General features: G+C 57.2%; 52 protein-coding genes, 3 tRNA genes and 1 other annotated feature (2 of these 56 running past the window's edge). Of the genes, 30 read left to right on the forward strand and 25 right to left on the reverse strand.

Features of this window, described 5'->3' with window-relative positions; translation table 11 throughout:
- Positions 1-237 carry the end of a LacI family DNA-binding transcriptional regulator gene (locus tag FA92_RS01215; protein ID WP_033784490.1) on the forward strand. The gene continues 786 nt to the left of window position 1, outside the view, so the window shows 237 of its 1023 coding nt (coding positions 787-1023); the start codon falls outside the window, past its left edge; it ends in the stop codon at positions 235-237.
- 11 nt (positions 238-248) lie between these two features.
- Entirely contained in the window at positions 249-1235 is a 987-nt protein-coding gene (locus FA92_RS01220; protein ID WP_033781773.1) for a nucleoside hydrolase, read from the forward strand.
- A 149-nt stretch (positions 1236-1384) separates the two neighbouring features.
- Here the strand turns inward: FA92_RS01220 and FA92_RS01225 are convergent, their stop codons facing one another.
- The 3 genes from FA92_RS01225 to FA92_RS01235 form a co-directional block, all read right to left on the reverse strand.
- On the reverse strand, positions 1385-1849 hold the full coding sequence (locus FA92_RS01225; protein ID WP_013356678.1) for a YbaK/EbsC family protein: 465 nt from the start codon (positions 1847-1849) through the stop codon (positions 1385-1387).
- Between the two features lie 94 nt (positions 1850-1943).
- Positions 1944-2738, reverse strand: a complete 795-nt coding sequence (gene fhuF, locus FA92_RS01230) for a siderophore-iron reductase FhuF (protein ID WP_033781774.1) — start codon at positions 2736-2738, stop codon at positions 1944-1946.
- Between the two features lie 184 nt (positions 2739-2922).
- Positions 2923-4020 (reverse strand): diguanylate cyclase, encoded by a 1098-nt coding sequence (locus tag FA92_RS01235; protein ID WP_033781775.1) that lies wholly within the window; start codon positions 4018-4020, stop codon positions 2923-2925.
- A 232-nt stretch (positions 4021-4252) separates the two neighbouring features.
- Between FA92_RS01235 and FA92_RS01240 the strand changes: the two genes are divergently transcribed.
- The gene (locus FA92_RS01240) at positions 4253-4537 is read left to right on the forward strand and encodes a DUF1435 domain-containing protein (RefSeq protein WP_033781777.1); all 285 of its coding nucleotides are present in this window, start codon (positions 4253-4255) and stop codon (positions 4535-4537) included.
- A gap of 146 nt (positions 4538-4683) precedes the next feature.
- On the opposite strand, the gene FA92_RS01245 is transcribed toward FA92_RS01240, so the two are convergent.
- The 4 genes from FA92_RS01245 to rsmC form a co-directional block, all read right to left on the reverse strand.
- Positions 4684-4770 (reverse strand) — tRNA-Leu (locus tag FA92_RS01245).
- A 28-nt stretch (positions 4771-4798) separates the two neighbouring features.
- Positions 4799-4885, reverse strand: a tRNA-Leu gene (locus tag FA92_RS01250).
- Positions 4886-4915: 30 nt separating this feature from the next.
- Positions 4916-5002 (reverse strand) — tRNA-Leu (locus tag FA92_RS01255).
- Positions 5003-5153: 151 nt separating this feature from the next.
- Entirely contained in the window at positions 5154-6185 is a 1032-nt protein-coding gene (gene rsmC / locus FA92_RS01260) for a 16S rRNA (guanine(1207)-N(2))-methyltransferase RsmC (protein WP_033781779.1), read from the reverse strand.
- Positions 6186-6291: 106 nt separating this feature from the next.
- Between rsmC and FA92_RS01265 the strand changes: the two genes are divergently transcribed.
- The 3 genes from FA92_RS01265 to yjjG are packed head-to-tail and all read left to right on the forward strand — an operon-like array spanning position 6292 to position 7813.
- A complete protein-coding gene (locus tag FA92_RS01265; RefSeq protein ID WP_033781781.1) occupies positions 6292-6702 on the forward strand; it encodes a DNA polymerase III subunit psi in 411 nt (136 codons plus the stop codon).
- Positions 6674-7114, forward strand: coding sequence for a ribosomal protein S18-alanine N-acetyltransferase (gene rimI, locus FA92_RS01270; RefSeq protein WP_013356684.1), 441 nt, complete (start codon positions 6674-6676; stop codon positions 7112-7114). Before FA92_RS01265 ends, rimI begins: the two co-directional genes overlap by 29 nt.
- A gap of 18 nt (positions 7115-7132) precedes the next feature.
- Positions 7133-7813 carry a pyrimidine 5'-nucleotidase gene (yjjG, locus tag FA92_RS01275; protein ID WP_033781783.1) on the forward strand — a complete coding sequence of 227 codons (681 nt, stop codon included), beginning with the start codon at positions 7133-7135 and terminating at the stop codon, positions 7811-7813.
- A 327-nt stretch (positions 7814-8140) separates the two neighbouring features.
- Here the strand turns inward: yjjG and FA92_RS01280 are convergent, their stop codons facing one another.
- The gene (locus tag FA92_RS01280) at positions 8141-8791 is read right to left on the reverse strand and encodes a YtjB family periplasmic protein (RefSeq protein ID WP_033781785.1); all 651 of its coding nucleotides are present in this window, start codon (positions 8789-8791) and stop codon (positions 8141-8143) included.
- Positions 8792-8898: 107 nt separating this feature from the next.
- On the opposite strand from FA92_RS01280, the gene serB reads away from it, so the two are divergent.
- The 3 genes from serB (at position 8899) to nadR (ending at position 12585) form a co-directional block, all read left to right on the forward strand.
- The gene (gene serB / locus FA92_RS01285) at positions 8899-9876 is read left to right on the forward strand and encodes a phosphoserine phosphatase (RefSeq protein WP_033781787.1); all 978 of its coding nucleotides are present in this window, start codon (positions 8899-8901) and stop codon (positions 9874-9876) included.
- Between the two features lie 13 nt (positions 9877-9889).
- Positions 9890-11272 carry a DNA repair protein RadA gene (gene radA, locus FA92_RS01290; protein WP_003854897.1) on the forward strand — a complete coding sequence of 461 codons (1383 nt, stop codon included), beginning with the start codon at positions 9890-9892 and terminating at the stop codon, positions 11270-11272.
- 71 nt (positions 11273-11343) lie between these two features.
- A complete protein-coding gene (nadR, locus tag FA92_RS01295; protein WP_033781789.1) occupies positions 11344-12585 on the forward strand; it encodes a multifunctional transcriptional regulator/nicotinamide-nucleotide adenylyltransferase/ribosylnicotinamide kinase NadR in 1242 nt (413 codons plus the stop codon).
- 45 nt (positions 12586-12630) lie between these two features.
- Here nadR and FA92_RS01300 read toward each other — a convergent pair whose 3' ends face one another.
- Complete coding sequence (locus tag FA92_RS01300; protein ID WP_013356689.1) at positions 12631-13632, reverse strand: zinc-binding alcohol dehydrogenase family protein; 1002 nt, start codon at positions 13630-13632, stop codon at positions 12631-12633.
- A 204-nt stretch (positions 13633-13836) separates the two neighbouring features.
- Between FA92_RS01300 and FA92_RS01305 the strand changes: the two genes are divergently transcribed.
- Positions 13837-14733 carry a LysR family transcriptional regulator gene (locus tag FA92_RS01305; RefSeq protein WP_013356690.1) on the forward strand — a complete coding sequence of 299 codons (897 nt, stop codon included), beginning with the start codon at positions 13837-13839 and terminating at the stop codon, positions 14731-14733.
- 45 nt (positions 14734-14778) lie between these two features.
- Here FA92_RS01305 and ettA read toward each other — a convergent pair whose 3' ends face one another.
- Complete coding sequence (ettA, locus tag FA92_RS01310; RefSeq protein WP_013356691.1) at positions 14779-16446, reverse strand: energy-dependent translational throttle protein EttA; 1668 nt, start codon at positions 16444-16446, stop codon at positions 14779-14781.
- A 180-nt stretch (positions 16447-16626) separates the two neighbouring features.
- Positions 16627-17391, reverse strand: coding sequence for a DNA-binding transcriptional repressor DeoR (gene deoR / locus FA92_RS01315; RefSeq protein WP_033784491.1), 765 nt, complete (start codon positions 17389-17391; stop codon positions 16627-16629).
- Positions 17392-17771: 380 nt separating this feature from the next.
- Here deoR and rbsK point away from each other — a divergent pair, with 380 nt between their 5' ends.
- The 3 genes from rbsK to FA92_RS01330 are packed head-to-tail and all read left to right on the forward strand — an operon-like array spanning position 17772 to position 21034.
- Complete coding sequence (rbsK, locus tag FA92_RS01320) at positions 17772-18689, forward strand: ribokinase (RefSeq protein WP_033781791.1); 918 nt, start codon at positions 17772-17774, stop codon at positions 18687-18689.
- A 9-nt stretch (positions 18690-18698) separates the two neighbouring features.
- Positions 18699-20024 (forward strand): L-fucose:H+ symporter permease, encoded by a 1326-nt coding sequence (fucP, locus tag FA92_RS01325; protein ID WP_013356694.1) that lies wholly within the window; start codon positions 18699-18701, stop codon positions 20022-20024.
- Positions 20021-21034 (forward strand): aldose 1-epimerase family protein, encoded by a 1014-nt coding sequence (locus FA92_RS01330; protein ID WP_033781793.1) that lies wholly within the window; start codon positions 20021-20023, stop codon positions 21032-21034. The genes fucP and FA92_RS01330 overlap by 4 nt, the downstream gene beginning before the upstream one ends.
- A gap of 7 nt (positions 21035-21041) precedes the next feature.
- On the opposite strand, the gene urtE is transcribed toward FA92_RS01330, so the two are convergent.
- The 8 genes from urtE to atzF all read right to left on the reverse strand — a co-directional run bounded on the left by urtE (position 21042) and on the right by atzF (position 32692).
- The gene (urtE, locus tag FA92_RS01335) at positions 21042-21740 is read right to left on the reverse strand and encodes an urea ABC transporter ATP-binding subunit UrtE (protein WP_033731451.1); all 699 of its coding nucleotides are present in this window, start codon (positions 21738-21740) and stop codon (positions 21042-21044) included.
- A gap of 1 nt (position 21741) precedes the next feature.
- Positions 21742-22533: an urea ABC transporter ATP-binding protein UrtD gene (urtD, locus tag FA92_RS01340; protein WP_033781795.1), complete on the reverse strand. Its 792-nt coding sequence runs from the start codon at positions 22531-22533 to the stop codon at positions 21742-21744.
- Positions 22530-23603 carry an urea ABC transporter permease subunit UrtC gene (urtC, locus tag FA92_RS01345; protein ID WP_033781797.1) on the reverse strand — a complete coding sequence of 358 codons (1074 nt, stop codon included), beginning with the start codon at positions 23601-23603 and terminating at the stop codon, positions 22530-22532. Before urtC ends, urtD begins: the two co-directional genes overlap by 4 nt.
- Positions 23603-25168 carry an urea ABC transporter permease subunit UrtB gene (gene urtB / locus FA92_RS01350; protein ID WP_033781799.1) on the reverse strand — a complete coding sequence of 522 codons (1566 nt, stop codon included), beginning with the start codon at positions 25166-25168 and terminating at the stop codon, positions 23603-23605. Before urtB ends, urtC begins: the two co-directional genes overlap by 1 nt.
- 100 nt (positions 25169-25268) lie before the next feature.
- The gene (urtA, locus tag FA92_RS01355; protein ID WP_033784492.1) at positions 25269-26537 is read right to left on the reverse strand and encodes an urea ABC transporter substrate-binding protein; all 1269 of its coding nucleotides are present in this window, start codon (positions 26535-26537) and stop codon (positions 25269-25271) included.
- Positions 26538-26564: 27 nt separating this feature from the next.
- Positions 26565-27266, reverse strand: coding sequence for a GntR family transcriptional regulator (locus FA92_RS01360; RefSeq protein ID WP_033781801.1), 702 nt, complete (start codon positions 27264-27266; stop codon positions 26565-26567).
- Positions 27267-27275: 9 nt separating this feature from the next.
- Complete coding sequence (uca, locus tag FA92_RS01365) at positions 27276-30893, reverse strand: urea carboxylase (protein WP_033781803.1); 3618 nt, start codon at positions 30891-30893, stop codon at positions 27276-27278.
- A gap of 2 nt (positions 30894-30895) precedes the next feature.
- Positions 30896-32692, reverse strand: a complete 1797-nt coding sequence (gene atzF / locus FA92_RS01370; protein ID WP_033781805.1) for an allophanate hydrolase — start codon at positions 32690-32692, stop codon at positions 30896-30898.
- Between the two features lie 271 nt (positions 32693-32963).
- Here atzF and sltY point away from each other — a divergent pair, with 271 nt between their 5' ends.
- Together sltY and trpR are read left to right on the forward strand one after the other, a co-directional pair.
- Positions 32964-34883 carry a murein transglycosylase gene (gene sltY / locus FA92_RS01375; protein ID WP_033781807.1) on the forward strand — a complete coding sequence of 640 codons (1920 nt, stop codon included), beginning with the start codon at positions 32964-32966 and terminating at the stop codon, positions 34881-34883.
- A gap of 45 nt (positions 34884-34928) precedes the next feature.
- The gene (gene trpR, locus FA92_RS01380) at positions 34929-35249 is read left to right on the forward strand and encodes a trp operon repressor (RefSeq protein WP_013356705.1); all 321 of its coding nucleotides are present in this window, start codon (positions 34929-34931) and stop codon (positions 35247-35249) included.
- Here the strand turns inward: trpR and yjjX are convergent, their stop codons facing one another.
- Complete coding sequence (gene yjjX / locus FA92_RS01385) at positions 35250-35768, reverse strand: inosine/xanthosine triphosphatase (RefSeq protein WP_013356706.1); 519 nt, start codon at positions 35766-35768, stop codon at positions 35250-35252. It abuts the gene before it with no gap.
- A gap of 204 nt (positions 35769-35972) precedes the next feature.
- Between yjjX and gpmB the strand changes: the two genes are divergently transcribed.
- The gene (gpmB, locus tag FA92_RS01390; protein WP_013356707.1) at positions 35973-36620 is read left to right on the forward strand and encodes a 2,3-diphosphoglycerate-dependent phosphoglycerate mutase GpmB; all 648 of its coding nucleotides are present in this window, start codon (positions 35973-35975) and stop codon (positions 36618-36620) included.
- A 39-nt stretch (positions 36621-36659) separates the two neighbouring features.
- Here the strand turns inward: gpmB and robA are convergent, their stop codons facing one another.
- The gene (gene robA / locus FA92_RS01395; protein WP_013356708.1) at positions 36660-37541 is read right to left on the reverse strand and encodes an MDR efflux pump AcrAB transcriptional activator RobA; all 882 of its coding nucleotides are present in this window, start codon (positions 37539-37541) and stop codon (positions 36660-36662) included.
- A gap of 194 nt (positions 37542-37735) precedes the next feature.
- Between robA and creA the strand changes: the two genes are divergently transcribed.
- Positions 37736-38209, forward strand: coding sequence for a protein CreA (gene creA / locus FA92_RS01400; RefSeq protein WP_033731476.1), 474 nt, complete (start codon positions 37736-37738; stop codon positions 38207-38209).
- 71 nt (positions 38210-38280) lie between these two features.
- On the opposite strand, the gene arcA is transcribed toward creA, so the two are convergent.
- The gene (gene arcA / locus FA92_RS01405; RefSeq protein ID WP_010253677.1) at positions 38281-38997 is read right to left on the reverse strand and encodes a two-component system response regulator ArcA; all 717 of its coding nucleotides are present in this window, start codon (positions 38995-38997) and stop codon (positions 38281-38283) included.
- A 609-nt stretch (positions 38998-39606) separates the two neighbouring features.
- On the opposite strand from arcA, the gene FA92_RS01410 reads away from it, so the two are divergent.
- The 5 genes from FA92_RS01410 (at position 39607) to thrC (ending at position 45333) form a co-directional block, all read left to right on the forward strand.
- The gene (locus tag FA92_RS01410; protein WP_033781810.1) at positions 39607-40311 is read left to right on the forward strand and encodes a tRNA/rRNA methyltransferase; all 705 of its coding nucleotides are present in this window, start codon (positions 39607-39609) and stop codon (positions 40309-40311) included.
- 188 nt (positions 40312-40499) lie between these two features.
- Positions 40500-40568 carry a thr operon leader peptide gene (gene thrL / locus FA92_RS22390; protein ID WP_071822204.1) on the forward strand — a complete coding sequence of 23 codons (69 nt, stop codon included), beginning with the start codon at positions 40500-40502 and terminating at the stop codon, positions 40566-40568.
- Positions 40507-40625 (forward strand) — a sequence feature (Thr leader region). Its footprint overlaps the gene before it by 62 nt.
- A gap of 26 nt (positions 40626-40651) precedes the next feature.
- A complete protein-coding gene (gene thrA / locus FA92_RS01415; protein WP_033731482.1) occupies positions 40652-43114 on the forward strand; it encodes a bifunctional aspartate kinase/homoserine dehydrogenase I in 2463 nt (820 codons plus the stop codon).
- A 2-nt stretch (positions 43115-43116) separates the two neighbouring features.
- Positions 43117-44046, forward strand: a complete 930-nt coding sequence (gene thrB, locus FA92_RS01420; RefSeq protein WP_013356712.1) for a homoserine kinase — start codon at positions 43117-43119, stop codon at positions 44044-44046.
- A gap of 3 nt (positions 44047-44049) precedes the next feature.
- Positions 44050-45333: a threonine synthase gene (gene thrC / locus FA92_RS01425; RefSeq protein WP_033781812.1), complete on the forward strand. Its 1284-nt coding sequence runs from the start codon at positions 44050-44052 to the stop codon at positions 45331-45333.
- 65 nt (positions 45334-45398) lie between these two features.
- Here thrC and yaaA read toward each other — a convergent pair whose 3' ends face one another.
- Complete coding sequence (gene yaaA / locus FA92_RS01430) at positions 45399-46172, reverse strand: peroxide stress protein YaaA (protein WP_033781814.1); 774 nt, start codon at positions 46170-46172, stop codon at positions 45399-45401.
- 209 nt (positions 46173-46381) lie between these two features.
- Here yaaA and tal point away from each other — a divergent pair, with 209 nt between their 5' ends.
- The 3 genes from tal to FA92_RS01445 all read left to right on the forward strand — a co-directional run bounded on the left by tal (position 46382) and on the right by FA92_RS01445 (position 49462).
- Positions 46382-47335 carry a transaldolase gene (gene tal / locus FA92_RS01435; protein ID WP_013356716.1) on the forward strand — a complete coding sequence of 318 codons (954 nt, stop codon included), beginning with the start codon at positions 46382-46384 and terminating at the stop codon, positions 47333-47335.
- A 125-nt stretch (positions 47336-47460) separates the two neighbouring features.
- Positions 47461-48048 (forward strand): molybdopterin adenylyltransferase, encoded by a 588-nt coding sequence (gene mog / locus FA92_RS01440; protein WP_033781815.1) that lies wholly within the window; start codon positions 47461-47463, stop codon positions 48046-48048.
- 106 nt (positions 48049-48154) lie between these two features.
- Positions 48155-49462, forward strand: a complete 1308-nt coding sequence (locus tag FA92_RS01445; protein ID WP_033781816.1) for an MFS transporter — start codon at positions 48155-48157, stop codon at positions 49460-49462.
- A 50-nt stretch (positions 49463-49512) separates the two neighbouring features.
- On the opposite strand, the gene satP is transcribed toward FA92_RS01445, so the two are convergent.
- Positions 49513-50082 carry an acetate uptake transporter gene (satP, locus tag FA92_RS01450; protein ID WP_013356719.1) on the reverse strand — a complete coding sequence of 190 codons (570 nt, stop codon included), beginning with the start codon at positions 50080-50082 and terminating at the stop codon, positions 49513-49515.
- Between the two features lie 304 nt (positions 50083-50386).
- Here satP and dnaK point away from each other — a divergent pair, with 304 nt between their 5' ends.
- The 4 genes from dnaK (at position 50387) to nhaR (ending at position 55800) form a co-directional block, all read left to right on the forward strand.
- Positions 50387-52297, forward strand: coding sequence for a molecular chaperone DnaK (dnaK, locus tag FA92_RS01455; protein WP_013356720.1), 1911 nt, complete (start codon positions 50387-50389; stop codon positions 52295-52297).
- 104 nt (positions 52298-52401) lie between these two features.
- Positions 52402-53547, forward strand: coding sequence for a molecular chaperone DnaJ (gene dnaJ, locus FA92_RS01460; protein WP_033781818.1), 1146 nt, complete (start codon positions 52402-52404; stop codon positions 53545-53547).
- Between the two features lie 163 nt (positions 53548-53710).
- A complete protein-coding gene (gene nhaA, locus FA92_RS01465; RefSeq protein WP_033781820.1) occupies positions 53711-54883 on the forward strand; it encodes a Na+/H+ antiporter NhaA in 1173 nt (390 codons plus the stop codon).
- A gap of 8 nt (positions 54884-54891) precedes the next feature.
- The gene (gene nhaR / locus FA92_RS01470; RefSeq protein ID WP_033781822.1) at positions 54892-55800 is read left to right on the forward strand and encodes a transcriptional activator NhaR; all 909 of its coding nucleotides are present in this window, start codon (positions 54892-54894) and stop codon (positions 55798-55800) included.
- Positions 55801-55836: 36 nt separating this feature from the next.
- On the opposite strand, the gene rpsT is transcribed toward nhaR, so the two are convergent.
- Complete coding sequence (gene rpsT, locus FA92_RS01475) at positions 55837-56100, reverse strand: 30S ribosomal protein S20 (RefSeq protein WP_008925553.1); 264 nt, start codon at positions 56098-56100, stop codon at positions 55837-55839.
- A gap of 306 nt (positions 56101-56406) precedes the next feature.
- Here rpsT and ribF point away from each other — a divergent pair, with 306 nt between their 5' ends.
- Positions 56407-57108: the 5' portion of a bifunctional riboflavin kinase/FAD synthetase gene (gene ribF, locus FA92_RS01480; protein WP_013356724.1), read on the forward strand. Its footprint extends 228 nt past the window's final position; 702 of the gene's 930 nt are visible here — the first part of the coding sequence; its start codon is at positions 56407-56409; its stop codon lies off the right edge, out of view.

Consider the following 57108-nt stretch of genomic DNA (forward strand, 5'->3'; position numbering starts at 1 on the left):
TTTTCCGAACATCACCTTCACGTGCCGCAGGATGTGGCACTGGTCTGCTTTAACGGGACCAATCACTCGTCGTTTCATGTTCCGACATTAACGACCGTGCGCCAGCCACTGCGTGAGATGGCACGCTCTGCGATTCAGATGCTGAAAGAGGGGCAAAGCGAAGCGCAATTAAAGGAGTTTCCACACTATCTTGAAATTGGTGAATCCTGCGGCTGTCAGCCGCAAAGTCAGAGTTAATTTATAAAAATATGAAAAGAATCATTATTGATTGCGATCCCGGCAATGGGATCGCGGGTGCCAACACCGATGATGGGCTGGCGATTGCGCTGGCCTTAGCTTCACCAGCCCTGTCGCTGGAATTGATCACTACCGTAGCGGGTAACACGCCATGTGACGTGGGTGCACGCGTTGCCAAAGATCTGATCGTCCGGCTGGGATTATCTATCCCGGTCGTACAGGGCGCGACGCAGGCGTTACAGGAAGATCCTGCGCCATGGCGCGAGACGCTGGATCATCGGGTCAATCAGCTTGCGCTGGAAAAACTCTGGCAGGATGTGCGTCAGCCAGCCGATATTGCGGCGGATGCGTTTGATGCGGCTGACGCTATCGGCAAACTTATTTGCGACAATCCGGGCGAGATTACACTGGTAGCAATTGGTCCGCTGACGAATGTGGCGCTGGCGATGCAGCGCTATCCCGCCATGGCAGAATCGGTGGCGGAAATTGTGATCATGGGTGGCGTCTTCTCGCTGGATGATTACATCAAAGACACCAATTTTGGTCTGGATCCCGAGGCGGCGCATCAGGTGTTGTACAGCGGTGCTGCGGTAACACTGGTGCCGATGGATGTCACCACGCAGACGCTGCTGACCCAGCAGGATCTGACACGTCTCACCGCGGCCGATCATCCGCTGACCGAATTTGTACGCGACACGCTGCGCCCGTGGATCGACTATTCAATGGAAACCCGTCAGCTGGCAGGATGCTGGATCCACGATGCGCTGGTGGTCGCCTGGTTGCTGAATCAGCGAGTCGCCTCGGGTATCGATTACCGGGTTGATATCGAACTACGTCCCGGTGCGACGCGTGGCAAAAGCTGGCGTTATCGTCAGCCGCTTCGGCTCACTGTCGGTGTGCCTGATCACTGCGGTGCATCGGTGCATGTGCTGCATAGCGTCGATAACACGCTGCTGTTGTCGATCATCGAACAGGCATTTAAGCGCCTGACATCCTGAAGTCATGGGCGATTAACTGCGCCCGCTTACTGCGCGTGATTAACTGCCATGATGGGGCGGTGATTATCATCGGCTGATAAAATCTGTCAGGTTGTCAGCAGCATTCGGGCGCAGGCAGAAATGCAGGGTTTGTGAGCCGATGCAAAGCGTTAAATCGCTTCGCATACGTCGATCCAGCGGGCGTTAGTCAGTTCAGCCATCTGCTGTGGCGAGATGCGGACGGCGCTGTGGATAGCGCCAGCGGCGGGCAGGACTTCTTCAAAGCTGCGCAGTGAAACATCACAGTAGACGGTCAGCGGATTCTCCAGACCGAACGGACAGACGCCGCCCACCGGGTGGCCGGTCCAGTTAATCACCTCGTCGACGCTCAGCATCCGCGCTTTCGCGCCCAGAGCCGCTTTCAGCTTGCGATTATCCAGCCGGGCATCGCCGCGTGTCACAATCAGCACCACGTCGTTTTTCACTTTCAGTGACAGGGTCTTGGCAATCTCTCCTGGCGTCACGCCATGGGCGCGTGCAGCCATCCCGACCGTTGCAGTGCTTTCTGCCAGCTCAATAATTTCAATTTCAGGGGCGTGTTCGGCAAAGAACTGGCGCACGGACTCCAGACTCATCTTTCTCTCCAGGCTGATCGAAGGCGTAAAAATTGCCACAAGCCTCAGTGCCTGTAAACGAGATAAACGGAGAATTCGCTGTAATTAAGTCTGTTTAGCTGCCGCTCAGGGTGCAGTTGCCGCATTGTTCGACATCAGGGATGCGATAACGCTGGCAGCAGCTGCGACGGACCAGTTCGCCATTACGCGGGATCATGGTGCGGTAGAGTGGGTTTTCGCTGCCATCCAGCAGCCGCTGGTTGAAGAACAGCGCCTGCTCCAGTTGCAGGATCAGCGCCTCATCGATCTGGCTTTTCAGCTCACCCAGGAACCACTGGAATGAGTAGCCCATGTTGTTCCAGATGAGTCGGGCGTTGATATCACCATGCTGCGTAATACCTTTGACCACCGGGATCAGATGCTGCTGAATCAGCCGATCAATGCGCTGCAGCGAATTAAGATAGCGCGCTTCTTCATCTTCCTGCACATCGATCCAGAACGTGGCCGGATGGCCATTCTCATGAAATCCGACGCGAATATGCTCAGGCGAGCAGTCCAGCGCACGTGACTCCTGCAATAACGCCATGATGAGCGGAGGCAGCAGAAGGCCAAAATACCACTGTGCCCAGAGTGACAGCACCGGTTTCGCTTCACGAACGGCATCAGGATGATCGCGATAAAGATAATCGCTATAGCGCTGGATGAGCGGGGCAAAGGCCTCTGATTCCGACCAGTCGGCAAGCGTCAGCGTTTCGCGCGGTGCAGACTGGCTTAACTTCGTCGATTCAAGCAGATAGCTGCGCTGTTGCTGCAGCCGCTCATGCAGACTTTCCGCCAGCGGGCGGTCATTCTGCCGGAAGATCATCGACTGAGCGCTAAAACGCTGTTCCTGAGCTGAAGCAGTTGCCATGACGACTCGCAGAAAGTGTAGATAGGAAAGCAAATGATAATCGTTATTGATTAACTCTACAAGTCGTGTAAAAAATCGTCGCTGCTGGCGGGAAAACGGCGGGGGTTGAGAGCGGCCATCAGGCCAGACAGAGCAACACATCGCTCGCCACTGTTCCGGTCAGCAACGACCGCGTTATGCTTACTCAGGCATGTTCGCTGGAGGTCTGAGGCTGCTGTCGGGGCAAATCTTCCCAGGCGAGAATGGTATTGCGACCCTGATTTTTAGCCACATATAACGCGCTGTCCGCATTGGCGACCGCCAGATCGAACTCATTATCATAAATGGGCGCGATGCCCGCACTGATAGTCACGTGGGTGGAAACGGTCTCATTGAAAAGGTGAGGGATTTCTAAATCCAGCACATACTGGCGAATTCGCTCTGCCAGCTTCATGGCGATCGAACTGTTCACATTGGTCATCAGCACCAGAAACTCTTCGCCGCCGTAGCGGGTGACGACATCGCGCGAACGCACCGCATCACGAATCGCGACAGAGACACGCGCCAGTGCCTGATCGCCCATCGCATGCCCATAATTATCGTTGTAGGCCTTGAAGTGGTCGATATCCAGCAGCAGCACGTAGTGGCTGCCGGCGTGGTTTTCAAGAATATTATCGAGCCGGTTCTTCAGGCCGCGGCGGTTATAAAGTCCGGTCAGCGGATCGAGCATGCTGAGGTCGCTGAATGTCTCTTTCTCTTCATAGAGCTGATGCATCAGGCGCAGGGTAAAGTTGTCGGCACGGCGGCGCATCAGATGCTGCAGGGAGAAACCGATCAGAGGCAGGATAATGGTCAGCAGGATCAGCGGCAGATGCTGTCCATTGTCAAGCAGTAATACGGTGAAGACCGGCGGCGCGACGTGCAGACAAAATGCACCCAGATAATCGCTCAGGGCGATGGCACTGATAAATAACACACTGATCAAACTGATAATAAGAAAGCCACCATCAAAATAGAACACCTGATGAAAGCGATAATTAATGTGCCAGGCCCAGAGTATGCCCAGCAGAAGTGCCACAGGATTTAACAGGGGAAGTTTTAGTCTGGGCCATATTAAATAGGTAATTAACATGATGCCGCTAAAAGCAGCCACACAAATTACCGGCAGTGTCGCGTCATTGGTCTCATTGCTCATTACAGGCAGCAGATAAAATAGCGAAACGGCGATATTTAAAAAGAGAAAAAGCATCACTGAAAGCCGGTATTTACTCTGTTTCAGTTCTTCATATGATTGTAATTTCATTATAAATACTCGTGACGGCCCTGAAATACCAAAGCGCAAGCCGGCAAAAAAAAGATTCTGCCAGAGAGTGAGCAAATTATTGCTGTTGCTGTTATTAAAAGTGTTATCGGCCGCAATCTAGCATTTTCCAACTGGTCTGTCATCTTCGTTGCCGGACGTGACAAAAACAGGCTGCAAGGCCGTTAAAACTGTCATATGATAATGGGAATGCTTATCATTTGAGGTTTGCGTCATGGGGATAGCGATTATTGCGGCCTGCGGCCTGTGGGGAGTCAGCTGGGCATTGGGTAAAAAACTGGATAGCGCGTGGGGCGTATTGCTGCCCTGCATCGCACTGCCGCTGTTCGCCTTATGGGAACCGAGCTTCAGTCAGTGGCGGATGGTCATGACGGTGGCGCTGCTGCTGACTGTCGTGATGCTGTTTAATCAGCGTCTGCGACACTATCTGCTGTTGCCATCCTGCCTGGCATTAGCGGGTGGCCTGGCGGCGATCTCTGTGAATTTTCATCTGAGTTAATCGAGGCGGAGCGGCTGAAAATCGTCGTACAGCGTGAAGCGACCAGATGAGCGAAAGCGAACTGAAAAACTAAAATGAGCAGGAGATAAAACGATACGGCAAGGGAAGCAGAAGGGTATTGCGGGGAAAACAGAGGATGACAACGTTGGTGCGAAGAGAGGGACTTGAACCCTCACGTCCGTTAAGACACTAACACCTGAAGCTAGCGCGTCTACCAATTCCGCCACCTTCGCATCGAGTTGTCTGTTCATATCACCGCAATGGTGCGAAGAGAGGGACTTGAACCCTCACGTCCGTTAAGACACTAACACCTGAAGCTAGCGCGTCTACCAATTCCGCCACCTTCGCGCAGTGCTCGCGATATGAAACATGTGATTTTGGTGCGAAGAGAGGGACTTGAACCCTCACGTCCGTTAGGACACTAACACCTGAAGCTAGCGCGTCTACCAATTCCGCCACCTTCGCATACCCGTAACACCCTGAGAATGTTACAACCACGGAGGCGCATTCTAGAGATTTTACTCTTTGCGTCAACAACTATTTCGTCGGGCTGAAACGATCGCTGTAAAAAGCAACGTTTTCAGCCCGGCAACGCCATTAACGCCGGGAAAAGCGCTTAGCGCGTTTTGGCTCCGCGACCGTAAACAGCGCGATAAACTTTAAAACGACCGGTCTGTGCGATGACTTCGTGACTGCCGAAGGCTTCATCCAGCGCCTGCGGGTAGGGCAGGAAGGTGTTCGCCACAATACGCAACTCGCCGCCGGTGTTCAGGTGTTTCACTGCGCCACGGATCAGCGCCTGGGCGGCGTCGAGGCTGGTCTGGGTACCTTCATGGAACGGCGGGTTCGAGATAATCATGTCGAAACGACCCGTCACGTCAGAGAAGACGTTACTGGCGAAGACTTCGCCCTCGATGCCATTGGCGGCCAGCGTCAATTTACTCGCTTCAATCGCAGCCGCGTGCACGTCACACAGCCACAGACGCACTTTAGGCGAACGGGCCGGCAGAGAGGCGGCAATCACGCCTGCGCCACAGCCCATATCCAGCACTTTACCTTTGGTATGCGGAGTAAAGGTCGAGAGCAGCAGGGCACTGCCGCTGTCCAGGCCGTCACGGCTGAAGACGCCAGGCAGGGTATGAATCGTCAGACCATCCAGCTGATACTGATGACCAAAGCTGCTGGCATCAAACTCAGGCTGTTTGTCCAGGCGACCATGGTAGAGACCACAGCGACGCGCGCTGTCGATTTTTTCCAGTTTCACCCACGACTCCAGCATGCCTTCGGCACTGCGCACGCCGCTGCGGTTTTCACCGACAACGAATACGTCACAGCCGACCGGCAGCAGAGAGAGCAGGTTCTGCAACTGGAACTGCACTTCCGGCTTATTCTTGGTCCAGAAGTAGACCAGCGTATCGCAGCCCTGCACATCTTCTGCCTGCGCAACCATGCCGTAACGCGCCTGCTCGCCCATACGGCGACTCAGGTTTTGCCAGTGATGATATTGCTGGGTGTGAACGCGCGACGAGGCGGTTTCCAGCTGAGCGGGCAGGTCATCCTGCAGATCGCCAGCAAATAAAACATGGCGGGCGGTAAATTCATCACTGTGGCGCAGAATGACTTCGCTGGCCGGGGTTAAAGCAGACATGTAGGGCTCCTGTAAGATCTGAGCGGGGATTATAGTGGTTTGTTGGCGCATGTTCGATGGGTTTGCTAGCATAGCGTCGCATTCAGGCAGCAGAACAGGTAACACCATGACGTCCAGGCGCGACTGGCTTTTACAGCAAATGGGAATTACACAGTACCAGCTGCGCCGCCCGCGCGTGCTTCAGGGCGAAATTGCCGTCACGCTGGCACCGGACACGCAGTTAATTATTGTCGCTGACGCACCACCCGGTCTGCATGAACCGCTGATGCGCGACGTGCTGCATGCTCTTAATCTGCAACCCGCTCAGGTGATGACCGTGACGCCGGATCAGCTGCAAATGCTGCCGGAGACGCTGAACTGCGCGGGCTGGCTGCTCGGCGTAGAGAGTGAACAGCCTTTTAATGGCGTGGCTTTAACCAGCGCCTCTTTCAATGAACTGATCAGTAGCGGCGTCGCCAAACGCGCGCTCTGGCAACAGATGTGTAACCATGACAGCCATCTCTTTACTCACCCCTGACGATCTGGCGCAGGCCTACGCCATTGAGTGTCGTAGTCACGCGTTTCCCTGGAGTGAAAAGACGTTTGCCAGCAATCAGGGCGAGCGCTTTATCAATTTACGTCTCGATGTCGACGGCAAAATGGCCGCTTTTGCCATTACCCAAGTGGTGCTGGACGAAGCCTCGCTGTTTAACATCGCGGTCGATCCCGCCTTTCAGCGCCGGGGACTGGGCCGCCAGCTGCTGCAGCATCTGATCGATGAACTGATCAAACGCGACGTGCTGACGCTGTGGCTGGAAGTGCGGGCCTCGAACCTGCCCGCCATCGCGCTCTATGAGCAGCTTGGATTCAATCAGGTCAGTCGTCGCCCCAACTATTATCCCACCGCCAGCGGCCGTGAAGATGCCATTCTCATGGCCCTGACGCCGTAGTGGTGTTAAGGAGTTTTAATGTTAGATAACTGGGATTGCATCCTGTTTGATGCCGACGATACCCTTTTTCATTTCGACGCCTATGCGGGTTTGCAGCGCCTGTTCGCGGGTTATGACGTGCAGTTCACTGACCAGGATTACAGCGATTATCAGGCGATCAACAAACCGCTCTGGGTCGATTATCAGAACGGCACCATCTCAGCGTTACAGCTGCAGACTCAGCGTTTTAACCACTGGAGTGAAAAGCTCAGCGTTGCGCCAGAGATCCTTAACAGCGGCTTTCTCACCGCAATGGGGGAGATCTGCACGCCGCTGCCGGGTGCGGTCAGTCTGATGAAGCAGCTGCATGGCCGGGTAAAGATGGGCATTATCACCAACGGCTTTACCGCGCTGCAGCAGACGCGTCTTGAGCGCACCGGTTTCCGTGATTACTTCTCGGCGCTGGTGATCTCTGAGCAGGTCGGCGTGCCAAAACCGGCGGCAGAGATCTTTGATTATGCGCTGGAGTTGATGGGCAATCCGGATCGTCAGCGGGTGCTGATGGTGGGTGATACGCCAGAATCAGACATTCTGGGCGGCATGAATGCTGGTGTGAAAACCTGCTGGCTCGATCATGGCACCCGGCCGTTGCCGGAACACATCAGACCAACCTGGCAGGTCAAATCGCTGGGTGAGCTGGAAACGTTGTTGATCGGCTGATTGAAGCTGCCTCGCAAATCCGCAACTTTCTCATAAAAAAGGCCCGCACAGCGGGCCTTTTCCATTTTTGACAAACTCAGTCCGGGCCAGCGGTAAGATCGAGTCTGCGAAGGAAACACGGTCAGATCGGAAAGTCGCTTAAACCATCCCTGGCCGCTCGGCCCGCGCCGTCCCTGGCGCGGGACGCTTTCCTCCTCTGCCCGTGTTCCCTGCGCATTCAGCTTATTCATTGCGGTCATACAAACCCGGATTTTGTTTTTTGAGCAGTATAAAAAAGGCCCGCTGTGCGGGCCTTTCTCGTTTTATCTTCAACGCAGCGCAGGCGCGCTACGGTTTCTTCTCGTCGTCATCATCCCGGTCCTCTTTCACCGGGGTGCTGGCGGTAAGCAGAAACGGCGACTGCTGCCAGCGGGTGCGGCGATGACGCAGCAGGGTACGGGAGAGGATAATGCCGATCGCCAGCGCCAGCAGCATCATCAGACGCAGAATATTGGTGGTGTTATCGACCTGATGTGAGTCGGTGACCAGCACGTGGGTATCCAGCGTTACGCGCAGAAAGCCCAGCGGGCCATCGTTTCCGGCCAGCGGCTGCACAATCTGGTGGTTGAAATAGCTGCCTGCGCGCTTGCCGTCGAGCGCCAGCCGGTCACGGACATTGATGTTTTCACCGCTGTGCGCCACCAGGCTGCCGTCGCCGTCATACACGGATGCATCCAGAATACGGCTGTTCGCCGTCATCTGATTAAGAATGGCTTCAATCTGATTCCGGTTATTTTCACTGTTGTCCATCAACGGTTTAAGGCTGAATGCCACCTGGCTGGTCAGCGTATGCGCCAGCTCCTCGACCTGCTCAGAACGCGCCGTCTGATGGCCGAGACTGAACCAGGAGGCGCCCTGCATCAGCACGACCAGCAGCGCCATCGAGATAAGAACGATCACGGTACGATGTAAGCGAAATTTCAGTGCGGTTTTAGCCATTAATCATCCGGGTCATATCACAACAGAAAGCCTGGAGATTATGTTGCCAGAAGCGGCGCAGACAAGGTAGCCTCTTGCGTGGTTTTGTTGTCCCTACAGGAGCTCTGATGCCAAATCGTTTAACCTGGTGCGATCTTCCCGCCGATGTCTCCCTCTGGCCGGGTTTGCCCCTTTCTCTTAGCGGTGATGAAGTGATGCCGCTGGATTATCGCGCTGGCCGCACCGGCTGGCTGCTGTATGGCCGCGGGCTGGATAAGCAACGGCTGACCGATTACCAGCACCAGCTGGGTGCGGCGATGGTGATCGTCAGCGCCTGGAACGTCGATGAGTATCAGGTGATTCGCCTGGCGGGATCGCTGACGCCATTTGCCAGCAAGCTGGCGCACGACGCCGGGCTGGACGTAGCGCCGCTGGGAAAAATCCCGCATCTCAAAACGCCGGGCTTGCTGGTCATGGATATGGACTCCACCGCGATTCAGATCGAATGCATCGACGAGATTGCTAAACTGGCGGGCTGCGGCGAGCAGGTCGCGGAAGTGACGGAGCGCGCAATGCGCGGCGAACTCGACTTCACCGCCAGCCTGCGTCAGCGCGTCGCCACGCTGCAGGGCGCGGACGCCAATATTCTCAAACAGGTGCGCGATGCGCTGCCGCTGATGCCAGGCTTAACGACGCTGACGCAGAAACTGCAGGCGCTGGGCTGGCAGATTGCCATCGCATCTGGCGGCTTTACCTACTACGCCGACTACCTGCGCGACAAACTGCATCTGTCCGCGGTGGTGGCCAATGAACTCGAAATTCGCGACGGCAAGCTGACCGGCAACGTGTTGGGTCCGGTTGTCGACGCACAATACAAAGCCGATACCCTGAAGAAGCTGGCGCAGCGTTTTGACATCGCGCCGGAACAGACGGTGGCAATCGGCGATGGAGCCAATGACCTGCTGATGATCAAAGCCTCAGCGCTGGGCATTGCGTTCCATGCTAAACCTAAGGTGAATGAGCAGACTGCGGTCACCATTCGCCATGCCGATTTAATGGGTGTGTTCTGCATCCTCACCGGCAGCCTGATCCACGAAGAGCGTTAACAGAGGTATTGATTTGGCCAAAGCGGCAAAACGCGCATTTGTCTGTAATGAATGCGGCGCAGATTACCCACGCTGGCAGGGGCAATGCAGCGCCTGCCACGCCTGGAACACCATCACCGAGGTGCGCATCGCCGCCTCGCCCGCCGCTGCGCGTAACGAGCGCCTGAGTGGTTATGCCGGCAGCGCGGGCACCAGCCGGGTGCAGAAGCTCTCTGAAATCAGCCTGGAGGCGTTACCGCGCTTCTCGACCAGCTTCAAAGAGTTTGACCGCGTGCTGGGCGGCGGCGTCGTACCGGGCAGCGCTATTCTGATTGGCGGCAGTCCGGGCGCGGGCAAATCCACGCTGCTGCTGCAGGTGATGTGCCGGTTGTCAGAAGGGATGAAAACCCTGTACGTCACCGGCGAAGAGTCACTGCAACAGGTAGCGATGCGCGCCCATCGTCTGGGATTACCTACCGAAAATGTGAATATGCTGTCGGAAACCAGCATTGAGCAGATCTGCCTGATCGCCGAGCAGGAGCAGCCGCAACTGATGGTGATCGACTCGATCCAGGTGATGCACATGGCGGAGATCCAGTCATCGCCTGGCAGCGTGGCTCAGGTGCGGGAAACCGCTGCTTACCTGACGCGCTTCGCCAAAACGCGCGGCGTGGCGATCATCATGGTCGGCCACGTCACCAAAGATGGCTCGCTGGCCGGGCCGAAGGTGCTGGAGCACTGCATCGACTGTTCGGTGCTGCTGGATGGCGATGCCGACTCCCGCTTTCGCACGCTGCGCAGCCATAAAAACCGCTTCGGCGCGGTGAATGAGCTGGGTGTGTTTGCCATGACCGAGCAGGGCATGCGTGAAGTCAGCAATCCATCCGCTATTTTCCTGTCGCGTGGCGAAGAGGTCACCTCGGGCAGTTCGGTCATGGTGCTGTGGGAGGGAACGCGTCCGCTGCTGGTGGAGATTCAGGCGCTGGTCGATCACTCAATGATGGGCAATCCGCGTCGCGTGGCGGTGGGTCTGGAGCAGAACCGTCTGGCGATTCTGCTGGCCGTTTTACACCGCCACGGCGGATTGCAGATGGCGGATCAGGATGTGTTCGTCAACGTGGTTGGTGGCGTTAAGGTCACCGAAACCAGTGCGGATCTGGCGCTGATGCTGTCGATGGTGTCGAGCCTGCGCGATCGTCCACTGCCGCAGGATCTGGTGATCTTCGGCGAAGTGGGACTGGCCGGTGAGATCCGTCCGGTGCCCAGCGGTCAGGAGCGCATCTCTGAAGCAGCGAAGCATGGCTTCAAACGCGCCATTGTACCGGCGGGGAATGCACCGAAAAAACCGATTGCCGGGATGCAGGTTTTCAGCGCGAAGAAGCTGGCCGATGCGCTGGCGATTCTGGACGATCTGTAACGCGCCTGCGGCCAGCCTGCGTCGCGGGCTGGCCGCTCCCACCTTAACCGCATTGATGCAGGAGGCACGACATGTCGTCGTTTGATTATCTGAAAACGGCCATTCGCCAGCAGGGCCATACGCTGCAACAGGTCGCTGATGCCAGCGGCATGACCAAAGGCTATCTGAGCCAGTTGCTCAATGCCAAAATCAAAAGTCCCAGCGCGCAAAAGCTGGAGGCGCTGCACCGCTTTCTGGGCCTGGAGTTTCCGCGCCGTGATAAAACGGTGGGCGTGGTATTTGGTAAGTTTTATCCGCTGCATACCGGCCATATCTATCTGATTCAGCGCGCCTGTAGCCAGGTGGATGAGCTGCATATCATTATGGGTTATGACGAGCCGCGCGATCGCGAGCTGTTTGAGAACAGCGCGATGTCACAGCAGCCGACGGTCAGCGATCGCCTGCGCTGGCTGCTGCAGACCTTTAAGTATCAGAAGAATATACGCATTCACGCCTTTGATGAGGAGGGGATCGAACCTTATCCGCACGGCTGGGACGTCTGGAGTCAAGGCGTCAGCGCGTTTCTCAGTGAGCACGGCATTGCGCCAGACTGCATCTACACCAGCGAAGCGCCCGATGCGGAGATGTACCAGCAGCACCTGGGCATTCAGACTGTGCTGGTCGATCCTAACCGATCCTTTATGAGCATCAGCGGCGCGCAGATTCGTCAGGATCCGTTCCGCTTCTGGGATTACATTCCCACGGAAGTGAAACCGTTCTTTGTGCGCACCGTGGCGATCCTTGGCGGAGAGTCGAGCGGTAAATCGACGCTGGTGAATAAACTCGCCAACATCTTCAATACCACCAGTGCCTGGGAATATGGCCGCGATTATGTCTTTTCCCATCTGGGCGGTGATGAAATGGCGCTGCAATATTCCGATTACGACAAGATCGCGCTGGGCCAGGCGCAGTACATCGATTTCGCCGTTAAATACGCCAACAAAGTGGCGTTTATCGACACCGACTTTGTCACCACGCAGGCGTTTTGTCTCAAGTATGAAGGGCGTGAGCATCCGTTTGTGCAGGCGCTGATCGATGAATATCGTTTTGATCTGGTGATCCTGCTGGAGAACAATGTGCCCTGGGTCGCGGATGGCCTGCGCAGCCTGGGCAGTTCAGTGGATCGACGGGAGTTTCAGTCGATGCTGGTCACGATGCTGCGGGAAAACAACATCGAATTCCTGCACGTGAAGGAAGATGATTATGACACTCGCTTCCTGCGCTGCATTGAACTGGTGAAAGCGATGCTGGGCGAGAAAAACGCCCAGCCGTGACGCATGCATTGGCCCGGTCTGCCGCGTGGCAGCCGGGTCAGGACATTAATAGACCATCACCACTTTGCCACGCATGTGGCCTTCCAGCACGCGCTGGTGGGCGGCGGTTAAGGTCTCAACGCTTAAACCGTGCAGCGTTTCGCTCAGCGTGGTTTGCAGCTTCCCTTCGTCCAGCAATGCTGATACCGCATCCAGAATCTCACCCTGACGCGCCATATCCGGCGTGTTAAACATGCTGCGGGTATACATCAGTTCGAAGTGCAGTGCCGCACTCTTCAGCTTCAGCTGATCCATCGACAGCGGATGTTCGTTTTCCACGATGGTGCAGATATGACCCTGCGGAGCGATCAGCTTCGCCATGGTTTCCCAGTGACCGTCGGTGTCATTCAGGCAGAAGATATAATCGACCTGCTTAATGCCCTGTTTCTCCAGCTCACCAATCATATCTTTGTAGTTGATCACCAGATCGGCACCGCGATCGCGGCACCACTGGGCGGAATCTTCACGCGAGGCGGTCGCAATGATCTTCACTTTGCTGCGCAGCTTCGCCAGCGGGATCGCCAGCGATCCGACACCGCCTGCGCCGCCGACGATCAACAGAGTCTGATCTTCTGATGCTGTTTCAAGATTCAGTCGTTCAAACAGGCCTTCCCAGGCGGTCAGGGCCGTCAGCGGGATCGCCGCCGACTGCGCCCAGTCCAGGCTCTCTGGCTTGTGACCGGTGATGCGTGAGTCAACCAGCTGCTCGGTGCTGTTACTGCCAGGACGGGTCAGGTCGCCGGCATAGAAGACTTCATCGCCAGGCTTAAAGTTGCTGACTGAGCTGCCCACTTCCAGCACGACGCCGCTGGCATCCCAGCCGAGGATGCGTGGCTGCTGTAAGCCGTTCTTCTTCGCCCCTTTGTGCACCTTGGTATCGACCGGGTTGACCGATGCGGCTTTGACTTCGACGCGCAGGTCATACTCACCTGGCGCTGGTGTTTCAGGGAAAATTTCAGTGAAGTGTTCAGGATTTTCCGGATTAACTGCGATAGCGCGAATAGACATAACGTTTTCCTGTTGAGTCAGGCCAGGAGCCTGGATTGTGTGGTTGCTATGCTGGCCCTGAAGAGTGCTCACTCTCGCAGGGGCTAAGCCACGCTGTCCGTGGCAGACTGCTGTAATGATTCAGAACAGGCTTTAAGTGTAGAACCTGGTTTTAGCGGTGATAAGATGGACAATCTTTCATAGAGTGTTCGTCTGAGGTGAACAATGGCGTTTCGTCAGTGGCAGGATATGGCTCTGTTTGCGCTGGTGGCGGAGTGTGGCAGCTTTACTGGCGCGGCGGAACGCGCGGGTCTGCCCAAATCGAGCGTCAGTCAGCGCATCAGCCAACTGGAGCAGCGGCTGGGGATCCGGTTACTGAACCGCACCACCCGCCAGCTCAATCTGACCTTTGCCGGTGAGCGTTATCTGCTGCACTGTCAGGAAATGATGCAGGCCAGTGAACGCGCCGATCAGGCGATTGCCAGCCTGCGGGAAAACCCCAGCGGGCGCCTGCGCATCACCAGCCCGGCAGGGATTGGCGCTACGCTGCTGGCGCGCTGTAATGCAGAGTTTTTACGTCTCTATCCGGATGTGACGCTGGATGTCTCGATCTCCGATGAGATGCGCGATCTGGTGCAGGAGGGCTTTGATGTGGCGCTGCGCACCGGTCAGCCGCAGGAATCTTCACTGATTGGCCGCCGGATAGGCAACTGCCCACGGCTGCTGGTGGCTTCTCAGCACTATCTTAACCAGCACCCGCCGCTGCTGCATCCACAGCAGCTGTCGGCTCACCGCTGTATTGCGCATCGCGCCTGGAATGAATGGGTTTTGCAGCGTGACGATGAGTTCTACCGCTGGCTGCTGCCGCCGGGTCATCTCACCGACAATTTACTCTATGCGCGTGAATCGGCGCTGGGCGATGCGGGCATTACGCTGCTGCCGCACTTTCTGACTGATGGCGCGATGGCGGATCCCCGGCTGGTGCCGGTGCTGCCGGACTGGGAAGTGGAGGGGAATGAGCTATGGCTGGTCTATCCGGGGCGAAAGCTGAACTCACCCGCGCTGGCGCGCTTTATTGAGTTCGCACTGCAGTCCCCGGTGTTCAGGGAGTTTTATCGCTGATACAGCGATAAAAAAGGGCGGCATCGCTGCCGCCCGTTTAGTCAATTACTTCGTCATACGTTTGTACTTGATGCGCTTCGGCTCCAGCGCGTCGGCGCCGAGGGTACGCTTCTTGTACTCTTCATATTCGGTAAAGTTACCTTCGAAGAATTCGATGTTGCCTTCATCCTGGTAATCCAGAATGTGCGTCGCGATACGGTCCAGGAACCAGCGGTCATGCGAGATCACCATCGCACAGCCCGGGAACTCCAGCAGGGCGTTTTCCAGCGCGCGCAGGGTTTCGATGTCCAGGTCGTTTGTTGGTTCATCGAGCAGCAGCATGTTGCCGCCAACCTGCAGCAGTTTCGCGAGGTGCAGACGACCACGCTCACCACCGGAGAGTTCGCCCACGCGTTTGCCCTGATCGACGCCTTTAAAGTTAAAGCGTCCGACATAGGCGCGGCTTGGCATCTCGGTGTTACCGATACGCATGATGTCCTGACCGCCGGAGACTTCTTCCCACACGGTTTTGGAATTGTCCATGCTGTCGCGGAACTGATCGACGGAGGCCAGCTTAACGGTCTCACCCAGTACGATGCTGCCGGAATCAGGCTGTTCCTGACCGGACATCATGCGGAACAGCGTTGATTTACCCGCGCCGTTCGGACCGATAATCCCGACAATCGCGCCTTTTGGCACGGAGAACGAGAGATCGTCAATCAGCACACGGTCGCCATAGGACTTACGCAGATTGCTGACTTCCAGCACTTTGTCACCCAGACGGGCACCTGGCGGAATGAACAGTTCGTTGGTTTCGTTACGCTTCTGGTAGTCGGTGTTGTTCAGCTCTTCAAAGCGTGCCAGACGGGCTTTGCCTTTCGACTGCTGGCCTTTAGGTCCTTTGCGAACCCACTCCAGCTCTTTCTCAATCGACTTACGACGAGCGGCTTCAGAAGAGGCTTCCTGCGCCAGACGCGCATCTTTCTGCTCCAGCCAGGAGGAGTAGTTACCTTCCCACGGGATACCCTCACCGCGGTCAAGTTCCAGAATCCAGCCTGCCACGTTATCCAGGAAGTAACGGTCATGCGTAATCGCCACGACGGTGCCTTCGAAGTCATGCAGGAAGCGCTCCAGCCAGGCGACAGATTCGGCGTCCAGGTGGTTCGTTGGTTCGTCCAGCAGCAGCATGTCTGGTTTTTCCAGCAGCAGGCGGCACAGGGCGACGCGGCGACGTTCACCACCGGAAAGGGTGGCGATTTTCGCGTCCCAGTCCGGCAGGCGCAGCGCATCGGCAGCACGTTCCAGCTGGGTATTCAGGTTGTGACCATCGTGTGCCTGGATGATCTCTTCCAGACGGCCCTGCTCAGCGGCCAGCTTGTCGAAATCTGCACCCTCTTCGGCATAGAGCGCATAGACTTCGTCGAGACGCTTCAGTGCGCCAACCACTTCTGACAGCGCTTCTTCAACCGACTCGCGCACGGTGTGTTCAAGGTTAAGCTGCGGCTCCTGCGGCAGGTAGCCAATCTTGATGCCTGGCTGCGGACGCGCTTCCCCTTCGATGTCTTTATCGATGCCGGCCATGATGCGCAGCAGGGTAGATTTACCCGCACCGTTCAGACCGAGTACGCCGATTTTTGCGCCAGGGAAGAAGCTGAGGGAGATGTTTTTCAGAATATGACGCTTCGGCGGAACCACTTTGCCGACGCGATGCATGCTATAGACGAATTGAGCCACGTTGGTTTGAGCCTCTGGGTCTGTTGGTCGTTGGAATGATGTCGAAGTTTAGCCTTTTTCACCGTCTAATCCCAGCCGGGGGGCGGCGAATAATGCCCTGTAGGACGTGATGCCGGGCAGCATGCGGGATAACTGACTGATTTCCGCGCTCAATCGCTGACGATAGTGCCGGGGCAGGCTTCAGGGCAGGCGCAGCGGTATCGCCTGCTGTACCAGCCAGTTTTGTAACGCCTGATCGGGCGCGCTATCACTCACCAGCAGATCAAAGCGCTGCAGCTCGGCGATGCGTGCAGGCAGCACTTTGCCATATTTACTGCTGTCCGCCACCAGCACCGACTTACGGGCGCGCAGCATGGCGTGATGCTTCATCATCAGTTCATTGGTGTTGTAGCAGGTCGCACCCTGATCTTTGTCGATGCCCGCGGCAGAGATAAAGGCCAGCGTCGGACAGAGATCGTCAAGGATGGTATGCACGCCAATTGGCGTAAACAGCGCATTGTCGGCATGAAATTCACCGCCGCTGAGAATCACATTGCAGGCCGGTTTCTCTTTCAGGGTCAGAAAGGTGTTCATGGCGCAGCAGATGGCGGTAAATGAAAGGGTGTCGGGAATGGCATCGACGATATAGGGCAGGGTGGTGCCGCAGTCAAAAAAGACCGTATCGTTCTCGTTGATCAGGCTGGCCGCCGCCTGCGCCAGCCGCTGCTTTCTGGCGGCATTCTGCCCATGCTGATCGCTGACAAAATAGTGGCCGGCATGACTTTTCGGATCGCTGACAATGTAACCGCCCAGCAGGACCACGCTGGAACCCGGCTCGGTTAAATCACGGCGAACCGTCATCTCTGAGACACCTAACAGCTGGGCCGCATCTTTCAGATGCAGTTTGTCGGTGCGTTTAAGCGCCTGCGTCAGCTTGTGAATGCGTTCGTCGCGCCGGGTTTCCATGGTCATCTCTCTGTTACCTATCCTGCAGTGCGGAGAAGGGACGTCATAATCGACGTCGATACGCTACAAACCTCACAGATTTGAATGAGTTGCGTCTCATCCGCCAGGCTGGCAGTCAATCTTACCCGCAATCTGTAAGGGCCGCAAACCTCCGCCGTGTGGTGATAACGGACCCTCCCTGCAGGCGATCACGCCTCTCAGTCGCCAGGTTCCATGATGTTACCTTGTTATAATAGTAACAATTTAAATCCCCGTTCATGCCGTTTCCCGGCATTATTCGCCGCTTCAGGATGTGGTTTTTGTCACATATTTAACCTTTTAGAAAGGTTATTGTTACTTTAATAACATTTTAAATGTGAAAAACATCGGGGAGGTTCGTCATGACAATTGCGGTCATCGGCTCAAACATGGTCGATCTGATTACCTACACCAACAGCCTGCCGAAAGCGGGCGAAACCCTTGAAGCGCCCGACTTTGCCATTGGCTGCGGCGGTAAAGGCGCTAACCAGGCGGTCGCGGCCGCGAAAATGGGCGGCAACGTGATGATGGTCAGCAAGGTCGGCGACGACCTCTTTGCTCCCAACACCGTAGCCAATTTACAGCAGCAAGGCGTGGACACGCGTTTTGTCACCACCGCACCGGGCACCTCCAGCGGCGTGGCACCGATTTTTGTCGATGATAAGTCGCAGAACCGCATTCTGATTATCAAAGGTGCTAACCAGCAGCTTAAACCAGCCGATATCGACGACGCGGCTGAGACACTGAAAGCCTGTGAGCTGATCATCCTGCAGCTGGAGATTCCGCTGGAGACGGTCTATTACGCCATCGATTTTGCCCGCCAGCATCAGATCCGGGTGATCCTCAATCCGGCGCCAGCCGTCGCCACGCTGGATATCCACTACGCCTGCAAATGCGACTTCTTCATGCCGAACGAAACCGAGCTGGAGATCCTCACCGGCCTGCCGGTCAGCACTGATGAAGAGGTGATCCTCGCCGGTCAGTCGCTGCTGAAGCGCGGCCTTAAAAATCTGATCATCACGCTGGGGAGTCGCGGTTCGGTCTGGATGAGCGGCGACGAGGTGCATCGTGTGGCCGCAACGCCGGTTCAGGCGGTCGATACCAGCGGCGCGGGCGATGCCTTTATCGGCTGCTTTGCGTATCTGCTGATGGAAACCGGCGATGTGGTCACCGCCATGACTCAGGCCTCGGCTTATGCCGGCTGCAGCGTCACCGGGCGCGGCACGCAGTGTGCTTATCCCGACGCCGAAGCTTTCCAGCGTTTTCTCAACCGTAACTGAGGTGCTGCTATGCAACAGAAAATTGTTCAGCAATCTGATGGCTATCTGAATAAAACGCCGCTGTTCCAGTTCATTCTGCTGTCATGCCTCTTTCCGCTCTGGGGTTGTGCGGCGAGTCTCAACGATATCCTGATCACCCAGTTTAAAAGCGTCTTTGCCCTGAGCGACTTTGCCAGTGCGCTGGTGCAGAGCGCCTTTTATGGCGGCTATTTTCTGATTGCGATCCCCGCCTCGCTGGTGATCCGCAAAACCAGTTACAAGATGGCAATCATGATCGGTCTGGCACTCTACATCGCTGGCTGTATCGCCTTCTATCCCGCTTCGCACATGGCGACCTACACCATGTTCCTGGCAGCGATCTTTGCCATCGCCATTGGCCTGAGTTTTCTGGAAACTGCGGCTAACACCTACAGCTCGATGATTGGTCATCGGGACCACGCCACGCTGCGCCTTAATGTCAGCCAGACCTTCTACCCGATTGGTGCGCTGATGGGGATCGTGCTGGGTAAATATCTGGTGTTCCAGGATGGCGACAGCCTGGAAAGTCAGATGGCGACGATGACGGCAGAGCAGGCGCATGCCTTCCGCCTGACGATGCTGGAACATACGCTGGAGCCCTACAAATATCTGGTCATGGTGCTGGTGGTCGTGATGCTGCTGTTTATGTTCACCCGCTATCCGCGCTGTAAACCAGAGAGTAATGAGAAATCCCGGCCGTCGCTGGGCGAAACCTTCCGCTATCTGGCGGCTAATCGTCACTTCAAACGGGGCATTGTGACCCAGTTCCTCTATGTCGGCATGCAGGTGGCGGTCTGGTCATTTACCATTCGTCTGGCGCTGACGCTGGGGGCGGCCAATGAACGTCACGCTTCGAACTTTATGATCTACAGCTTCGTCTGCTTCTTTATCGGCAAGTTCGTGGCGAACTTCCTGATGACCCGCTTCCGTGCCGAGAAAGTGCTGATCGCCTATTCGGTGCTGGGCGTGCTGACGCTGGCCTGGGTGATGCTAGTGCCGAACTTTACCGCCGTCTACGCCGCCGTGTTTGTCAGCGTGCTGTTTGGCCCCTGCTGGGCAACGATCTATGCCGGTACGCTGGCGACGGTCGATAATAAATATACCGAAGTGGCAGGCGCGTTTATCGTGATGGCGATTGTCGGCGCGGCTTTTGTTCCGGCGCTGCAGGGCCTGGTGTCTGACACGCTGGGGTCAATGCAGCTGGCGTTTGGCGTCTCGCTGCTCTGTTTTGCCTGGGTCGGATTCTACTTCTATGGCGAACTGCGCCATAAAAAACAGCCGGTTGCCGCTGGTCGTCTGGTGGAGGAGTTATCATGAAAACCCGTTTACCCTTAGCGCGTGAGCAGTTTCACGCCACGCCCTGGGTGCTATTAGAGAGCGATGACTTCCGGGTTGAGCTGTTTCGCTATCCGGCGGGCATTGAGGCGGTGCGCATTCATAACCGGCGCGGCAGCGTGACCGTGCTGCCGTTTCTCGGTCAGATGATCTGGGACGTGCAGTTCGACGATCATAACCTGACCATGGGCCACAGTTTTAAACAGCCGCTGCCCGCCAGTTCGATCATCGACACCTATGGCTGTTTTGCCTTTCATTCGGGGCTGCTGGCTAACGGCTGCCCGGCACCAGAGGACGATCATCCGCTGCACGGTGAAATGGCCTGCGCCCGCATGGACAGCGCCTGGCTGGTGCTGGACGATCAGACGCTGTCGCTGGAAGGAGAGTGTGAATATGTTAAAGGCTTCGGCCATCACTACCTTGCGGCCCCTGCCGTCCGCATTCAGGCCGATCGGCCGCGTATGACGATAGAGATGACGGTGACCAATCTCGCCGGTGCACCGATGCCGTTGCAGTATATGTGCCACCTCAATAGCGCGTGGGTCGATCAGGGACGCTTCCGGCAGTCGATCCCCGAAGAGGCATTCCAGCTGCGTCGCTCGATCCCCGCGCACCTTAAACCGACACCGGCCTGGCGCGAGTACACGGATCGCTTATCGCGCGATCCACAAGCGTTACAGCAGCTCGATCAGCCGCAGCTCTGCGATCCGGAGATCGTCTTCTTCGCGGACGATCTGCCGCAGTATGGCGATGAGGTGCAGTTTGAGCTGCACTCGCCGCAGGGCTTTGCGCTGATGACGCGCTTCTCTACCGCGCAGTTCCCGCACGCGACCCGCTGGCTGCTGCACAACCACGATCAGCAGGTGGCGGCCTACATTCTGCCTGCCACCTGTCGGCCAGAGGGCTTTCTTGCCGCGCAGCAGGCTGGCACGCTGATTACTCTGACCAGCGGTGAACAGCGGCACTTCTCAGTGGAGACCGGTTTACTGTGAGCCGGATTTAAATCGCCACCAGGCCGCGCACACCCTCAGCTTCCATGGTGTCGCCGCGGCCCCGCTGTACGATCTCCCCGCGCGACATCACCAGATAGCTGTCCGCCAGCTCCGCCGCGAAGTCATAGAACTGCTCCACCAGCAGGATCGCCATATCACCGCGCTGCGCCAGTTGGCGGATCACCGCGCCGATCTCTTTGATCACCGAAGGCTGGATCCCTTCGGTCGGCTCGTCGAGGATCAGCAGCTGTGGCCGACAGGCCAGCGCCCGGCCGATCGCCAGCTGCTGCTGCTGACCGCCCGAGAGATCGCCGCCGCGGCGTGACTTCATCGCCAGCAGCACCGGAAAAAGCTGGTAGATCTCCTCCGGCACTTCACGCGCCGCTGCTGCCGGAAAGCGCGACAGCCCCATCAGCAGGTTCTCTTCCACCGTCAGACGCGGAAAGATTTCCCGCCCCTGTGGCACATAGGCGATACCCGCCTGCACCCGCTGGTGCGGCTTGCGACCATTCATTCGCTGCTGCTGCCACTGAATCTCGCCTGACTTCGCCGGAATCAGCCCCATCAGGCACTTCAGCAGCGTGGTTTTCCCCACGCCATTGCGCCCCAGCAGACAGGTGATTTCGCCAATCTTTACCTCAAATGACAGGCCGCGCAGAATGTGACTGCCGCCATAATATTGATTCAGTTCAGTAACCTGTAACATCTCAGCGCCCCAGATAAACGTCGATAACCTGCTCATTAGCCTGAACCTCGCGCAGCGAACCCTCAGCCAGCACCTGTCCCTGATGCAGCACGGTGACATGGTCAGCAATGGTCTCGACAAAGCCCATGTCATGCTCCACCACCATCAGGGAATGTTTGCCCGCCAGGCTGCGGAACAGCTCGGCGGTGTAGTCCGTCTCCGCGTCGGTCATGCCCGCCGCCGGTTCATCCAGCAGCAGCAGATGCGGCTCCTGCACCAGCAGCATGCCGATCTCCAGAAACTGCTTCTGGCCGTGTGACAGCAGACCCGCGCGATGCTGGCGTTCGCCGCCAAGCCGCAGCAGTTTCAGTACCTCATCAATGCGATCGCGCTGTTCGCTGCTGAGGCGAGCGCGCAGGCTGGCCCAGACCGATTTATCGGCTTTGAGCGCGATCTCCAGATTCTCGAACACGGTTAACGCCTCAAACACCGTGGGCTTCTGGAACTTACGGCCAATGCCGGCACGGGCGATCTCTACCGGTGAAAGACGGGTCAGATCGCTGTCCTGGTCGTAGATCACCCGACCCGCGTCTGGCCGGGTTTTGCCGGTGATCACATCCATCAGCGTGGTTTTCCCCGCGCCGTTGGGGCCAATCACGCAGCGCAGCTCACCGACGCCAATCTGCAGGGAAAGATCGGTCAGCGCCCGGAAGCCGTCAAACGACACGCTGATCTTCTCCAGTTGCAGCACCGGATCGCGCTGCACCCGGTGGCGATCCGCCAGCTGGGGTTGGGTAAACAGGGCATCACTCATTTTTTCCTCCGGCGCAGCAGGCCAATCACGCCGTGCGGCAGAAACAGCGTGACCAGAATAAACATCAGACCCAGGAAAAAGAGCCAGTATTCGGGGAAGGCGACGGTGAAGAAGCTACGCGCACCGTTTACAATCGCCGCGCCCAGCAGCGGGCCAATCAGCGTGCCGCGTCCGCCCAGCGCCACCCAGATCGCCGCTTCTATCGAGTTAGCCGGTGACATCTCCCCCGGATTGATAATGCCGACCTGCGGCACATAGAGCGCCCCGGCCAGGCCGCACAGCACGGCGGAGAGCGTCCAGACAAACAGCTTGAAGCCGCGTGGATCGTAACCACAGAACATCAGGCGGTTTTCGGCGTCCCGCACTGCCGTCAGCACCCGGCCAAACTTGCTGCGCGCCAGGGCGAAGCCGATCACCAGACTTAGCAATAGCAGCAGCACGGTGGCGATAAACAGCCCGATGCGGGTGCCGGTCGCCGTCACCGAAAAGCCGAGCAGGGTGGTAAAGCCGGTAAAGCCGTTGTTGCCGCCAAAACCGGTTTCGTTGCGAAAGAACAGCAGCATTCCGGCGTAGGTCAGCGCCTGGGTCATGATGGAGAAGTAGACGCCTTTGATCTTCGAGCGAAAAGCGAAGAAGCCAAACACCAGCGCCAGCAGGCCCGGCACCAGCATGCTCAGACAGAGTGCCCAGGCAAAGTATTCGGTGCCGGTCCAGAACCAGGGCAGCTCACGCCAGGAGAGAAAGGACATAAAGGCGGGCAAGCCTTCACCGGCGGCCTGACGCATCAGGTACATGCCCATGGCATATCCGCCCAGAGCAAAGAACAGGCCGTGACCCAGCGACAGCAATCCGGCGTAGCCCCACACCAGATCCAGCGCCACCGCGACCACCGCGTAGCAGAGGATTTTGCCGACCAGCGTCAGGGTATAAGTGGAGATCGCCAGCGGATGCGTGGCGGGCAGCAGCGCCAGAAACGGCATCACCAGTAACGCCAGGGTGATCGCCAGACCGATGCTGATCGTCAGGCGCGGCGCCGTGCGCGCCACGCGGAGCGTGATGGGTTGCGTCATCAGTCAGTCACCCTTCCTTTAACCGCAAACAGGCCCTGCGGACGTTTCTGAATAAACAGCACGATAATCACCAGAATCAGGATCTTACCCAGCACCGCACCAATTTGCGGCTCCAGCACTTTGTTCAGAATCCCCAGGCTGAACGCGGCAACCACGGTGCCCGCCAGCTGGCCGACGCCACCCAGCACCACCACCAGGAACGAGTCGATGATGTAGCCCTGACCCAGCTCCGGTCCGACGTTACCGAGCTGCGACAGTGCCACGCCGCCCAGTCCGGCAATGCCCGAGCCGAGGCCAAACGCCAGCATATCGACGCGACCGGTCGGCACGCCACAGCACTCCGCCATGGCGCGGTTCTGCGTTACGGCGCGCACATTCATGCCAAGGCGGGTCCGGTTCAGCAGCAGCCAGGTGAGCGCCAGCACAAACACCACAAACAGGATTACCGCGATGCGATTCCACGGCAGCACCAGATTAGGCAGCAGCTGTAAGCCGCCGGAGAGCCATGACGGATTCGCTACCTCCAGGTTCTGCGCCCCGAACAGCACCCGCACCAGCTGGATCAGCATCAGGCTGATGCCCCAGGTGGCGAGCAGCGTCTCCAGCGGACGGCCATAGAGATGACGGATCACCGTGCGCTCCAGCGCCATGCCAATAGCGGCAGTGACCATAAAGGCGACCGGCAGCGCCAGCAGCGGATACCAGGCTAAATAGTGCGGTGCAAACTGCTGGAACAGGCTCTGAACCCACCAGGTGGCATACGCACCAAGCATCAGCATTTCACCGTGCGCCATGTTGATCACCCCCAGCAGGCCATAGGTAATCGCCAGGCCCAGCGCGGCCAGCAGCAGGATGGAGCCCAGCGACAGGCCGCTGAAGGCCTGCCCCAGCAGATCGCCCCACATCAGCCGCTTCTGAATCTGTTGCAGGCTCTCCGCTGCGGCTGCCCGCACCGTGGCGTCCGGCTCATTCGCGGGCTGGGTCAGGCGTTGCAGGCTGGCCTGGGTATTGGGATCGCTGGATTCACCCAGCAGTTTCACCGCCCGCAGGCGCACCATCGGTTCGCCGTCCGCCAGTTGCAGGTTCGCCAGTGCCAGCGCTAATGTGGCGTGAACGCGGCTATCTTTTTCGGCGGCCAGACGCTGTTCCAGCAGCGGCAGCTGGTCTGCAGAACCGTCATTCTGCAGCTGCTGTGCTGCGCGCAAACGCAGTGTGGCATCGCTGCTCACCAGCTGATGGGCAGCCAGCGCGTTGTTCACCAGCACGCGCAGGCGATTGTTCATAAAAAGCTTTTTAAGGTTGCCGGTGGGCTGCGATACAGCGTCCAGCGGCTGCAGCGTCGAACCCTGCTGGCTGAATGGCTGTTTGTTCTGGTCGATGACCACGGTTTCGGCTTTCAGCGCATCCAGCAGCGGCAGACGATGGCTGTCCGGCGCGGCGGCCCACTGTTGCAGCAGCGTGGCCTGCTGGCTGCGGCTGGCGGCGGCAAAGTCAGCCGCCGGTCCGGCACTGGCAAGCAGCGGCATCAGCAGCAGCAGGCTAAAAAAGCAGCGACATAGATTCATAAAAGGAGCCTCGTTTGGGAAGGTCAGCACGGCAGCCTGAAAAGTGGCTGCCGTGCTGCCGCGTCACTGCGGGTGACGCTTTCTCATCAGCAACGCGCGCTTACTGCGCGGTCTTCACCGGGTGATCGGGCTTCTTGTCGTTACCGGCAATGTACGGGCTCCACGGCTGCGCGCGCACCGGCTTATCGGTCTGCCACACCACGCTGAACTGGCCGTTCTCTTCCACTTCGCCAATCATGACCGGCTTATGCAGATGATGGTTGGTCTGATCCATAGTCAGGGTAAAGCCATCCGGCGCTTTGAAGGTCTGACCGGCCATTGCCGCCCGCACTTTATCCACGTCCGTCGTGCCCGCTTTTTCCACCGCCTGCGCCCACATATGAATGCCAACATAGGTCGCTTCCATCGGGTCGTTGGTGACGACGGTAGCCGCGTTCGGCAGGTTGTGTGCTTTGGCGTAAGCGCGGTAATCGGCGACGAATTTCGCGTTGGTCGGATTATCGATCGACTCGAAATAGTTCCAGGCCGCTAACTGACCTACCAGCGGTTTGGTGTCGATACCGCGCAGCTCCTCTTCGCCCACCGAGAAGGCGACCACCGGAATGTCAGTGGCTTTGATGCCCTGGTTAGCCAGCTCTTTGTAGAACGGCACGTTGGAGTCGCCGTTGATGGTCGAGACCACCGCCGTTTTACCGCCTGCCGCGAATTTTTTGATGTTGGAGACAATGGTCTGATAGTCGCTGTAACCAAACGGCGTATAAACCTCTTCGATATCTTTGTCCGCCACGCCTTTGCTGTGCAGGAAGGCGCGCAGGATCTTATTGGTGGTGCGCGGATAGACATAGTCGGTGCCCAGCAGGAAGAAGCGTTTCGCGCTGCCGCCATCTTCGCTCATCAGGTACTCCACCGCCGGAATCGCCTGCTGGTTAGGTGCCGCGCCGGTGTAGAACACGTTGGGTGACATCTCTTCCCCTTCATACTGCACCGGATAGAACAGCAGGCCGTTCAGTTCTTCAAACACCGGCAGCACCGATTTGCGTGATACCGAGGTCCAGCAGCCAAATACCACCGCCGCTTTATCCTGCGTCAGCAGCTGCCGCGCTTTCTCGGCAAACAGCGGCCAGTTAGAGGCGGGATCGACCACCACCGGCTCCAGCTTTTTCCCCAGCACGCCGCCTCTGGCGTTGATCTCATCAATGGTCATCAGCGCCACATCTTTCAGCGGCGTTTCTGAAATCGCCATGGTGCCGGAGAGCGAATGCATGATCCCCACTTTGATGGTGTCAGCCGCCTGCGCACTCCAGGCGAAACCCAGACTGACAACGGTAGCGGAGAGCGCGAAAGCCTTGATCAACGAACGTCTTTTCATCATTTAAACCCCTGAGTGGTTGTTATGTTATTCGGTGAGCTGGAGCCGGGCCTGCTGCAGGCGGTGCAGGGTGATCTTCCTGACCTCCGCCTTACTGACGGCGATATGATCGGTCAGGATGCGTTGCGCCTCGCCTGTCTGCTGCTGAAAAATGGCCTGTAAAATCTGTGCATGTTCCTGATAGGTGGCGCAGACGCGGTCATCGCGGGTAAAGTCGAGCCGGCGAATAATGCGGATCTTCTCCGTGAGTTCGGCGTGAATGCGCGCCATCTCCGGATTGCCCGCTGCCGCCACCAGCGTCATGTGAAACGCCTCGTCATGCTGCGACACTACCAGGCCCTCGGTGAGCGCCTCTGCCTCACACCAGAACTGGTTAAGTTCGCTTAACAGCGCGGCACACTGCGGCGCGGGCAGGGCGCATAGGCGTTTTACCGCCTCGCACTCCAGCACGGTGCGCAGGTCATACAGCGATTCGAACCAGGCAAAATCGAAGTTTTTGATCTGCCAGCCGCTGCGGAACCAGACTTCGACAAAGCCTTCGCGCTCCAGCCGGAACAACGCCTGGCGCACTGGCGTGCGGCTGACCGCCATCCGTCCGGCGATTTCGCTTTCGCTGAAGCGATCGCCCGGCATCAGGCGAAAGGCGAAAATATCGGCCTTCAGTGCCTGATAGACCCGTTCGGCCAGCGCTTCCGGACGCGCTTTAGGGGATTGAGGTTGGGTTGTCATTGCCGCTCCTTATTCCAGCCACAGCAGGTTGTCGCCTGGACTCACCGGACGGCCCGACTGGCAGGCAATCCGCGTGACCCGACCGGCCTGCGGCGCGACAATCGCCAGCTCCATCTTCATCGCCTCGACGATAATCAGCGTCTGTCCGGCGCTGACCGCGTCGCCCGGCTGTACCAGCACTTTCCAGATGTTGCCATTGAGGTCCGCCTGCACCGCCAGCCCGGCTTCCTCCTCTGTGCTGACGCTGGCCTGCGCCTCATCCGCCGCTGGTGGGTTCTGTTCTTCCTGCGCCCAGAGCTGCACTTCCTGTTCAAAGGCGGTGGCCTGGCGCTGGCGGAACGCGGCAATTTCAGTGGCGTGATCGGCGAGGAACTGCTGGTGGGCAGCAAAATCAAACTGCGTCTCTTCAATCCGCAGGCTGGCACGACCTTCCCGGAAATCTTCGCGTAGCTGGTTCAGCTCGGTTTCACTCACCGGATAGAAGCGCACCTGATCGAAGAAGCGCAGCAGCCACGGCGCATCGGCCGCGAACTGCGGATTCTTCAGGAAGGTGTTCCAGATGGGCAGCGTGCGGCCTACCAGTTGATAACCGCCGGGCGAATCCATGCCGTAGATGCACATGTACATGCCGCCGATGCCGACGGTGCCTTCGGCGGTAAAGGTGCGCGCCGGACTGTATTTAGAACTCAGCAGGCGATGGCGTGGATCGATCGGCACGGCACAGGGTGCGCCCAGGTAGACATCGCCCAGGCCCAGCACCAGATAGCTGGCGTCGAACAGGGTGTCGCGCACCTGCTCGCGGCTGCTTAAGCCGTTAATACGCTGGATGAAGTCCACATTGTTCGGCAGCCATGGCGCGCTGGCACGCACCGTCTCCTGATAGCGGCTGACCGCACCCAGCGTGGCGCTGTCTTCAAATGCCATCGGCATCCACACCACGCGCGACGGGACTTTCAGCGTGCTGACATCGCCCAGCGTCGCTTCCAGCGCCAGCAGCAGCGACATCAGGGCGGACTGGTGAATGATACGGCTGTCGTAGCGCACCTGCAGCGATCGCACACCCGGCGACAGCTCCTCCACGCCTGGCTCCGCCTGCGCCGTCAGGGCATTCATCAGCAGGTGGACGCGCAGGCGCAGCGCCAGATCCAGCACGTTGTCGCCATACTCAATCAGCACATATTTGTCGCCCGCCTGGCGATAGACCACTTTCGGCGTGCTACCGGTAGCCTCAATGGCGGCCAGAATGGTGGCGGAGCCGTGGGCGGTTTCGGCCAGTGACGGCACGGCAAAGGTCGGTGGATGTTCCGGCCGCAGGGTTTCAATCAGGTGCATCTGCGCTTTTTCCCGCGCCAGCGCATCGTCGGCCGTAATCGGGTGGAAGCGGATGGTGTCGCCAGGTTTGACCTGGCCCACTTTCCACAGTTCGGCTTTGGCGATGGTCACCGGACAGACAAAACCGCCCAGGCTCGGGCCGTCGTGCGTCAGGATCACCGGGAAGTCGCCGGTGAAATTGACCGCGCCAATGGCATATTCACAGTCGTGAACGTTGGAGGGGTGCAGGCCCGCTTCGCCGCCGTTGGCGCGGGTCCAGGTCGGTTTCGGGCCAACCAGCCGCACGCCGAGGCGATTGGAGTTGTAGTGTACCTGCCAGTCGCTGGCAAAGAACTCGTCGATGGCGGCCTGGGTGAAGAAGTCCGGTGCGCCGTGCGGGCCGTAGAGCACGCCGATGCGCCATTCGGTGCCGTAGTGCGGAATCAGCACGGCATCGAGCGGCTGCGGGTCGCTGACGGGGGCAGGCGTGGTGCAGGCTGCCCGTTCAGGCTGTGAGATCGCCAGCATATCGGCCACCCGCAGGGTGCGTCCGGCATGACCGCCAAACTGGCCCAGTGAGAAGGTGCTGCGACTGCCCAGATACTCCGGCACGTCGAAGCCGTTGCGTACCGCCAGATAGCTGCGGCAGCCCTGCCGGGCGCGTCCCAGTGCCAAAGTCTGTCCGGCTTTCACCGTCAGCGGCTGCCAGTAGCTGAGCGGTTCACCATCAAGCCGGGCGTCGCAGTCCGCGCCGGTCAGCGCCAGAATGGCATCACAGTGGAAACGCAGCGTCGGCCCCTGCAAAGTAAACTCCAGGCCTGCAGCCGTGTCATGGTTACCGACGATGCGGTTAGCCAGCCGGAACGCGAAGTCATCCATCGGGCCGGATGGCGGCACACCGATATCCCAGTAGCCGAGGCGGCCAGGATAGTCCTGAACCGAACTGAAGGTGCCGGGCTGCAGTACCTCCACCACGGAGGCGGCAGGGACGACGCTGTCGAGATAGCGCGTCCAGACGTTGCCAGTGCGAAAGGCGTCGCTGGTGGTAATCTGGCGCAGATAGTCGAGGTTAGTGGCGATGCCATGCAGCTGCGTGGCATCCAGCGCCTGATGCAGTTTTTCCAGCGCCGCATCGCGGGTGTCGGCATGGACAATCAGCTTGGCGATCATCGGATCGTAGAAGCTGGAGACTTCACTGCCGGTTTCGATGCCGCTGTCGACCCGCACGCCGTCAGGGAAGGTGACGCCGGTAAGCAGGCCAGGGCTGGGCTGAAAGTTCTTCAGCGGATCTTCCGCGTAAAGCCGCACCTCAATGGCCGCGCCCTTGGGTGGCTGCTGCAGACGTGACCAGTCCACCGCATCGCCTGCCGCTACCTGCAACATGCACTCCACCAAATCGAGTCCGGTGACGCATTCGGTGACCGGATGCTCCACCTGCAGACGGGTGTTCACTTCCAGAAAGTAAAAGGCCTGCTGGCTGACGTCGTAGATATACTCCACGGTGCCTGCGCTGCGGTAGTTGACCAGCTCACCCAGCCGTACCGCTGAGGCGAGCAGGGCGTCACGCGTCGCCTGCGACAGCCCGGGTGCAGGCGTCTCTTCCACCACCTTCTGATTGCGGCGCTGCAGGGAGCAGTCGCGTTCCCCCAGTGCCACCACGTTGCCCTTGCCGTCACCAAAAATCTGCACTTCAACGTGGCGGGCGCGATCGATACAGCGCTCCAGAAACACGCCGGCATCACTGAAGAACTGTTCGCCCAGACGGCGTACGCTCTCCCAGGCGCTGGCGAGCGCATCGGCATCGGCGCAGCGCGTCAGGCCAATGCCGCCGCCGCCCGCCGTGCTTTTCAGCATCACCGGATAGCCAATGTCATCGGCAGCTTGTAACGCCTCCTCCAGCGAAGCAAGCAGCGGTGTGCCTGGCGTCATCGGGACACCCGCGCTGGCAGCCAGCTCACGGGCGCGGTGTTTCAGACCGAACTCACCAATCTGCTGCGCGGTGGGGCCGACAAAGGCGATGCCCGCCGCGTCGCAGGCGTCAGCAAACGGCTGGCTTTCAGAAAGAAAACCGTAGCCCGGCCAGATCGCCTGCGCGCCGCTCTGCTGCGCCGCCGCCAGAATTTTGTCGATGCGCAGATAGCTGTCGCTGGCTTTGTCGCCGCCCAGCGCGATAGCGATATCCGCCTGCTTAACGTGCTGCGCATTGCGATCGGCGTCAGAGTAAACTGCGACGCTTTTCACGCCCAGGCGCTTCAGGGTGCGAATGGCGCGGCAGGCAATCTCGCCGCGGTTGGCAATCAGTACGGTGGTGAACATGATCAGTGACTCCCCTGTGAGGCCAGCCAGTTGCGCCAGCCGCCCGTCTCAGTAATTTCCAGCGCGCTCTTCAGCGCCGAGCCTTCGCAGATAAAGCCTTTCACCACCCGGCCATCAGCCAGCGTCAGGCTGCCGATACCCAGCGGTGCGGGGATCTCCGCCACAAACTCGCCAAAACGCGCGACCGGGATATCCCACAGTTCAACGGTGATCGCAGCGCCCTGTTCGTCACGCATCAGGCCGGGCTTTTTGATCGCGCCCTCCAGCAGGGCGAACAGGCGATAGTGTGGCGCGGTCTGCGTCTCTTCGACCCAGACGGCCTTGCGTTCAGTGAGCTGGAAATTAAGCGGCATGCCGGTCAGATGCGCGCCCACGACCGCCAGCCGGACGTGGTCGGATGAGGCGGGCAGCGAAGTGCGCCGGGCCGGGAAGGGCTGGCCGGTGGCGCCCAGCGGCAGAGCGAGCTGCTGCTGCCAGCGAAGACCAAACTCCGCCAGCGCCCGATCGTGCCAGGCAGGCGCAATCAGCGTGATACCCGCCGGGAGATCGTCGTTGCGGAACGGGCCGGGCAGCGCCAGTGCAGAGAGGTCGGCAAGATTGGTGAAGTTGGTATAGGTGCCGAAATGCGAGTTGTAGAGAATCGGCTCCTGCTTCATCTCCTCCAGGGTGTGGATGGTGGGCGAGGTGGGCACCACCAGCGCGTCGAACTGTGCCAGCGTCTGCTGGATCTGGCGCGTCAGTTCGGCCCGCAGATATTCCGCCTTATAAGCATCGACCGCGCTATATTTCAGGCCGCTGGCGACGATCTCATGCACCACCGGGTCCATCTCCGCCGGACGATCAAGCATCCCGCCCACCGCCGCCGTGCGTTCGGCGACCCAGGCACCGTAATAAAGCTGTTCAGCCAGCTTGCTGAATGGGGTGAAGTCGATGGGGTGCAGCGTTGCGCCGCCCGTCTGCAATGCCTCCAGCGCCTGATCCCAGGCTGCTTCGGCCGCCGCATCATCAAAAAATTCCGGGTTCAAAGGTATAGCAAAATGGGGATGAATCGGCAGGCTGGCCGGGGCGGTGCGCGGATTCACGCGCGAATAGGCGTCACCGGCATCATAGCCTCCCATGATACTGGCGACATGAAAGGCATCTTCTGCCGTCAGCGCAAACACCGAAATAGTGTCGTTGAGGCGACAGGCGGGCACCACGCCACGCGCAGAGAACCAGCCCTTGGTTGGCTTGAGTCCGACTATATTGTTAAAGCCTGCCGGCACGCGACCCGAACCGGCGGTATCGGTGCCCAGCGAAAAGGCAACCAGCCCGCGCGCCAGCACGGATGCCGAACCGGAGCTGGAGCCGCCACTGACATAATCAGCATCAAAGGTGTTGCTGACCGCGCCATAAGGCGAACGGGTGCCCACCAGACCGGTCGCGAACTGATCGAGGTTGGTTTTGCCGATGACGACGGCACCAGCGGCTTTCAGCCGGGCGACGGCGACCGCGTCTTCGCTGGCGGTATAGGCAAAGGCAGGGCAGGCGGCGCTGGTCGGCCAGCCCGCCACATCGATATTGTCTTTAACGGCAAAAGGCACACCAAACAGGGGCAGCGAGCCGGGATCGCGCTGATAATCCGCCAGCAGTGGCGCAATCTGTGCCGCTAACTGATCCGGTGTCGCGAGGTAGATCCAGGCATTATCACGGGTGTCGAGTGCTGCCAGGTGTTCAGTCAGCAGTGAGGTTATCTGTTGCGGAGCCTGCTGATAGCGCTGCTGCCAGGCAGGAAGTGTCAGGCCGATGGTTGAAGTCATATGAAGAATTCCAGCTGGTATACAAGATGGGATTCAACAGAGCAAAGGGTGTGCCACTTTTTTAACGCAATGATTCAACAGTTTAATGCGTTCAGTGATAAGATTTTCTGATGATAATTTGCACAATGACGGCGCGCACGCTGATCGATGAAGGTGCGTTTAGTGTCCGTGTGCGTAAATTTTGTGAAGAACATGGCAAGAGTCCGGTGGCCCGGTTAGCATGAAAGACTGTCTGGCAACTCGCCGGCGCCCAGCAACAGAGGAGATTTACGTGGTGAAGTGGCGTAACTGGATGATAGGGATCTGCCTGGTCGGTTCGGCCAGCAGCGCATGGGCCGATTCGCTGGATCAACAGCGGCAACGTTATCAACAAATTAAACAGGCCTGGGACAGCAACCAGATGGCGACCGTGGATCAGCTGTTGCCGACGCTCCAGGATTATCCACTCTATCCTTATCTGCAATATCGCCTGCTGGCACAGGATCTCGATCAGGAAACCGCCCTGGCCGTGCAGAACTTTATTCGCCAGTATCCGACGCTGCCACCCGCGCGCTCGCTCAGTACCCGCTTTATTAATGTGCTGGCTTACCGTCAGGACTGGCAGGGCGTGCTGAATTTCAGTCCGACCGAACCGAAGCCAGTGCAGGCACGCTGTAACTGGTATTACGCCAAATGGGCCACCGGTCAGCAGCAGGCCGCGTTTGATGGTGCGAAGCAGATCTGGCTGCGTGGCACGGCGCTGCCCGCGGACTGCGATAAGCTCTTCTCGGTATGGCAGGCGTCCGGTCAGGTTTCGCCGATTACCATCCTGGAACGTATCCGGCTGGCGATGAAAGCGGGCAACGACAGCCTGGTGAGTTATCTGGCGAAGACGTTACCTGCTGACTATCAGACCATGTCTGACGCGATACAGTCCCTGCAGCAGGATCCGTTAACGGTCAGCACCTTTGCCAGCGCCGTCGGGCCAACCGACTTCACCCGTCAGGCCACGATTTACGCCTTTACGCGCGTGGCGCGGCAGGACATGGAAAATGCCCGTAGCCTGATTCCGATTCTGGTCCGGGCACAGAAGATGGGGCCGGAAGATGAGCAGGCGCTGAAGGAGATTGTGGTCTGGCGCATGATGGGCAGCGATCTCACTTCTGAGCAGGCGCGCTGGCGCGATGCGGTGGTGATGAACAGTGAGTCGACCGCGCTGGTGGAACGCCGGGTGCGCCTGGCGCTTTCTCAGCATGACAGACGCGGCCTGAATACCTGGATCGCCCGTCTGCCGCTGGAAGCCAAAGAGAAAGATGAGTGGCAGTACTGGCAGGCTGACCTGCTGTTTGAAAAAGATCGTAAAGAGGAAGCAGAAGAGATCCTGCGCAAGCTGATGCAGGCACGTGGCTTCTATCCGATGGTGGCCGCCCAGCGGCTCGGTGTTGACTACCCGTTGCAGGTCGATGAAGCGCCGAAGCCTGACAGTGCCACGGTGCAGGGACCGGAGCTGGCCCGCGTGCGCGAACTGATGTACTGGGGGCTGGATAATCTGGCACGCAGCGAGTGGAGCAATCTGATTGCCAGCCGCACCCACACGCAGCAGCAGATGCTGGCGCGTTACGCCAATGAGCAGGACTGGTGGGATCTCAGCGTGCAGGCGACCATCACCGCCAAAATGTGGGACAGTCTGAAAGAGCGCTTCCCGCTGGCATGGCAGAGCGTCTATGAGCGTAACACTGAGGTCAAACAGATCCCGCCAAGCTATGCGATGGCGATTTCGCGCCAGGAGAGCGCCTGGAACCCGAAAGCGCGTTCGCCGGTCGGGGCCAGCGGTCTGATGCAGATTATGCCTGCCACCGCGGCGCATACCGTGAAGATGTACAACATTCCTGGCTACAGCAATACCAGCCAGCTGCTGGATCCGGAAACCAATATCCAGATCGGCACGCAGTATCTGGAATATGTCTATCAGCAGTTTAACCAGAACCGGATCTTCGCCTCTGCGGCCTATAATGCCGGTCCGGGCCGGGTGCGAAGCTGGCAGAAAACCAGTGCAGGCAATCTCGACGCCGTCGCGTTTATTGAGACCATTCCGTTCTCTGAAACGCGCGGCTACGTGAAGAATGTGCTGGCGTATGACGCCTATTATCGTTACTTCATGGGCAAGCCTGACAGGATCCTGTCAGATGCTGAGTGGAATCGCCGTTACTAGCTGTGCTAAGCTTCCGTACTCTTTAGCGAGTACGGAAGCCTCTTCATGACCCATTCTGATTCCCCCTCTACCGATGCGCATCCGCCAGAAGATAGCTGGCAACGCTTTGTCGTGCTGATGCAGCAGGCCTTTGCCGATGGTCATGCATTGCCACTGATGCAACTGATGATGACGCCTGATGAGCGGGAAGCATTCGGCACCCGACTGCGGATTATCGAAGAGTTGATGAACGGCCAAATGAGCCAGCGTGAGCTGAAAAATGAGCTCGGCGTCGGCATCGCGACCATTACCCGCGGCTCCAACAGCCTGAAAGAGGCGCCGCCAGAGCTGAAACGCTGGCTGGAAGCGCATCTGGGACGCGTCTGATTACTGCTGATAGAGCGGATGGACGAACGGGCAGAGTGCCAGAATCAGCGCCTGATGATAGACACTGGAGCGACTGAGCAGGCCGTTCGTGAACGCCCCGATAGCACCACCCTGGTGTTTGATATTGTCGATGCCGGTTAACCGCGCCATCTCTTCGCCCAGCTCCCGGCCTTCGCGCAGGCCTGCCAGCACGACTGGCGGCAGGGTAAAACTGGCTGAGCGCGATTCGCCGCGCTGCTTCTGGTTTTCCACGACCATCCAGGCAAATGCGGTGTCATCTTCGATGCCTGCCTCAATCGCCACCCAGAACGCCGCTTCAGGCCGGACCTGGCGGGCATTCATGACGCGCTGACGTGCGCCTGTTCGCGTTTCCAGATGGGTTAACGGTTGTGCTGCTACGCCGCTATCGACCTCGACCCCTTCAATATGGCAGGATCCCTCGCCGAAAACGTCGCTGAAAGCCTGAGCAATCGCGTGAATCTTCGCTGGGTTGGTTGTGGCTGCGACAACATGGTACATAATTGGTTGAACCCTCAGGTGATTAAGAGCCTGGCCCATCAGGCAATTTTACGGGCTGGTCTGAACCTGAGCAGTGCCACGATCCTCGCGTACTCCGTGTACGCCGGGTTATTCCGCACGCTCCGTGTCCAGACTGCCTGCAACAATGACGCCTGATGGGGCAGGCTCTGAGACGATTTTTGTCGCAGTATAACGGAAACTAACATGCTACAGGTCTATCTTGTTCGTCACGGTGAAACGGTATGGAATGCGGAACGCCGCATTCAGGGGCAATCCGACAGTCCGCTGACGGAAAAAGGTGAGCAGCAGGCTTACCAGGTGGGTGAGCGCGTCAAACATCTGGGCATCACGCACGTGATTGCCAGCGATCTGGGGCGTACGCGCCGCACCGCGGAGATTATTGCGGATGCCTGCGGATGCACAGTGACGCTGGATCCGCGGCTGCGTGAGCTGAATATGGGCGTGCTGGAGAAGCGTCCGCTGGATGGCTTAACGGCGGAGGAAGAGCAGTGGCGCGCCACGCTGGTCAACGGCACCGAAGGCGGCCGCATTCCAGAAGGCGAGTCGATGACGGAGATGGCGACCCGCATGCACGCCGCGCTGAATGCCTGCCTTGAACTGCCTGCCGGAAGCCGTCCGCTGCTGGTCAGTCACGGTATGGCGCTGGGATCGCTGGTCAGCACGATTCTCGGTCTGCCCGCGTATGCAGAACGTCGCCTGCGACTGCGTAACTGCTCAATCTCACGTGTCGATTATCAGCAGAGTGCCTGGCTGGCAGAAGGGTGGATTGTGGAGACGGCGGGAGATATTTCCCACCTTGACGCGCCTGCGCTCGACGAGCTGCAACGCTGATGTCGTGAAAGCTGCCGTCCTGAGACGGCAGCCCTGACCTTAGCTGGCGACGGTCTGGCGGCGAATCGGAATCAGGTATTCGCACCGGATCTCAGTCGGTGGCTCGCTACGCTTTTTACCGCCATGAGTATAAAAGCGTTCGATATCCTGTCCCTGACGACGGGTCAGTCCCAGCGTTGGCATGCAGGTGCCGTAAAGCAGCAGGATAAATTCCTGCAGATTGACGCGCGGGCCATTGTAGGTGAACTGCACGTAATCGCCCGCTTCCAGAATAACACTTTGTCCGGAGTGCAGGTTGACTGCGCTGTCAGCAGGCACCGCCGTGGTGTAGAGAATCTCCTGCTCATCATCTTTGTCCTGGCTGGCACGCACCTGATGCAGGCCATACAGCACCGGCGGCACCGTGTCCGTTTCCAGCAGGAACTGCTTCCAGAAGTGAATCCGCATCTCATCGCGATAGCTTGAGATCTGCTCCAGAATACAGGTGTAGTTCTGGGTTTGTCCCACCAGTACCGTTTCCGGCAGGGTAACGAAAGCCGGTTCCGGCTGCGTCTCATCGTCCAGGCGAATCGGGGGACGAATACCGAATGAGTTCCAGTCGGAAGAGCGACGATACCAGGCCGGTGTCTGAGCAAACTGCTTTTTGAATGCGCGAGTAAAAGTTTGCTGTGAATCAAAACGATACTGCAGGGCGATGTCCAGAATCGGGCGACTGGTGAGGCGCAGCGCGACAGCAGCTTTCGACAGACGACGCGCACGGATATAGGCACCTATTGCGTGACCGGTTACGTCCTTGAACATCCTTTGTAAATGCCATTTAGAGTAACCGGCTTTCTGGGCAACATTGTCCAGTGAAAGGGGTTGATCCAGATGGCTCTCCAGCCAGACAAGCAAATCGCGAATGATACCGGCTTGGTCCATAAAACATCCTCATACTCTGGTGGTGCAGCTAAACGCATTCGAAGAATATTAGCACTCATTGCTCAAAAGACGTGGGCCGTTTTCCGGGGAAGGTTGTGCTAAATCAGTACGGGCTTAAACCCGTTTTGGTTTGGTCATTAGTTCGATTAACAGTACATTACATTCTCATCTATTCCATTTGCAATGGTAACTCCATGACAATAACGCGTCTTATGATCGCTGCGCTGACCACGCTCACCTTTTCCAGCCCGCTGCTTGCCGAACAGATTGGCTCTGTTGATACGGTATTCAAGATATTCGGGCCTGACCACAAGATCATTGTTGAAGCATTCGATGACCCGGATGTTAAAAATGTAACCTGTTATATCAGCCGGGCGAAGACCGGCGGTATCAAAGGCGGACTGGGGCTGGCAGAAGATACCTCTGATGCCGCGATTTCCTGTCAGCAGGTGGGGCCGGTCGAACTGAGTGATAAAATTGCGCAGGGCAAAGCGGAGGGCGAAGTGGTCTTCCGTCAGCGCACCTCTTTAATCTTCAAGAAGCTGCAGGTTGTACGCTTCTTCGACAAAAAGCGCAACGCTCTGGTCTATCTGACCTACTCCGATAAAGTGGTCGATGGTTCACCGAAAAATGCGCTCAGCGCCGTGCCGATTATGCCGTGGCACTGATTAAACTGCGGTATTGAGCATAAAAAAAACGCCCGCAGGGGCGTTTTTTATTTATCGCATCTGACAGGGGATTAATCCTGTAGATCGCCACAGAAGCGATAACCTTCACCATGGATGGTGGCGATGATCTCAGGCGTGTCCGGCGTGGATTCGAAATGCTTGCGGATACGACGGATGGTGACATCAACGGTGCGATCGTGCGGCTTAAGGTCGCGGCCGGTCATTTTTTTCAGCAGGTCGGCACGGGTCTGAATTTTGCCTGGATTTTCGCAGAAGTGCAGCATGGCGCGGAACTCACTGCGTGGCAATTTGTAGTGCTCGCCGTTCGGGTTGATCAGTGAGCGGCTGTTGATATCCAGCTCCCAACCGTTAAATTTATAACTCTCTACCTGACGGCGCTCTTCGCCTGGCATCGCCAGGTTCATGGTGCGCGACAGCAGGTTGCGGGCACGAATGGTCAGCTCACGCGGATTAAACGGTTTGGTGATGTAGTCATCAGCGCCAATTTCCAGACCAAGAATTTTATCGACTTCGTTGTCACGGCCGGTCAGGAACATCAGGGCGACATTGGCCTGCTCACGCAGTTCACGGGCCAGCAGCAGGCCGTTTTTACCGGGCAGGTTGATGTCCATAATAACCAGGTTAACGTCATTGTCGGTCAGCACCTGATGCATTTCAGCACCATCAGTCGCCTCGTACACCACATAACCTTCCGCCTCAAAAATGCTTTTGAGGGTATTACGCGTGACCAGTTCGTCTTCAACGATAAGAATGTGCGGGGTCTGCATGTTTAGCTACCTAAAATTTGCCAACAAATTGAAAACAGGGCGTACAGCGGTATGGCGTTCTCCATCATCGAGAGCGGCGGGCCGCGCTGAACCGTTGTACGAAATCATATTTTGATAAGCCATCTATCAACGTCAACAACAGGTTTAGCTCAGCCAGTCAGGATGAAAATTGCATGCCCCGGGCGTTAATGATAATGGCGCATATCCTAACTGTATTAACAGCAACCTAACAGCACCAACTACAACCGATAAGCATAAAAACAACGCTTCGTTGACTTATATCAAATGCAATTGTAGCACGTTAACACTTTTGTGAAAAACTTCTCGCAGATTGCCTGTTTAGCTCACAAAAAGCATCATTTTCGTTACATTTATTACGCTTGTGACCCAAAATGAAACCAGTGAGTAATCACATTCTATCTATTTGAATTTAAATAGATTAATAATGCTTTCTTTAATAAGGCTGCTTTCGGCGATAAAAATATTCAGGACATCACTTTTCACTGGTTTTAACATTGTTAACACCCGATTTTCTTATTACCTTCTGACAACTGAATTATTAATAGCCATGTTAATATGGCGTTATGTAAATGGACCAATGGAATAAATATGCTTTTTCCCCTGATTCTCGTCTCGCCCGCGCGGCCAGAAAATATCGGCGCTGCGGCGCGTGCCATGAAAACCATGGGATTCAGCCAGCTGCGCATCGTTGCCAGCGACGCCTGGCAGGATCCGGCAGCGCGCCGGGTAGCCCATGGCGCGGGTGAGATCCTCGATAATGTTCAGACCTTTGCTACTCTTGCCGAGGCATTAGCGGATATCGATTTTTCGGTCGCGACGACGGCGCGCAGCCGGGCAAAGTTCCGTTACTACGCCACACCCGAACAGGTTGAAACGCAACTGCTGGAAAAGCGTCAGTGGGTCAACAGCATGGCGCTGGTGTTTGGCCGCGAAGATAGCGGGCTGACCAACGAGGAGCTGGAGCAGGTCGATCTGCTCACCGGCATCCCGATGGCAAATGACTATCCCTCACTGAATCTCGGTCAGGCAGTGATGGTTTACTGCTATCAGCTGTCGAAACTGAATCAGGTTGAAGCGCCGGTCGCGTCCGCCGCCGACGGGCAGCAGCTGCAGGCATTGCGTCAGCGTTTCCATCAGCTGCTGGCACAACTCGACGTCAGTGATGATGAGAAACTCTCAGACTGGATCGATCAGCGGGTGGGTCTGCTGGAACAGCGTGACAGCGCGATGCTGCATCGTCTGCTGCACGATATTGAAAAAAAACTCACAGATAAATCCTCGGCAAAAAGCTGATTTTACAGCAACAGATCGCAGGGAATGTCTGCATTACAAACGATCGAGCAGCGTTTTACGGTTTGACCGGAGGCTGTGCGCAGTGGTGGAAAACTGTCCGCCGGACAAATCGGGTTGACTTAATGTGCGCTTTGCTTTACTTCTGGAAGCAAGACGGACAGTTAAAAACAGACAGAAAATAAATCTAAATGCGTAAAATCAGCCTGAACACCACAATTATTACCACCACCATTACCTCAGGTAACGGTGCGGGCTGACGCATACAGGAAAAACAGAAAACAAGCCCGCACCTAAACAGTGCGGGCTTTTTTTTCGGCTTAAATTCAGGAGAGTTAATATTATGCGAGTGCTGAAATTCGGCGGGACCTCGGTAGCGAATGCGGAGCGTTTCCTTCGCGTCGCTGACATTCTGGAAAGCAATGCGCAACAAGGACAGGTTGCAACCGTGCTCTCTGCACCTGCGAAGATCACCAACCATCTGGTGGCGATGATTGAAAAAACCATCAGTGGTCAGGACGCTTTGCCGAATATCAGCGACGCCGAACGCATCTTCAGCGAGCTGCTGCAGGGGCTCGCAGCCGCGCAGCCGGGCTTTGAGTTCGATCGACTGAAAACCCGCGTTGACCTGGAGTTTGCGCAGCTGAAGCAGGTACTGCACGGTATCAGCCTGCTGGGCCAGTGCCCGGACAGCGTCAACGCAGCGATTATCTGTCGTGGCGAAAAACTCTCGATTGCAATCATGGAAGCGCTGCTGCAGGCGCGCGGTCATGAGGTCAGCGTGATTGATCCGGTTGAGAAATTGCTGGCGGTCGGCCACTACCTCGAATCCACGGTCGATATCCCTGAGTCAACCCGCCGTATTGAAGCGAGCCAAATCCCGCCGCAGAACATGATCCTGATGGCTGGCTTTACCGCCGGTAACGAGCGCGGCGAGCTGGTAGTGCTGGGCCGCAATGGCTCAGATTATTCAGCGGCTGTACTGGCCGCCTGTCTGCGTGCCGACTGCTGTGAAATCTGGACCGATGTGGATGGCGTCTATACCTGCGATCCGCGTCAGGTCCCGGATGCACGCCTGCTGAAGTCAATGTCCTATCAGGAGGCGATGGAGCTCTCCTATTTCGGTGCCAAAGTGCTGCATCCCCGCACCATCGCGCCTATCGCCCAGTTCCAGATCCCGTGCCTGATCAAAAACACCGCCAATCCGCAGGCGCCCGGCACGCTGATTGGTGCCGAAGGCGAACAGGATGAGAGCCCGGTTAAAGGCATCACCAACCTGAATAACATGGCGATGGTCAACGTCTCCGGTCCCGGCATGAAAGGGATGGTTGGAATGGCGGCCAGAGTCTTTGCGGCGATGTCGCGTACCGGCATCTCGGTGGTGCTGATCACTCAATCCTCTTCCGAATACAGCATCAGTTTCTGCGTGCCGCAGAGCGAGCTGGCGCGGGCGCGTCACGTGCTGGAAGAAGAGTTCTATCTTGAGCTGAAAGATGGCCTGCTGGATCCGCTGGATATCATTGAAAACCTGGCGGTGATTTCAGTGGTGGGCGATGGCATGCGTACCCTGCGTGGCATCTCAGCGAAATTCTTCTCGGCGCTGGCACGCGCCAATATCAATATCGTGGCGATTGCACAGGGCTCCTCTGAGCGCTCCATCTCGGTGGTGGTAAATAATGACGAAGTGATCACCGGCGTGCGCGTGGTGCATCAGATGCTGTTCGCCACCGATCAGGTGATCGAAGTGTTTGTGGTCGGTGTCGGCGGTGTCGGCGGTGCGCTGCTGGATCAGTTACATCGCCAGCAGGCGTGGCTGAAGCAGAAGCATATTGACCTGCGGGTCTGCGGCATTGCGAACTCGCATGCGCTGTTAACAAACGTCCACGGCATCGATTTAAGCAACTGGCAGGCGGCACTCGCCGAAGCGAAAGAGCCGTTCAATCTCGGACGCCTGACCCGTCTGGTGAAAGAGTATCACCTGCTTAATCCGGTCATTGTGGATTGTACCTCCAGCCAGGCCGTTGCCGATCAGTACGCGGATTTCCTCAGCGAGGGCTTCCACGTGGTGACGCCGAACAAAAAGGCCAACACCTCCTCCTGGAATTACTATCAGCAGATGCGCGCCGCCGCCGCCAAATCGCGTCGTAAATTCCTTTATGATACCAACGTCGGGGCCGGGCTGCCGGTGATCGAAAACCTGCAGAACCTGATGAACGCGGGTGATGAACTGCTGCGCTTCTCCGGTATCCTTTCGGGATCGCTGTCGTTCATCTTCGGCAAGCTGGATGAAGGGGTTTCGCTGTCGCAGGCAACAAACATGGCGCGTGAGATGGGCTTTACCGAGCCCGATCCGCGTGACGATCTCGCTGGCACCGATGTGGCGCGTAAGCTGCTGATTCTGGCACGCGAAGCAGGCCATCAGCTGGAGCTGAGCGATATTGAGATTGAGCCGCTGCTGCCCGCCAGCCTGGTCGACATTCAGGATGTGGAGCAGTTTATGCAGCGTCTGCCTGAGCTGGATAACGCCTTTGCCGACCGCGTTGCACAGGCGCAGAATGAGGGCAAAGTCCTGCGCTACGTGGGCGTGATTGAAGAGGGCGGTGTCTGCAAAGTGAAGATCGACGCCGTTGACGGCAACGATCCGCTCTATAAAGTAAAAAACGGCGAGAACGCCCTGGCGTTTTACAGCCGCTACTATCAGCCGATTCCGCTGGTGCTGCGCGGATACGGTGCAGGAAATGATGTGACAGCGGCCGGTGTCTTTGCCGATCTGCTGCGCACGCTGTCATGGAAGTTGGGAGTTTAATCATGGTAAAAATTTACGCACCGGCCTCGATTGGTAACGTCAGCGTTGGGTTCGATGTGCTGGGCGCGGCGGTTTCGCCGGTAGATGGCTCCCTGCTGGGTGACTGCGTCTCCGTTGAAGCGGCAGAGCAGTTTTCACTGACCAACGCCGGACGTTTTGTCAGTAAGCTGCCCGCCGATCCTAAAGAGAATATCGTTTATCAGTGCTGGCAGCGTTTCTGCGAGGCGATTGGCAAAGAGATCCCGGTGGCGATGACCCTGGAGAAGAATATGCCCATCGGCTCCGGTCTGGGCTCCAGCGCCTGTTCGGTAGTGGCCGGTTTAATGGCGATGAATGAGTTCTGCGGTAAGCCACTCAGCGACAGCACGCTACTGACGCTGATGGGTGAGCTGGAAGGGCGGATCTCCGGCAGCGTACATTATGATAATGTCGCTCCCTGCTTCCTCGGCGGCATTCAGCTGATGCTGCAGGAAAATGACATCATCAGCCAGGCGGTGCCGGGCTTTGACGACTGGCTGTGGGTGATGGCCTATCCGGGCATTAAAGTGTCGACTGCCGAAGCGCGCGCCATTTTACCGGCGCAGTACCGCAAAGAGGACTGTATTAAGCATGGCCGCCTGCTGGCCGGCTTCATTCACGCCTGCCATACGCGTCAGCCGCAGCTGGCAGCTAAACTTATGCAGGATGTGATTGCCGAACCCTACCGGACCCGGCTGCTGCCAGGCTTCGCCGAGGCGCGGCAGGCCGCGAAAGAGATTGGCGCACTGGCGTGCGGCATCTCCGGCTCTGGTCCGACACTTTTCGCCGTTTGCAATCAGATGGAAACGGCACAGCGGATGGCTGACTGGCTGAGCCAGCACTATCTGCAGAATGATGAAGGCTTCGTCCATATCTGCCGTCTCGACACGGCTGGCGCACGACAATTGGGATAACGCATGAAACTCTACAATCTTAAGGATCACAACGAGCAGGTCAGCTTCGCCCAGGCGGTGAAACAGGGTCTGGGATCGCAGCAGGGTCTGTTCTTTCCGCTGGAACTGCCAGAGTTTGAACTGACCGACATTGACGCGATGCTGGAGATGGATTTTGTCAGCCGCAGCAGCAAAATTCTCTCGGCTTTCATTGGCGACGAGATTCCGGCCCATCAGCTGCATGAGCGTGTTAAAGCCGCTTTTGCTTTTCCGGCCCCGGTGAAAGCCGTCAGCGAAGATATTGCCTGTCTGGAGCTGTTCCACGGTCCGACGCTGGCGTTTAAAGACTTCGGCGGCCGTTTTATGGCGCAGATGCTGTCGTATGTTTCAGGCTCAGATGAGCAGATCACCATTCTGACCGCCACCTCCGGTGATACCGGCGCGGCTGTGGCGCACGCGTTCTACGGCATGAAGAACGTGCGCGTGGTGATCCTCTATCCGCAGGGCAAAATCAGTCCGCTGCAGGAGAAACTCTTCTGTACCCTGGGCGGCAACATCGAAACCATCGCTATCGACGGCGATTTTGATGCCTGTCAGTCGCTTGTGAAACAGGCGTTTGATGATGAAGAGCTGAAAAAGACGATTGGTCTGAACTCGGCGAACTCTATCAACATCAGCCGCCTGCTGGCGCAGATCTGCTACTACTTTGAAGCGGTCGCGCAGCTGCCGCAGGAAAAACGTAATCAGCTGGTGGTCTCCGTGCCGAGCGGCAACTTTGGTGATTTGACCGCCGGTCTGCTGGCGAAATCGCTGGGCCTGCCGATCAAGCGCTTTATTGCCGCCACCAACGCCAATGACACGGTGCCGCGCTTCCTTGGCAACGGCGAATGGCAGCCTAATCTGACGGTCTCTACGCTGTCGAATGCGATGGACGTCAGCCAGCCAAACAACTGGCCGCGTGTGGAAGAGCTGTTCCGCCGTAAAACCTGGCGCTTAACCGATCTCGCCTGTGGTGCGGTCTCTGATGAGACCACGCGCGCCGCAATGCGTGAACTGGCTGAGATTGGCTATGTTTCCGAACCACATGCTGCCATCGCCTGGCGTCTGCTGCGCGATCAGCTGCAGGAAGGGGAATATGGTGTGTTCCTGGGTACCGCGCACCCTGCGAAATTCCGCGAAAGCGTGGAAGCGATCCTTGAACAGACACTGACGCTACCGCCAGAGTTAGCGGAGCGTGCCGATCTGCCGCTGCTGTCGCACGAGATGAAGGCGGACTTCGGCTCACTGCGTGCGTTCCTGCTGAAGTAGTGCTGTGAATGGCTTCCCGGTGGCGGGAAGCCAATTTGCAGAGAGTACACTACGCGCGCGGGTTATTACTGCTCCGCGCGCTTAAAGACCAGCTCGCTCTCGCTGCTGCTGGCCGCATCAAAACGATAGCCATCCAGATCAAACGCCTTAAGCTGCTCCGGCTTTGTCAGGCGCTGCTGAATCACATAGCGACTCATCAATCCACGCGCCTTTTTGGCATAGAAGCTAATCACTTTGTAGCTGCCATTCTTCTCGTCGAGGAATACCGGCTTAATCATTTGTGCCTTCAGCGTCTTCGGCTTAACTGCTCTGAAATATTCGTCCGAGGCGAGGTTGATCAGTATTTCATCACCCTGTTCCGTCAGCGCGGCATTCAGCGTTTCAGTGATGAGATCGCCCCAGAAGGTGTAGAGATCTTTGCCCGCCGGATTGGCCAGGCGAATCCCCATCTCCAGCCGGTAAGGCTGCATGAGATCGAGCGGACGCAGCACGCCATACAGGCCTGACAGCATGCGCAGGTGCTGCTGAGCAAAGCTGAAATCCTCATCGCTGAAGGTTTCGGCCTGCAGACCCGTGTAGACATCACCTTTGAACGCCAGGATGGCCTGACGGGCATTCTGCGGAGAAAAATCGGGTTGCCAGCTGTTAAACCGTTCGGCATTGAGGTGCGCCAGTTTGTCGCTGATACCCATTAACGAGGCGATGCTGGCGGGTGACAGCTCGCGCGCAATCTCAATCAGCTGTTGTGATTTTTCTAACAGCGCAGGCTGGGTAAAACGCGTGGTCGCCAGCGGGCTTTCATAATCGAGCGTCTTGGCAGGAGAGATCACCATCAACATTGTTGCTTCCTCGGTTAATGCCTGGTTTAACAGGGCATTGGCTGCTTATCAGGCTCTGCAGTGTACCAAAAAAGCCGCAAAGAATGACGAATCACACCTATTTGTTCGCGCTATCGTAAACGGCATTCCCTGACCTTGCGCCACCGTTGGCGCGTGATATTATCCCAACAGCCTTTTTTCACACTGACAGTTAACTAAGAGAAAAGAACATGACGGACAAACTTACCTCCCTGCGCCAGCTCACCACCGTCGTCGCCGACACCGGTGATATCGCAGCTATGAAGCTGTATCAGCCGCAGGACGCTACCACCAACCCTTCTCTGATTCTTAACGCCGCACAAATCCCTGAATACCGTAAACTGATCGATGAAGCGATCGGCTGGGCGCGTGAGCAGAGCAGCAACAAAGAAGAGCAGCTGCAGCTGGTTTCTGACAAGCTGGCCGTGAACATTGGTCTGGAAATTCTGAAACTGATCCCAGGCCGTATCTCGACTGAAGTCGATGCGCGTCTCTCTTACGACACTGAAGGCAGCATCGCGAAAGCCCGCAGCCTGATCAAACTCTACAACGATGCCGGTATCAGCAATGACCGCATCCTGATCAAACTGGCCTCTACCTGGCAGGGCATCCGCGCTGCAGAGCAGCTGGAAAAAGAGGGTATCAACTGTAACCTGACCCTGCTGTTCTCGTTTGCTCAGGCGCGTGCCTGTGCCGAAGCGGGCGTGTTCCTGATCTCTCCGTTCGTTGGCCGTATCCTCGACTGGTACAAAGCCAACACCGACAAGAAAGAGTATGCCGCGCACGAAGATCCAGGCGTGGTTTCTGTTTCTGAAATCTACAACTACTACAAGCAGCACGGCTATGAAACCGTGGTGATGGGCGCCAGCTTCCGTAACGTCGGCGAAATCATCGAGCTGGCTGGCTGTGACCGTCTGACCATTTCGCCTGCGCTGCTGAAAGAGCTGGCAGAGAGCGAAGGCACCCTGGAGCGTAAACTGAGCTACAGCGGTGAAGTGAAAGCGCGTCCGGCCCGCATGACCGAGTCTGAGTTCCTGTGGCAGCACAACCAGGATCCAATGGCGGTGGCTAAGCTGGCAGAAGGTATCCGCAACTTTGCCGTTGATCAGGGCAAACTTGAGAAGATGCTGGCAGAACTGCTGTAATCTGCTGACCGTGGCGGCGTAGGCTGCCACGGTTTTCTCTTTTCCGACCCTTTCACTTTATATTATCCTCTCTGCTATTCCCCTTTTACTCCACCGCACCGCGGTAAATCACAGCGAAGCTCATCATGAATACATTACGCATTGGCCTGATCTCGGTCTCCGATCGCGCCGCGAACGGCATCTATCAGGATCAGGGGATCCCCGCGCTGGAGAGCTGGCTTGGCAGCGCAATCAGCAGCCCGTTTGAGATTGAGTCCCGGCTTGTGCCCGACGAGCAGCCGATGATTGAGCACGCCATTTGCGAGCTGGTCGATGAACGCTTTTGCCATCTGGTGTTAACCACCGGCGGCACCGGTCCGGCCCGACGCGATGTCACGCCCGATGCCACCCTGGCCGTGGCCGATCGGGAAATGCCCGGCTTTGGTGAGCAGATGCGTCAGATCAGCCTGCGGTTCGTGCCGACCGCGATTCTGTCGCGTCAGGTTGGGGTAATCCGCAAACAGTCGCTTATCCTCAATCTGCCCGGTCAGCCGAAGTCGATCAAAGAGACACTGGAAGGGCTGAAAGATGAGCAGGGCAAGGTAAAAGTTCACGGTATCTTTGCTTCTGTACCTTATTGTTTACAGTTGCTGGAAGGACCTTATGTTGAAACGCATCCCGACGTGGTAGCAGCATTTCGGCCTAAAAGCGCCATCCGTGAGATAAATAACTAAATATCCCGCATTTCAGGCATAAGCTATAGTCCTGCTGGTGTGGCAAAAGATTGACGATATAGTAAGGGTATCTTTACAACCTTGTCTCTTTTGCCTCTGGACTATTATGAATCCGACTCACACGCAGCGTCTGACCGGTAAGGATTACAAAACCCTGGCGCTGGCCGCGCTGGGCGGCGCGCTGGAATTTTACGACTTCATCATCTTTGTCTTCTTCGCCACCGTGATTGGCGAGCTCTTCTTCCCCTCCGATATCCCGGAATGGCTGCGTCAGCTGCAGACGTTTGCCATTTTTGCCGCAGGCTATCTGGCACGCCCGCTGGGTGGCATCGTGATGGCGCATTTTGGCGACAAACTCGGGCGCAAAAAGATGTTCAGCCTGAGTATTCTGCTGATGGCGCTGCCAACCCTGATGATGGGCGCTTTACCCACCTGGCAGACGATTGGCATTGCTGCGCCACTGCTGATGCTGTTGATGCGGATGCTGCAGGGCGCGGCGATTGGCGGTGAAGTGCCTGGCGCGTGGGTGTTTGTCGCTGAGCACGTGCCATACAAACGTATCGGCATCGCCTGTGGCACGCTGACGGCCGGGTTGACCATCGGCATTTTACTGGGCTCGCTGGTGGCGACGCTGATTAATACCTCGATGTCGCAGCAGGCGATTCATGACGGCGGCTGGCGTATTCCGTTCTTCCTCGGTGGCGTATTTGGTCTGATCGCCATGTACCTGCGGCGCTGGCTGCATGAGACGCCGGTCTTTGTTGAGATGCAGCAGCGTAAAGCGCTGGCTGAAACGCTGCCGCTGAAGACCGTGCTGGCGGAGCATAAAAAGTCGATTGTCATCTCCATGCTGCTGACCTGGCTGCTCTCCGCCTGCATTGTGGTCGTGATCCTGATGTCGCCGGTCTGGCTGCAGAAGCAGCTGGGTATCGCGCCCGCGCTGACCCTGAAGGCCAACAGTATCGCTACCGTGATGCTCTGCATCGGCTGCATTGTTGCCGGACTCGCTGTCGATCGTTTTGGTGCCAGTCGTACGTTATGTATCGGCAGCCTGCTGCTGGCACTCTGTAGCTGGCAGTTCTATCACCTGACTGCCCTCTATCCGCAGCAACTCTTTCTGCTCTATGGCGTAGCGGGCCTGAGCGTCGGTATTGTCGGCGTCGTGCCCTTTGTGATGGTGCGCGCCTTCCCGGCAGAGGTGCGTTTTACCGGCCTCTCGTTTTCCTACAACCTCTCCTATGCCATCTTTGGCGGGCTGACCCCGATCTTTGTGTCGCTGCTGATGAATGTCTCCGTGATGGGGCCGTGCTGGTATGTGATGGCACTGGCGCTGGTGGGATTGCTGACCGGTATCTGGTTGCGGCGTGATGTCAGCCATGAGCCGGATTTGCAGCAGGGCGTTAAGACGTTGTAACAGGGAAACGCGGAGCCAGGCTCCGCGTTTTTTTCAGGCGTGAAGCAGGCTTAAAGTGCCTTTGCGCCAATCGGCAGAAGAGTGCGGCCAAAGGTTTCGTTCAGCACTTCACCCATTGCCAGATAGCAGGCGCTGGCACCACAGATGATTCCGACCCAACCCGCAGATACGACCAGCGAAGGCTGGTGCATAAGGTGAGCCACGGCCAGCAGCAGAAACAGCAGGGTGAGGGAGCCGAAGACAAACTGCAGCATCCGCGTACCTTTCAGCGTGCCGATAAACATAAACAGCGTGAAGATGCCCCACAGTGCCAGCCATGCACCCAGGAAGCGTTCGTCAGGCGCTTTCGCCAGACCCATCTGCGGTAACAGCAGGATCGCCACAAAGCTTAACCAGAACATGCCGTAAGAGGTAAAGGCGGTCAGCCCAAAGGTGTTGTTCTTTTTAAATTCCAGCAGACCGGCCAGCACCTGCGCGATCCCGCCATAAAAAATTCCCATCGCTAAAATTGCCACGTCCATGTCAAACAGACCCGCATTGTGCAGGTTCAGCAAAATGGTTGTCATGCCAAATCCCATTAAGCCCAGCGGGGCAGGATTAGCCAGCGTTGAATTTGCCATAGTTCCCCGGCAGTAAGATGATCGTTAATGAAATAAAAGGACTTCAGCCTGCTCACAGAAAGGAGCAAGGCGACGCATCATATTCAGTGGGTTAATCGTGTTCTTTGATCCCGGCAGGGCCAGAGGTAGAAAAATTTTTTTTGGTTTAGCCCTTGATGCGCATCGAAGCGGCCCCATCTACTTGTCATCGAGCGTTGTGAACGTTGGAAAAAAAGCATGTGCTGGCAGGTTGAATGCAAACAACCCGCCCACATAAAAGGTTCACAACCCAAATTGGCAACGAATTTAAGTGGGAGATGTTTAGATGGGTAAGATTATTGGTATTGACCTGGGTACAACCAACTCTTGTGTTGCGATCATGGATGGCACTAAAGCACGTGTGCTGGAAAATGCCGAGGGCGATCGCACCACGCCTTCAATTATTGCGTATACACAGGATGGCGAAATTCTGGTTGGTCAACCGGCTAAACGTCAGGCAGTGACCAACCCGCAGAATACCCTGTTCGCAATCAAGCGTCTGATCGGTCGTCGTTTCCAGGACGAAGAAGTGCAGCGTGATATTAAAATCATGCCATACAAAATCACCGGCGCTGACAACGGCGACGCCTGGCTGGAAGTGAAAGGCCAGAGAATGGCACCACCGCAGATCTCTGCTGAAGTGCTGAAGAAAATGAAAAAGACCGCCGAAGATTACCTCGGTGAGCCAGTGACCGAAGCGGTTATTACCGTACCGGCCTACTTCAACGATGCGCAGCGTCAGGCGACCAAAGATGCCGGCCGTATCGCAGGTCTGGAAGTCAAACGTATCATTAACGAACCGACTGCTGCTGCACTGGCATACGGTCTGGACAAAGGTCAGGGCAACCGCACCATCGCGGTTTATGACCTGGGTGGCGGTACCTTCGATATCTCAATCATCGAGATCGACGAAGTTGACGGCGAAAAAACCTTTGAAGTTCTGGCAACCAACGGTGATACCCACCTGGGTGGTGAAGACTTCGACAGCCGCCTGATTAACTATCTGGTTGCTGAGTTCAAGAAAGACCAGGGCATTGATCTGCACAACGATCCACTGGCGATGCAGCGTCTGAAAGAAGCGGCAGAGAAAGCGAAAATCGAACTTTCTTCTGCACAGCAGACCGACGTTAACCTGCCATACATCACGGCAGATGCGACTGGTCCTAAGCACCTGAACATCAAAGTGACCCGCTCTAAACTGGAGTCACTGGTTGAAGATCTGGTTGCACGCTCAATCGCGCCACTGAAAGTTGCGCTGCAGGATGCAGGCTTGTCTGTATCAGACATCAACGACGTTATTCTGGTGGGTGGTCAGACCCGTATGCCACTGGTTCAGGCGAAAGTGACCGAATTCTTCGGTAAAGAGCCGCGTAAAGACGTGAACCCGGACGAAGCCGTTGCCGTTGGTGCTGCGGTTCAGGGTGGTGTACTGGGTGGCGACGTGAAAGACGTGCTGCTGCTGGACGTTACCCCGCTGTCACTGGGTATCGAAACCATGGGTGGCGTGATGACTTCGCTGATCAGCAAGAACACCACTATCCCAACCAAGCACAGCCAGGTCTTCTCGACGGCTGAAGATAACCAGTCAGCCGTGACCATTCATGTGCTGCAGGGTGAGCGTAAGCGCGCCAATGACAACAAGTCACTGGGCCAGTTCAACCTCGACGGTATCCAGAATGCGCCACGCGGTATGCCACAGATCGAAGTCACCTTCGACATCGATGCGGATGGTATCCTGCATGTATCGGCGAAAGACAAGAACAGCGGTAAAGAGCAGAAGATCACCATCAAAGCCTCTTCAGGTCTGAGCGATGAAGAGATCCAGAAAATGGTGCGTGATGCAGAAGCGAATGCTGAATCTGACCGTAAGTTCGAAGAGCTGGTACAGACGCGTAACCAGGGTGACCAGATTGCCCACAGCACGCGTAAGCAGCTGGACGAAGCAGGCGACAAACTGTCAGCTGATGACAAAGCGCCAATCGAAGCCGCTCTGGCCGCGCTGGAAACTGCGCTGAAAGGCGAAGACAAAGCGGAAATCGACGCCAAAATGCAGGCGCTGATGGAAGTGTCCGGCAAACTGATGGAAGCAGCACAGCAGTCTCAGGCGGGTGCAGCAGATGCCGGTGACGCGTCAGCGAAGAAAGATGACGACGTTGTCGATGCTGAATTCGAAGAAGTGAAAGACAACAAGAAATAATTGCCCCTGACCGGGCGCGACGGTTGGCCTGACAGCCGTTGAAACCAGCACGGGCGTAGGAGATCTCTCCACGCCCGTGCGATCATGTTAAGGGCTAAAAAAACATGGCGAAGAGTGATTACTACGAGATTTTAGGCGTCGCCAAATCCGCGGACGAGCGTGAAATCAAAAAGGCTTACAAACGCCTGGCAATGAAATTCCACCCGGACCGCAATCCCGGTGACAAAGAAGCCGAAGCTAAATTCAAAGAGGTCAAGGAAGCCTACGAAATCCTGACCGATGCGCAGAAGCGTGCGGCCTACGATCAGTATGGTCATGCAGCCTTTGAACAGGGGGGCATGGGTGGCGGTGGATTCGGCGGCGGCGGCTTTGGTGGCGGCGGTGCAGACTTCAGCGATATCTTTGGCGACGTATTCGGTGACATCTTTGGTGGTGGACGCCGTCAGCGCGCCTCCCGTGGCGCCGATTTACGCTACAACATGGAGCTGTCGCTGGAAGAAGCGGTACGCGGCGTGACCAAAGAGATCCGCATTCCAACCCTGGAAGAGTGTGATGTCTGCCACGGCAGCGGCGCGAAAGCGGGAACGCAGCCACAAACCTGTTCAACCTGTCACGGTGCAGGCCAGGTGCAGATGCGCCAGGGCTTCTTCACTGTCCAGCAGGCCTGTCCGACCTGTCATGGTCGCGGCTCGGTGATTAAAGACCCGTGCAACGCCTGTCATGGTCACGGCCGCGTCGAGAAATCGAAAACGCTGTCAGTGAAAATCCCGGCAGGGGTCGATACCGGCGATCGCATTCGTCTGAGTGGCGAAGGCGAAGCGGGCGAGCAGGGCGCACCAGCCGGCGATCTTTACGTTCAGGTATCGGTGAAGAAACACCCGATCTTCGAGCGTGAAGAGAACAATCTCTACTGCGAAGTGCCAATCAACTTTGCGATGGCGGCGCTGGGCGGCGAGATTGAGGTGCCGACACTGGATGGTCGCGTGAAGCTGAAAGTGCCGTCAGAAACCCAGACCGGCAAGCTGTTCCGCATGCGTGGACGTGGCGTCAAATCTGTCCGTGGCGGCGCAGTCGGCGACCTGTTATGTCGCGTCGTGGTGGAAACACCGGTCAGCCTGAATGAGAAACAGAAAACGCTGTTGCGTGAACTGGAAGAGAGTTTTGGCGGCCCAAGCGGTGAGCACAACAGCCCACGCTCCAAGAGCTTCTTGGACGGCGTGAAAAAATTCTTTGATGACCTGACCCGTTAAGTTCATCCACTCTGAAAGCCAGCGCCTGCCGCTGGCTTTTTTTACCTGTACTTATCAACTCGCTATTTCCGAATGATTCCCGCCAAATAAACTGTTTTTTTCGAGCTGTTGTTACCGCTATTCTTAGGGCCTTTGATTGACCTCTGGATGAAGGACAACGCGTGTGAATATCAGACTAAAAAAAATACTGGAAAGCGACGCTACCGGCGGTGTAGTGCTGATTATTGCGGCTGCGCTAGCGATGGTGCTGGCCAATAGCGGAGCGACGCAGCAGGGCTATCGCGATCTGCTGGCTATTCCGGTGGAGTTTCGCTTTGGTGCGCTCGATATCAGCAAAGACCTGCTGCTGTGGATCAACGATGCGCTGATGGCGCTGTTTTTCCTGATTGTGGGACTGGAGGTCAAACGCGAACTGGTGATGGGTGCGCTGGCTAAACGTGAACAGGCGCTGTTTCCGCTGATTGCAGCGCTGGGTGGCATGATCGCCCCGGCGATCATTTTTCTGCTGTTTAACGGTGCCGATGCCGCTACCCGCAGCGGCTGGGCGATCCCGACCGCCACCGATATTGCCTTTGCGCTGGGCATCCTGGCACTGCTGGGAAGCCGCGTGCCGCCTGCTCTGAAAATCTTCCTGATGGCGCTGGCGATTATCGACGACCTCGGGGCTATCGTGATTATTGCGCTGTTCTACACGCATCACCTTTCGATGGCCTCGCTGGGCATTGCCGCTGCTGCCATTGCCGTGCTGGCGCTGATGAACCTGCTTAACGTGCGCAACACCGGTCTCTATCTGCTGGTGGGGCTGGTGCTATGGGTGGCGGTACTGAAGTCGGGTGTCCATGCGACGCTGGCTGGCGTCGTGGTCGGCTTCCTGATCCCGCTGGCGAAGAAAGAGGGCCACTCTCCGGCGATTCATCTTGAGCATGCGCTGCATCCCTGGGTGCGCTGGGTGATCCTGCCACTGTTTGCCTTTGCCAATGCGGGTGTGTCACTGACGGGCGTTTCGTTCGGCAGCCTCTTCTCGCTGCTGCCGCTGGGCATCATCGCCGGGCTGCTGATTGGTAAGCCTCTGGGCATCACGCTGTTCTGCTGGCTGGCAGACAAAACCCGCATAGCCAGGCTGCCGGAAAATACGCACATTAAAGATATTGCGGCGGTAGGGGTGCTGTGCGGTATTGGCTTTACCATGTCGATATTTATCGCCTCGCTGGCCTATGGCGACATCAGTGCTGAACTGATGACGCTGGCGAAGCTGGGGATTCTGTCAGGCTCGATTCTGTCGGCGGTGCTGGGCTATGTGATCCTTGGCTGGCGTCTGAAGCAGCGTGCGGCGTAGGGCAGCCTGTGGCGCACATTAATTACAATCACCTCTATTACTTCTGGCACGCCTGCCGCGCGGGGTCGATTGCGGGTGCTGCAGAGGCCCTCTCGCTGACGCCACAGACCATTACCGGGCAGATTAAGGCGCTTGAAGAGCGCCTGCAGGGCAAGCTGTTCCGGCGTCAGGGGAGGGGGCTGGTGCCGACAGAACTGGGGCAACTGGTGTTCCGCTACGCTGACCGCATGTTTATGCTGGGTCAGGAGATGCTGGATATCGTTAACTACCGCAAAGAGTCCCATCTGCTGCTGGATGTTGGCGTGGCAGATGCGCTCTCTAAGCAACTGGTCAGTAAGGTGCTGGAGACCGCAGTGGCTGCCGGGGAGAAGATTCACCTGCGCTGTTTCGAGTCGACCCACGAGATGCTGCTGGAGCAGCTCAGTCAGCATAAGCTGGATATGATTATCTCTGACTGCTCCATCGATCCGACCCAGCAGGAAGGGCTGTTTTCGGTGAAGCTGGGGGAGTGCCCGATCAGCTTCTGGTCCGCGCAGCCGATCACCGATCTCTCTTTTCCGGCCTGCCTTGAGACGCATCCCCTGCTGATTCCGGGTCGCCGCTCGATGCTGGGGCGCAAAATCCTCAACTGGATTACGACCCAGGGGCTGCAGGTGGAGATTCTCGGTGAGTTTGATGATGCGGCCCTGATGAAGGCGTTTGGTGCGCGGCAGAATGCATTTTTTGTAGCAGCAGCGCTGGACAGGGATCAGCGGGAGGGAAGTTATGAAGTTGGCCGGCTTGATGCGGTGTCAGAGGAGTATCACATCCTCTTCGCGGAGCGAATGATTCAGCATCCGGCCGTGCAGCGTCTCTGTCACGCTGACTTCAGCGGACTCTTTCCCCGCCAGAGTACAGACGAAAAAAAACCGGCGTAAGCCGGCTTTTTCAACAAAGCGATTAACAACGGGCGATTAAGCCAGTTTGTTGATCTGTGCAGTCAGATTTGATTTATAACGTGCAGCTTTGTTTTTGTGGATCAGACCTTTAGCGGCCTGACGATCCACGAGTGGTTGCATTTCATTGAATGCGTTCTGCGCAGCAGCTTTGTCGCCTGAAGCGATCGCCGCGTATACTTTCTTAACGAAGGTACGCATCATTGAGCGGCGGCTAGCGTTATGCTTGCGGCGTTTCTCAGATGTTACGGCGCGTTTCTTAGCTGATTTGATATTAGCCAAGGTCCAACTCCCAAATGTGTTCTATAGAGACAAATCAAAGGCCGAGGACTATGCCCTTCTAACCTGATTTTGTCAATGGATTTGTGCAAATAAGCGTCGCTCTATGAGCAGCACTCGGTTACGTATTTGATGGCGCAAGATTCTACCAGCTTCCCCTCGCTGAATACAGTATTTCGCGACAAAATTCTTAACATGCGCATCTGCAACAGGAAATGCAGCACCTAAAGCATGAAAGGCGTGCTGACGGGTTAACCTGAGTCGCTTTCAAGGGTATAATCCGCCGATTTCCACCGGTTTGGGCCAGCCATGAAGTTTATCCGCGGTATTCATAATCTTAACGAGCAGCATCGCGGCTGCGTTCTGACCATTGGTAATTTCGATGGCGTACACCGCGGGCATCAGGCGCTGATGTCCCGTCTGTGTGAAGAGGGGCGTAAGCGTAATCTGCCGGTCGTGGTCATGGTGTTTGAGCCACAGCCGCTGGAGCTGTTTGCCGGTGATAAAGCCCCGGCACGCCTGACGCGCCTGCGTGAAAAACTGCGCTATATGGCGGAAGCCGGCGTCGATAAAGTGCTGTGTGTGCGGTTTGACCGTCGCTTCGCAGCCCTGTCCGCCCAGCGTTTTATCAGTGACCTGCTGGTCGACAAGCTGGACGTAAAGTACCTCGCAGTAGGCGATGATTTCCGCTTCGGCGCTGGTCGCCAGGGGGATTTCCTGTTATTACAGAAAGCCGGTGCGGAGTATGGTTTTGAGGTCGTGAGCACCGAAACCTTCTGTGACGGCGGGAAGCGAATCAGCAGCACCGCCGTGCGTCAGGCGCTGGCCGCAGATGATTTAGCGCTGGCGCAGTCGCTGTTAGGGCATCCTTTCACCATTTCCGGCCGCGTCGTGCACGGTGATGCACTGGGACGCACGCTGGGTTTCCCCACTGCGAACCTTCCTTTACGCCGCAGCGTCTCGCCGGTGAAAGGGGTTTATGCGGTGGAGGTCCAGGGTCTGACGCCTGAG

It is taken from the genome of Pantoea sp. 9140, assembly GCF_000745295.1.
Taxonomy (GTDB): Bacteria; Pseudomonadota; Gammaproteobacteria; order Enterobacterales; family Enterobacteriaceae; genus Pantoea; species Pantoea vagans.

Excerpts from the sequence above, each read along its gene's own strand:
- FA92_RS01300 (WP_013356689.1), bottom strand. The coding sequence starts at position 13,632 with ATGTCTATTCGCGCTATCGCAGTTAATCCGGAAAATCCTGAACACTTC.
- FA92_RS01240 (WP_033781777.1), top strand. The coding sequence starts at position 4,253 with ATGGGGATAGCGATTATTGCGGCCTGCGGCCTGTGGGGAGTCAGCTGG.
- thrC (WP_033781812.1), top strand. The coding sequence starts at position 44,050 with ATGAAACTCTACAATCTTAAGGATCACAACGAGCAGGTCAGCTTCGCC.
- FA92_RS01265 (WP_033781781.1), top strand. The coding sequence starts at position 6,292 with ATGACGTCCAGGCGCGACTGGCTTTTACAGCAAATGGGAATTACACAG.
- FA92_RS01360 (WP_033781801.1), bottom strand. The coding sequence starts at position 27,266 with ATGACAACCCAACCTCAATCCCCTAAAGCGCGTCCGGAAGCGCTGGCC.
- deoR (WP_033784491.1), bottom strand. The coding sequence starts at position 17,391 with ATGGAAACCCGGCGCGACGAACGCATTCACAAGCTGACGCAGGCGCTT.
- fucP (WP_013356694.1), top strand. The coding sequence starts at position 18,699 with ATGCAACAGAAAATTGTTCAGCAATCTGATGGCTATCTGAATAAAACG.
- FA92_RS01305 (WP_013356690.1), top strand. The coding sequence starts at position 13,837 with ATGGCGTTTCGTCAGTGGCAGGATATGGCTCTGTTTGCGCTGGTGGCG.
- robA (WP_013356708.1), bottom strand. The coding sequence starts at position 37,541 with ATGGACCAAGCCGGTATCATTCGCGATTTGCTTGTCTGGCTGGAGAGC.
- thrB (WP_013356712.1), top strand. The coding sequence starts at position 43,117 with ATGGTAAAAATTTACGCACCGGCCTCGATTGGTAACGTCAGCGTTGGG.
- urtE (WP_033731451.1), bottom strand. The coding sequence starts at position 21,740 with ATGTTACAGGTTACTGAACTGAATCAATATTATGGCGGCAGTCACATT.
- atzF (WP_033781805.1), bottom strand. The coding sequence starts at position 32,692 with ATGACTTCAACCATCGGCCTGACACTTCCTGCCTGGCAGCAGCGCTAT.
- FA92_RS01220 (WP_033781773.1), top strand. The coding sequence starts at position 249 with ATGAAAAGAATCATTATTGATTGCGATCCCGGCAATGGGATCGCGGGT.
- satP (WP_013356719.1), bottom strand. The coding sequence starts at position 50,082 with ATGGCAAATTCAACGCTGGCTAATCCTGCCCCGCTGGGCTTAATGGGA.
- gpmB (WP_013356707.1), top strand. The coding sequence starts at position 35,973 with ATGCTACAGGTCTATCTTGTTCGTCACGGTGAAACGGTATGGAATGCG.
- urtD (WP_033781795.1), bottom strand. The coding sequence starts at position 22,533 with ATGAGTGATGCCCTGTTTACCCAACCCCAGCTGGCGGATCGCCACCGG.
- urtA (WP_033784492.1), bottom strand. The coding sequence starts at position 26,537 with ATGAAAAGACGTTCGTTGATCAAGGCTTTCGCGCTCTCCGCTACCGTT.
- fhuF (WP_033781774.1), bottom strand. The coding sequence starts at position 2,738 with ATGGCAACTGCTTCAGCTCAGGAACAGCGTTTTAGCGCTCAGTCGATG.
- mog (WP_033781815.1), top strand. The coding sequence starts at position 47,461 with ATGAATACATTACGCATTGGCCTGATCTCGGTCTCCGATCGCGCCGCG.
- rsmC (WP_033781779.1), bottom strand. The coding sequence starts at position 6,185 with ATGTCTGCTTTAACCCCGGCCAGCGAAGTCATTCTGCGCCACAGTGAT.
- trpR (WP_013356705.1), top strand. The coding sequence starts at position 34,929 with ATGACCCATTCTGATTCCCCCTCTACCGATGCGCATCCGCCAGAAGAT.
- rbsK (WP_033781791.1), top strand. The coding sequence starts at position 17,772 with ATGACAATTGCGGTCATCGGCTCAAACATGGTCGATCTGATTACCTAC.
- urtB (WP_033781799.1), bottom strand. The coding sequence starts at position 25,168 with ATGAATCTATGTCGCTGCTTTTTTAGCCTGCTGCTGCTGATGCCGCTG.
- serB (WP_033781787.1), top strand. The coding sequence starts at position 8,899 with ATGCCAAATCGTTTAACCTGGTGCGATCTTCCCGCCGATGTCTCCCTC.
- dnaJ (WP_033781818.1), top strand. The coding sequence starts at position 52,402 with ATGGCGAAGAGTGATTACTACGAGATTTTAGGCGTCGCCAAATCCGCG.
- thrA (WP_033731482.1), top strand. The coding sequence starts at position 40,652 with ATGCGAGTGCTGAAATTCGGCGGGACCTCGGTAGCGAATGCGGAGCGT.
- uca (WP_033781803.1), bottom strand. The coding sequence starts at position 30,893 with ATGTTCACCACCGTACTGATTGCCAACCGCGGCGAGATTGCCTGCCGC.
- yjjG (WP_033781783.1), top strand. The coding sequence starts at position 7,133 with ATGTTAGATAACTGGGATTGCATCCTGTTTGATGCCGACGATACCCTT.
- FA92_RS01410 (WP_033781810.1), top strand. The coding sequence starts at position 39,607 with ATGCTTTTTCCCCTGATTCTCGTCTCGCCCGCGCGGCCAGAAAATATC.
- dnaK (WP_013356720.1), top strand. The coding sequence starts at position 50,387 with ATGGGTAAGATTATTGGTATTGACCTGGGTACAACCAACTCTTGTGTT.
- FA92_RS01280 (WP_033781785.1), bottom strand. The coding sequence starts at position 8,791 with ATGGCTAAAACCGCACTGAAATTTCGCTTACATCGTACCGTGATCGTT.
- yaaA (WP_033781814.1), bottom strand. The coding sequence starts at position 46,172 with ATGTTGATGGTGATCTCTCCTGCCAAGACGCTCGATTATGAAAGCCCG.
- nadR (WP_033781789.1), top strand. The coding sequence starts at position 11,344 with ATGTCGTCGTTTGATTATCTGAAAACGGCCATTCGCCAGCAGGGCCAT.
- arcA (WP_010253677.1), bottom strand. The coding sequence starts at position 38,997 with ATGCAGACCCCGCACATTCTTATCGTTGAAGACGAACTGGTCACGCGT.
- FA92_RS01235 (WP_033781775.1), bottom strand. The coding sequence starts at position 4,020 with ATGAAATTACAATCATATGAAGAACTGAAACAGAGTAAATACCGGCTT.
- urtC (WP_033781797.1), bottom strand. The coding sequence starts at position 23,603 with ATGACGCAACCCATCACGCTCCGCGTGGCGCGCACGGCGCCGCGCCTG.
- yjjX (WP_013356706.1), bottom strand. The coding sequence starts at position 35,768 with ATGTACCATGTTGTCGCAGCCACAACCAACCCAGCGAAGATTCACGCG.
- FA92_RS01225 (WP_013356678.1), bottom strand. The coding sequence starts at position 1,849 with ATGAGTCTGGAGTCCGTGCGCCAGTTCTTTGCCGAACACGCCCCTGAA.
- FA92_RS01330 (WP_033781793.1), top strand. The coding sequence starts at position 20,021 with ATGAAAACCCGTTTACCCTTAGCGCGTGAGCAGTTTCACGCCACGCCC.
- creA (WP_033731476.1), top strand. The coding sequence starts at position 37,736 with ATGACAATAACGCGTCTTATGATCGCTGCGCTGACCACGCTCACCTTT.
- rimI (WP_013356684.1), top strand. The coding sequence starts at position 6,674 with ATGACAGCCATCTCTTTACTCACCCCTGACGATCTGGCGCAGGCCTAC.
- FA92_RS01445 (WP_033781816.1), top strand. The coding sequence starts at position 48,155 with ATGAATCCGACTCACACGCAGCGTCTGACCGGTAAGGATTACAAAACC.
- tal (WP_013356716.1), top strand. The coding sequence starts at position 46,382 with ATGACGGACAAACTTACCTCCCTGCGCCAGCTCACCACCGTCGTCGCC.